At 37.2% G+C, this 57,671-nt stretch carries 48 protein-coding genes (1 of these 48 running past the window's edge); 43 read left to right on the plus strand and 5 right to left on the minus strand.

The genetic code is table 11. From position 1 onward, the window contains the following. Nucleotides 1-322: 322 nt before the first annotated feature. The 20 genes from WMO38_RS03625 (at nt 323) to WMO38_RS03720 (ending at nt 25,052) form a co-directional block, all read left to right on the plus strand. Nucleotides 323-550: a helix-turn-helix transcriptional regulator gene (locus tag WMO38_RS03625; RefSeq protein WP_349161509.1), complete on the plus strand. Its 228-nt coding sequence runs from the start codon at nt 323-325 to the stop codon at nt 548-550. After that, nucleotides 531-1,331, plus strand: coding sequence for a DUF3169 family protein (locus tag WMO38_RS03630; protein WP_349161511.1), 801 nt, complete (start codon nt 531-533; stop codon nt 1,329-1,331). Before WMO38_RS03625 ends, WMO38_RS03630 begins: the two co-directional genes overlap by 20 nt. A gap of 33 nt (nt 1,332-1,364) precedes the next feature. Then, on the plus strand, nt 1,365-1,658 hold the full coding sequence (locus tag WMO38_RS03635; protein ID WP_349161513.1) for a hypothetical protein: 294 nt from the start codon (nt 1,365-1,367) through the stop codon (nt 1,656-1,658). 253 nt (nt 1,659-1,911) lie between these two features. Further along, the gene (locus tag WMO38_RS03640) at nt 1,912-2,208 is read left to right on the plus strand and encodes a metal-sensing transcriptional repressor (protein WP_021865821.1); all 297 of its coding nucleotides are present in this window, start codon (nt 1,912-1,914) and stop codon (nt 2,206-2,208) included. Between the two features lie 75 nt (nt 2,209-2,283). After that, a complete protein-coding gene (locus WMO38_RS03645; protein WP_349161515.1) occupies nt 2,284-4,860 on the plus strand; it encodes a heavy metal translocating P-type ATPase in 2,577 nt (858 codons plus the stop codon). Nucleotides 4,861-4,930: 70 nt separating this feature from the next. Beyond that, nucleotides 4,931-5,458 (plus strand): nitroreductase, encoded by a 528-nt coding sequence (locus WMO38_RS03650; protein ID WP_349161516.1) that lies wholly within the window; start codon nt 4,931-4,933, stop codon nt 5,456-5,458. 162 nt (nt 5,459-5,620) lie between these two features. After that, entirely contained in the window at nt 5,621-6,805 is a 1,185-nt protein-coding gene (locus WMO38_RS03655; RefSeq protein ID WP_349161518.1) for a pyridoxal phosphate-dependent aminotransferase, read from the plus strand. Nucleotides 6,806-6,906: 101 nt separating this feature from the next. After that, on the plus strand, nt 6,907-9,036 hold the full coding sequence (locus tag WMO38_RS03660; RefSeq protein WP_349161520.1) for an ABC transporter ATP-binding protein: 2,130 nt from the start codon (nt 6,907-6,909) through the stop codon (nt 9,034-9,036). 2 nt (nt 9,037-9,038) lie between these two features. Continuing rightward, entirely contained in the window at nt 9,039-10,892 is a 1,854-nt protein-coding gene (locus WMO38_RS03665; RefSeq protein ID WP_435390972.1) for an ABC transporter ATP-binding protein, read from the plus strand. Nucleotides 10,893-11,081: 189 nt separating this feature from the next. Beyond that, nucleotides 11,082-11,345, plus strand: coding sequence for a PqqD family protein (locus WMO38_RS03670; protein ID WP_349161522.1), 264 nt, complete (start codon nt 11,082-11,084; stop codon nt 11,343-11,345). 17 nt (nt 11,346-11,362) lie between these two features. Next, a complete protein-coding gene (locus WMO38_RS03675) occupies nt 11,363-13,582 on the plus strand; it encodes an NAD-dependent epimerase/dehydratase family protein (protein ID WP_349161524.1) in 2,220 nt (739 codons plus the stop codon). Beyond that, on the plus strand, nt 13,572-14,387 hold the full coding sequence (locus WMO38_RS03680; RefSeq protein ID WP_349161525.1) for a hypothetical protein: 816 nt from the start codon (nt 13,572-13,574) through the stop codon (nt 14,385-14,387). Before WMO38_RS03675 ends, WMO38_RS03680 begins: the two co-directional genes overlap by 11 nt. Before the next feature lie 37 nt (nt 14,388-14,424). Next, nucleotides 14,425-16,803 (plus strand): hypothetical protein, encoded by a 2,379-nt coding sequence (locus tag WMO38_RS03685; RefSeq protein WP_349161526.1) that lies wholly within the window; start codon nt 14,425-14,427, stop codon nt 16,801-16,803. A gap of 16 nt (nt 16,804-16,819) precedes the next feature. After that, nucleotides 16,820-18,643: a DUF2194 domain-containing protein gene (locus WMO38_RS03690; protein ID WP_349161527.1), complete on the plus strand. Its 1,824-nt coding sequence runs from the start codon at nt 16,820-16,822 to the stop codon at nt 18,641-18,643. A 22-nt stretch (nt 18,644-18,665) separates the two neighbouring features. Then, nucleotides 18,666-20,093, plus strand: a complete 1,428-nt coding sequence (pelF, locus tag WMO38_RS03695) for a GT4 family glycosyltransferase PelF (RefSeq protein ID WP_349161528.1) — start codon at nt 18,666-18,668, stop codon at nt 20,091-20,093. 29 nt (nt 20,094-20,122) lie between these two features. After that, the gene (pelG, locus tag WMO38_RS03700) at nt 20,123-21,583 is read left to right on the plus strand and encodes an exopolysaccharide Pel transporter PelG (protein ID WP_349161529.1); all 1,461 of its coding nucleotides are present in this window, start codon (nt 20,123-20,125) and stop codon (nt 21,581-21,583) included. After that, nucleotides 21,583-21,963, plus strand: a complete 381-nt coding sequence (locus WMO38_RS03705) for a DUF2304 domain-containing protein (protein WP_021865834.1) — start codon at nt 21,583-21,585, stop codon at nt 21,961-21,963. The genes pelG and WMO38_RS03705 overlap by 1 nt, the downstream gene beginning before the upstream one ends. Further along, entirely contained in the window at nt 21,960-23,165 is a 1,206-nt protein-coding gene (locus WMO38_RS03710) for a glycosyltransferase (protein ID WP_349161530.1), read from the plus strand. Before WMO38_RS03705 ends, WMO38_RS03710 begins: the two co-directional genes overlap by 4 nt. Before the next feature lie 5 nt (nt 23,166-23,170). Continuing rightward, nucleotides 23,171-23,935, plus strand: a complete 765-nt coding sequence (locus WMO38_RS03715) for a glycosyltransferase family 2 protein (RefSeq protein ID WP_349161531.1) — start codon at nt 23,171-23,173, stop codon at nt 23,933-23,935. After that, complete coding sequence (locus tag WMO38_RS03720; protein WP_349161532.1) at nt 23,925-25,052, plus strand: DUF4832 domain-containing protein; 1,128 nt, start codon at nt 23,925-23,927, stop codon at nt 25,050-25,052. Before WMO38_RS03715 ends, WMO38_RS03720 begins: the two co-directional genes overlap by 11 nt. Here the strand turns inward: WMO38_RS03720 and WMO38_RS03725 are convergent. Next, entirely contained in the window at nt 25,028-26,545 is a 1,518-nt protein-coding gene (locus WMO38_RS03725; RefSeq protein ID WP_349161533.1) for a DUF4832 domain-containing protein, read from the minus strand. The genes WMO38_RS03720 and WMO38_RS03725 overlap by 25 nt on opposite strands. Before the next feature lie 88 nt (nt 26,546-26,633). Here WMO38_RS03725 and WMO38_RS03730 point away from each other — a divergent pair, with 88 nt between their 5' ends. From WMO38_RS03730 to WMO38_RS03780, 11 genes are all read left to right on the plus strand, one after another. Beyond that, nucleotides 26,634-28,202 (plus strand): lipopolysaccharide biosynthesis protein, encoded by a 1,569-nt coding sequence (locus WMO38_RS03730; protein ID WP_349161534.1) that lies wholly within the window; start codon nt 26,634-26,636, stop codon nt 28,200-28,202. Beyond that, on the plus strand, nt 28,199-29,485 hold the full coding sequence (locus WMO38_RS03735) for a nucleotidyltransferase domain-containing protein (RefSeq protein ID WP_349161536.1): 1,287 nt from the start codon (nt 28,199-28,201) through the stop codon (nt 29,483-29,485). Before WMO38_RS03730 ends, WMO38_RS03735 begins: the two co-directional genes overlap by 4 nt. 110 nt (nt 29,486-29,595) lie before the next feature. Beyond that, entirely contained in the window at nt 29,596-29,829 is a 234-nt protein-coding gene (locus WMO38_RS03740) for a hypothetical protein (protein ID WP_021865841.1), read from the plus strand. Nucleotides 29,830-29,854: 25 nt separating this feature from the next. Beyond that, complete coding sequence (locus WMO38_RS03745) at nt 29,855-30,337, plus strand: S26 family signal peptidase (protein ID WP_349161537.1); 483 nt, start codon at nt 29,855-29,857, stop codon at nt 30,335-30,337. Beyond that, complete coding sequence (locus WMO38_RS03750; protein WP_349161538.1) at nt 30,321-32,066, plus strand: sensor domain-containing diguanylate cyclase; 1,746 nt, start codon at nt 30,321-30,323, stop codon at nt 32,064-32,066. The genes WMO38_RS03745 and WMO38_RS03750 overlap by 17 nt, the downstream gene beginning before the upstream one ends. Further along, on the plus strand, nt 32,059-32,988 hold the full coding sequence (locus WMO38_RS03755; protein WP_349161540.1) for a ComEC/Rec2 family competence protein: 930 nt from the start codon (nt 32,059-32,061) through the stop codon (nt 32,986-32,988). The genes WMO38_RS03750 and WMO38_RS03755 overlap by 8 nt, the downstream gene beginning before the upstream one ends. 38 nt (nt 32,989-33,026) lie before the next feature. After that, on the plus strand, nt 33,027-34,037 hold the full coding sequence (locus WMO38_RS03760) for an energy-coupling factor ABC transporter permease (RefSeq protein WP_349161541.1): 1,011 nt from the start codon (nt 33,027-33,029) through the stop codon (nt 34,035-34,037). Further along, entirely contained in the window at nt 34,030-34,800 is a 771-nt protein-coding gene (cbiQ, locus tag WMO38_RS03765) for a cobalt ECF transporter T component CbiQ (RefSeq protein ID WP_186836574.1), read from the plus strand. The genes WMO38_RS03760 and cbiQ overlap by 8 nt, the downstream gene beginning before the upstream one ends. Before the next feature lie 72 nt (nt 34,801-34,872). Further along, nucleotides 34,873-35,634: an energy-coupling factor ABC transporter ATP-binding protein gene (locus tag WMO38_RS03770; RefSeq protein ID WP_186836575.1), complete on the plus strand. Its 762-nt coding sequence runs from the start codon at nt 34,873-34,875 to the stop codon at nt 35,632-35,634. Nucleotides 35,635-35,676: 42 nt separating this feature from the next. Continuing rightward, nucleotides 35,677-36,276, plus strand: coding sequence for an HD domain-containing protein (locus WMO38_RS03775; protein ID WP_021865849.1), 600 nt, complete (start codon nt 35,677-35,679; stop codon nt 36,274-36,276). 35 nt (nt 36,277-36,311) lie between these two features. Beyond that, nucleotides 36,312-37,685: an MATE family efflux transporter gene (locus tag WMO38_RS03780; protein WP_349161543.1), complete on the plus strand. Its 1,374-nt coding sequence runs from the start codon at nt 36,312-36,314 to the stop codon at nt 37,683-37,685. A gap of 15 nt (nt 37,686-37,700) precedes the next feature. On the opposite strand, the gene WMO38_RS03785 is transcribed toward WMO38_RS03780, so the two are convergent. The 3 genes from WMO38_RS03785 to WMO38_RS03795 form a co-directional block, all read right to left on the minus strand. Then, on the minus strand, nt 37,701-40,310 hold the full coding sequence (locus WMO38_RS03785) for an NYN domain-containing protein (RefSeq protein ID WP_349161544.1): 2,610 nt from the start codon (nt 40,308-40,310) through the stop codon (nt 37,701-37,703). Nucleotides 40,311-40,322: 12 nt separating this feature from the next. Next, nucleotides 40,323-42,098, minus strand: a complete 1,776-nt coding sequence (locus WMO38_RS03790; RefSeq protein WP_349161545.1) for a diguanylate cyclase domain-containing protein — start codon at nt 42,096-42,098, stop codon at nt 40,323-40,325. A 205-nt stretch (nt 42,099-42,303) separates the two neighbouring features. Continuing rightward, nucleotides 42,304-42,957, minus strand: a complete 654-nt coding sequence (locus WMO38_RS03795) for a cupin domain-containing protein (protein WP_349161546.1) — start codon at nt 42,955-42,957, stop codon at nt 42,304-42,306. A gap of 168 nt (nt 42,958-43,125) precedes the next feature. On the opposite strand from WMO38_RS03795, the gene WMO38_RS03800 reads away from it, so the two are divergent. The 6 genes from WMO38_RS03800 to WMO38_RS03825 all read left to right on the plus strand — a co-directional run bounded on the left by WMO38_RS03800 (nt 43,126) and on the right by WMO38_RS03825 (nt 50,005). Further along, nucleotides 43,126-43,485, plus strand: coding sequence for a winged helix-turn-helix transcriptional regulator (locus WMO38_RS03800; RefSeq protein ID WP_349161547.1), 360 nt, complete (start codon nt 43,126-43,128; stop codon nt 43,483-43,485). A gap of 12 nt (nt 43,486-43,497) precedes the next feature. After that, nucleotides 43,498-44,949 (plus strand): family 43 glycosylhydrolase, encoded by a 1,452-nt coding sequence (locus WMO38_RS03805; protein ID WP_349161548.1) that lies wholly within the window; start codon nt 43,498-43,500, stop codon nt 44,947-44,949. 173 nt (nt 44,950-45,122) lie between these two features. Next, nucleotides 45,123-45,806, plus strand: a complete 684-nt coding sequence (locus tag WMO38_RS03810; protein ID WP_349161550.1) for a helix-turn-helix transcriptional regulator — start codon at nt 45,123-45,125, stop codon at nt 45,804-45,806. Nucleotides 45,807-46,015: 209 nt separating this feature from the next. Next, complete coding sequence (locus WMO38_RS03815; protein WP_349161552.1) at nt 46,016-47,650, plus strand: class I adenylate-forming enzyme family protein; 1,635 nt, start codon at nt 46,016-46,018, stop codon at nt 47,648-47,650. A 40-nt stretch (nt 47,651-47,690) separates the two neighbouring features. Continuing rightward, the gene (gene iorA, locus WMO38_RS03820; protein WP_021865813.1) at nt 47,691-49,418 is read left to right on the plus strand and encodes an indolepyruvate ferredoxin oxidoreductase subunit alpha; all 1,728 of its coding nucleotides are present in this window, start codon (nt 47,691-47,693) and stop codon (nt 49,416-49,418) included. Between the two features lie 11 nt (nt 49,419-49,429). Next, nucleotides 49,430-50,005, plus strand: a complete 576-nt coding sequence (locus tag WMO38_RS03825) for an indolepyruvate oxidoreductase subunit beta (protein WP_349161554.1) — start codon at nt 49,430-49,432, stop codon at nt 50,003-50,005. A 139-nt stretch (nt 50,006-50,144) separates the two neighbouring features. Here the strand turns inward: WMO38_RS03825 and WMO38_RS03830 are convergent, their stop codons facing one another. Continuing rightward, a complete protein-coding gene (locus WMO38_RS03830) occupies nt 50,145-51,683 on the minus strand; it encodes a sodium:solute symporter family protein (protein WP_186836754.1) in 1,539 nt (512 codons plus the stop codon). 213 nt (nt 51,684-51,896) lie between these two features. Between WMO38_RS03830 and WMO38_RS03835 the strand changes: the two genes are divergently transcribed. From WMO38_RS03835 to WMO38_RS03860, 6 genes are all read left to right on the plus strand, one after another. Then, nucleotides 51,897-53,177, plus strand: a complete 1,281-nt coding sequence (locus tag WMO38_RS03835; RefSeq protein WP_349161555.1) for a Y-family DNA polymerase — start codon at nt 51,897-51,899, stop codon at nt 53,175-53,177. Beyond that, entirely contained in the window at nt 53,167-53,361 is a 195-nt protein-coding gene (locus WMO38_RS03840; protein ID WP_021865817.1) for a hypothetical protein, read from the plus strand. The genes WMO38_RS03835 and WMO38_RS03840 overlap by 11 nt, the downstream gene beginning before the upstream one ends. A 349-nt stretch (nt 53,362-53,710) precedes the next feature. Further along, complete coding sequence (pflB, locus tag WMO38_RS03845) at nt 53,711-55,963, plus strand: formate C-acetyltransferase (RefSeq protein WP_349161556.1); 2,253 nt, start codon at nt 53,711-53,713, stop codon at nt 55,961-55,963. Between the two features lie 625 nt (nt 55,964-56,588). Next, nucleotides 56,589-56,855 (plus strand): hypothetical protein, encoded by a 267-nt coding sequence (locus WMO38_RS03850; protein ID WP_435390983.1) that lies wholly within the window; start codon nt 56,589-56,591, stop codon nt 56,853-56,855. Between the two features lie 390 nt (nt 56,856-57,245). Next, nucleotides 57,246-57,668, plus strand: a complete 423-nt coding sequence (locus WMO38_RS03855) for a MarR family winged helix-turn-helix transcriptional regulator (protein ID WP_349161557.1) — start codon at nt 57,246-57,248, stop codon at nt 57,666-57,668. Between the two features lie 2 nt (nt 57,669-57,670). Further along, nucleotide 57,671 carries a 1-nt sliver of an aldo/keto reductase gene (locus WMO38_RS03860; protein WP_349161559.1) on the plus strand. 1,040 nt of this gene lie beyond the right edge of the window, so a 1-nt sliver of its 1,041-nt coding sequence is all that appears in the window; its start codon straddles the right edge of the window (only 1 of its three bases is visible, at nt 57,671); the stop codon falls past the right edge of the window.

Genomic DNA, 57,671 nt, shown 5'->3' on the forward strand with positions numbered 1-57,671 from the left:
ATCCGTATAGTCAGTATCGTTCAACGCATTATACAAAGATAATAAATCCTTAGGATTTTTAAAGATAAACCGAAACAAGACGTCTTTATGGTTCCGGTTTAGTAATGGTTCATTGGTCAATAGGCAGTCCTCCTTAAAATAATGTTTAATATATATTAATAATATAGTAATATTTTAAATATGTCAATAGTATATTTTATAAAATAAAAATAATATGACTGACACTTACTTGACATTTATTGATGACAAGTATATAATACAAAATGACAAAGATAATTGTCAATATACATAAACTTTTTTTATAAAATTTTGGAGGTGTCTTATGATACTGCGAAATCGGTTAAAGGAACGCAGAGCGGCACTTAATGTTAATCAGCAGAAGATGGGTGCGTTGTGTGGCGTATCAAGGCAGACGATAAGCCTTATAGAAAGAGGAGATTATTCACCGTCGGTTACTCTTGCGTTGACAATTGCCAAAGTATGCGGCGTTACAGTTGAAGAGGTATTTTATCTGGAGGAGGAAGAAAATAATGGAGAATCAGGAAATTAAAGAAGCTAACAGGAAAGCTATGCCTATGTTTATATTATTGGTAATTGCAGGGGCGGCAGCCGGTGGTATAATGGGATTTGTAATTGCAAAATATGGATTGCATGGATTTTCAGAAAATATTGAACGTGTGGCAGACGTATTTTCAACATTTGTTGCACCATGGATGATGTTTACAATAGCGGTTTTTGTTCCGTTAATATTAAGCCCTTATTATATGAAAACTAAAAAAATGCTTTTGTCATGGGATTGTGAAGATGAAGAAATATCAGATGGCATAGAGAAAAGATTGTCGGTTATTATCTGGGTTACGAGTTGTGGACTTATTATTTCATATTTTCTTATTGGGGCAGTGTATTCAAACGGCTTAGAAATATTTGATAATAATAAAGGCGTATTTTTACCGTTTAGCATAGGTATTGTAGCATTTATGGCTATTCTGGTTGAGGTTGTTATTTTTCAGCAGAAATGTGTGGATTTATCTAAAATTATGAATCCTGAGAAAAAAGCATCTGTGTATGATATGAGATTTCAGAAAAAATGGATGGAAAGCTGTGATGAGGCCGAGAAAATTATAGTTGGAAAATGTGCATTTAAAGCATACAGTGTGACTAATAGCGTATGTTCCGTATTGGAGATTGTTCTTGTTATTTGTGCACTTGCATTTGGAACGGGTTTTTTGCCGGCACTCGTTGTATGTATAATATGGCTGGTAAACACATCTGTATATTGTAAGGAAGCTATGAAATATTCAAAAGCAGGTAATAAGATAAATTATGTATAGTAAATCATAACAAAAGACAAGGAGAACAATAATATGACAGTATATCAGAGAGTTGTAATTATCGCAGCTGTCTGCCTTTGTATAGGTGGCATTATGATGTTATTAGATGTTCCGTTTATGACAAAAGGCATGAAACAAAAGTATACAGATGAATCTGTAAAATCATATTATAAAAAAGCCGGGGTATGTTACGTTATAATGGCAGTGGGTGCCGTTTTGGAATCTGTTGCAAAATCCGGAACAGTGCTGCATGATGCCGGCTGGGTATTATTTATAGCCGGTGTTATTATTCCTATGTTTTTATCAAAGGGTTTACAGAGTAAATAAAGGGTGATTTTATACATTACGTGCAGCATAATCTGTGTGTGACACAGGTGAAAATAAGAGAAGTATTAAAGCTTGATAAAAATACACCTTGACATAGCTGATGCCGGGGTGTATTATTTTGCTCACAAAGATACCATACAGGGGTATGCTATACATGGCGTTGCTTGTATGATATTCTATGAAGTGCATTATATACATTGTTATAAGATGTACGGTCACATAACAGAATTATATAGAAAGGCAGGTAAATGAATTGGAAGAATGTGAACATTGCAGACATAAAGAACGTTCTGATAAAGAATACAGGGATTTAATTAACAGATTAAGCAGAATAGAAGGACAGATAAGAGGAATTAAGGGAATGGTTGAAAAAGGTGCATATTGTCCGGATATTCTTATTCAGGTGTCGGCAGTTAATGCAGCACTTAACAGTTTTAACAAAGTTTTGCTTGCAAACCATATAAAATCCTGTGTTACTACAGATATTAGAGCCGGTAAGGAAGAGACTGTAGATGAACTTGTCACAGTGCTTCAGAAGCTTATGAAATAAGAAAATCAGCTTAGCATAATAATAATTTTGTTCAATGATAAAAACATATAAAAAACAGGCAGGTGATATTTAATTATGAAACAGTATATAGTTACGGGAATGAGCTGTGCAGCGTGTAGCAGCCGTGTTGAGAAAGCTGTGTCAAAAGTAGAAGGAGTAGAGAACTGCTCGGTAAGCCTTCTTACCAATTCAATGGGAGTTGAAGGTACGGCAAGTGATGAAGCGGTAATAAAAGCTGTTGAAGATGCGGGATACGGTGCATCTTTAAAAACATCACATACGGCGTCGGATAAAAGTGGAACATCACAGAAGAGCGGTTCTCAGGGAATGTATGCGGCACAGGAGGACATGTTAAAAGACAGGGCAACACCTGTATTAAAAAAGAGATTTATAGCATCTGTAGGATTTCTTATAGTGCTTATGTATATTTCAATGGGACATATGATGTGGGGCTGGCCGCTTCCGTCATTTCTTGAAGGCAACCATGTTGCAATGGGACTTATACAGATGCTTCTTACAATAATTATTATGGTTATTAACCAGAAGTTTTTTATAAGCGGATTTAAGGGACTTTTGCATAAAGCACCTAACATGGATACACTTGTTGCACTCGGTTCAGGTGCGGCGTTTGTATACAGCACATATGCATTGTTTGCTATGACAGATGCACAAGTACGCATGGATATGGACGGCGTAATGCACTACATGCATGAATTTTATTTTGAATCAGCGGCTATGATTCTTACACTTATAACAGTCGGAAAGATGCTTGAAGCCCATTCAAAAGGAAAGACAACAGATGCGATAAAAAGCCTTATGAAGCTTGCACCAAAAACAGCTAATATAATACGTGACGGCAGTGAGTTAAATGTTCCTGTTGAAAATGTAAAAAAAGGTGATATATTTATTGTAAGACCAGGGGAAAATATACCTGTAGACGGTATTGTTGTCGAGGGAAGCAGTGCGGTAAACGAAGCAGCACTTACAGGTGAAAGCATACCTGTTGACAAGTCGGCGGGGGATAATGTTTCTGCGGCAACACTCAACCAGTCAGGATTTTTAAAGTGCGAAGCGTCAAGAGTCGGTGAAGATACAACACTTTCACAGATAATACAGATGGTAAGTGATGCAGCGGCAACAAAGGCTCCAATTGCGAAGATAGCCGACAGGGTATCAGGCGTATTTGTTCCTGCTGTAATAACGATAGCCTTGATAACAATAGCGGTATGGCTTATTGCAGGTCAGTCTGTCGGATTTGCACTTGCAAGAGGAATATCAGTTCTTGTAATAAGCTGTCCGTGTGCTCTTGGGCTTGCAACACCTGTTGCAATTATGGTCGGTAACGGAATGGGTGCAAAAAACGGCATGATGTTTAAGACTGCGTCATCTCTTGAGGAAACAGGAAAGATTGATATAGTCGCACTTGATAAGACAGGAACTATAACGAGCGGTGAGCCTAAGGTTACAGATATAATATGTGCTGATGGTTTTGGCAAAAATGATTTGCTTGAAAATGCCTACTCTATTGAAATGCTCTCAGAGCATCCTCTTGCAAAAGCAGTTACGGGATATGTAAAAGACAATAAGAGCGATATTTTTAACAAAAAATACAATATTACGGAATTTCAGGCACTTGCAGGTAACGGATTATCAGGCATAAACGGTGAAGATAAGATTACAGGCGGAAGTCTCAAATTTATGAGCAACACAGTAAATGTGCCTAAGGAAATGGATAAAAAAGCACAGGAACTTGCAGAGCAGGGAAAAACACCGCTTTTGTTTGCTAAGAATGATAAACTTCTCGGAATTATAGCTGTTGCCGATGTTATAAAAGAAGAAAGCGGTCAGGCTGTAAAAGAACTTCACGACATGGGCGTAAGAGTTGTGATGCTTACGGGAGATAATGAAAGAACCGCCAAAGCAATAGGAAGACAGGCTGGTGTCGATGAAGTTATAGCGGGAGTTCTTCCTGATGGAAAAGAAGCTGTTATAAGAAAACTTAAAGAAAGCGGCAAGGTTGCAATGGTTGGTGACGGAATCAACGATGCACCCGCTCTTACAAGAGCGGACATAGGTATTGCAATCGGTGCGGGAACTGACATAGCCATAGATGCGGCTGATATAGTTCTTATGAAGAGCCGTCTCACAGACGTTTCTGCGGCAATAAGATTAAGCCGTGCAACATTAAGAAATATCCACGAAAATTTATTCTGGGCATTCTTTTACAATATAATCGGAATACCGCTTGCGGCCGGTGTATGGATTCCATTATTCGGATGGACATTAAATCCGATGTTTGGTGCTGCAGCAATGAGTCTTTCAAGCTTCTGCGTTGTAACAAATGCGTTGAGACTGAATCTTTTCAAGGTATATGATGCTTCACATGACAGAAAACGTGTAAAAAAGCATGATAATAATAAAAACAGTAAAGGAGAAAAAAATATGGAAAAGACACTTAATATCGAAGGAATGATGTGTGGACACTGCGAGGCAAGAGTAAAGAAAGCTCTTGAAGCACTTGCACAGGTAGATGAGGCTGTAGTAAGCCATGAGAGTGGTACGGCAGTAGTAAAGCTTAATGTTGATGTTGACAATGCTGTTCTTAAAGAAGCTGTTGAGGCACAGGACTACAAAGTTACAGGAATCAACTAAATCATAAATAATTATAAAATTGCAAAAATATCAGAAATCACAAAAAATATTGGAAGGCAGGTAAAGACAGATGAACGAAATCATAGAAAACATGAAGACAAGAAGAAGTATAAGAAAATTTAAGTCAGATGCACTTCCTCAAGATGTGCTTGACAGAATTCTTGAAGCCGGAACATATGCCCCGACAGGAATGGCAGCACAGTCCCCTGTTATAATTGCGGTTACAAACAAAGAGCTTAGGGATAAGTTATCTGCTATGAATGCAAAGATTATGGGAAAACCTGAAGATTTTGATCCATTTTACAATGCACCTGTTGTTCTCGTTGTGCTTGCAGATAAAAGCAGACCGACACATGTTTATGACGGAAGCCTTGTGATGGGAAATCTTATGCTTGCGGCACATTCAGAGGGAATTGGAAGCTGCTGGATTCACCGTGCGAAGGAAACATTTGAGAGCGAAGAGGGAAAGAGTATCCTTAAACAGCTTGGAATTACAGGTGATTACGAAGGCATAGGAAACTGCGTGCTCGGTTATGCAGATGGTGATGAACCTAAGGCTCATCCGATTAAGGATAATTACGTATACTATGTAAAGTAAATATTGATAGAAATATCAAAAAAGTAAATATTAAATCTTTCCCAAAATGTAGTAATATAAGATTGAATTTTATGGAAAGGGGCTGCCGCTATAATGATTAATTTTGAACGATTAATTTACATGCGGCAGCCCTTTTTAAGAAAGGTATTAACAGGTATATTAATGAGAGAATTAAGTCAGAGAACATCACAATTTACGGATTCAGTAATAAGAAGAATGACAAGAGTTGCCAATAAGTACGGTGCAGTTAATTTATCACAGGGATTTCCTGATTTTGACCCGCCAGAAGCCATTACAGACAGGTTGGCAGAGGTTGCAGGCGAAGGTCCTCACCAGTATGCGCTTACATGGGGAGCAAAGAATTTCAGGGATGCACTTGCGGCAAAACAGGAGCATTTTTCGGGAATGAAAATAGATGCAGAAAGTGAAATAGTAGTTACATGTGGAAGCACAGAAGCTATGATGGCAGCAATGATGTCGGTTGTAAATCCGGGAGATAAAGTTATCATTTTTTCGCCTTTTTATGAAAATTATGGTGCTGATACAATACTTTCGGGAGCAGAGCCGGTTTACGTTCCTTTAGTACCGCCTGAATTTAAGTTTGATGCTAATGTACTTGAAGATGCATTTAAAACAGGAGCCAAAGCACTTATTTTGTGTAACCCTTCAAATCCCTGCGGCAAAGTATTTACAGAGGGAGAACTTAAAATTATATCAGAACTTGCAATAAAATATGATACATATGTTATAACAGATGAAGTATATGAGCATATTATTTATGAACCGAATAAACATATATATATTTCAACGCTTCCGGGAATGAGAGAGAGAACAATTATATGTAATTCGCTATCAAAAACCTATTCAATTACGGGCTGGAGGCTTGGATATGTTATTGCAAATCCACAGATTGTAGACAGAGTAAAGAAAGTGCATGATTTCCTTACAGTAGGAGCTGCAGCACCGCTTATGGAGGCGGCAGTTACTGGTTTGAAATTCGGTGATGACTATTATAAAGAACTTCAGAACCATTATACACATATGAAAAATCTGTTCTGTGACGGTTTAAAAAATCTCGGACTTACATTTAGTGAGCCGCAGGGAGCTTATTACGTACTTATGGATGTTTCAGAATTTGGTGTAAAGGATGATGTGAAATTCTGTGAGTGGATGACACAGCATGTCGGAGTTGCGGCAGTTCCGGGTTCTAGCTTTTTCAGGGAAGATATCCATTCACTTGTAAGATTTCATTTTGCAAAGAAAGACAATACGTTAAATGCGGCTCTTGATAATCTTTCATCATTAAGAAAAAAATGTGCTGATGCACAAAATGTCATTTGGAGATAATAATTTTTATATTTTTTTAAGAAAAACTCATATTAATTTTCTTTATATTCGTACCCCATAGTGGTAATATCTAGAAATGCAATTGGAAAAGGAGAGAGACTATGGGCAGAATATTTAAAAATCTTGTACCATATTGGAAGTCTGTAATTATGATACTGGTACTTCTTGTACTGCAGGCGTTTTGTGATTTGTCACTTCCACAGTACACATCGGATATTATTGATGTAGGAATCCAGAATAAAGGTGTAGGACATGTTATGCCTGAGGCTGTAACAGAGGATGAATATAATCTGGCACAGCTTTTTATGACAGACAGTGAAAAGACAATCTGGCAGGAAAGTTATGACAATGATAATGGTATTTACAGATGCAATGTAAAGAGCGAAAAGAAACTGTCATCTTATGATGATGAACTTGTTTTACCGCTTATAATTAATAATCAGATGACAGATGAAGAAAAACAGAAGCTTCTTGCTATGTCACAGGCAGGAATGTTAAGCGATGAAATGGTTTCACAGATCAGGGAAAAAGCTGAAGAAACAGTTGATACGATGGGTTCTACACTTGTAAAGTCAATGGGAATCGCATATGCAGTAAAGCAGGATACTAATGCTGGAATTGATATGGATGCATTGCAGACAAAGTATCTGTGGGTTTCAGGAGCCAAGATGATAGCGATGGCACTTCTTGTTGCACTTACTACAGTTCTTGTTGGACTTGTAGCTTCAAGAGTAGCAGCCGGAATCGGACGTGATTTGCGTGGCAGTGTATACAAGAATGTAATGAATTTTTCAAATGCAGAGATGGATAAATTCTCGACAGCATCTCTTATAACACGAACAACTAATGATATACAGCAGGTACAGCTTGTGACTGTTCTTATGCTTCGTATGGTTTTATATGCACCTATACTCGGTGTAGGCGGTATTTTTAAGGTGATGCAGACAGGTGCAGGCATGGAATGGATTATAGCACTTGCGGTGCTTATAATAATCGGAATTGTAATGGTACTTATGGTAGTTGCAATGCCTAAATTCAAACTTATGCAGAAGCTTGTTGATAATGTCAATCTCGTATCAAGAGAAATTCTTACAGGTCTTTCCGTAATACGTGCATTCGGACGTGAAAAGAAAGAAGAGGAGCGTTTTGATGATGCCAATAAGGCACTCACTAAGACAATGCTTTTTACAAACCGTGTAATGACATTTATGATGCCTCTTATGACATTTATCATGTACGGAATTAATGTACTTATCATATGGGTAGCTGCACACAAGATTGACAGCGGAAGCATGCAGGTGGGTGCCATGACAGCATTTATCACATATGCAATGCAGATTGTAATGTCTTTCCTGATGCTTACAATGATGTCAATTATGCTTCCGAGAGCAGCAGTTTCAGCTAACAGAATAGATGAAGTTTTAAATGAAAAATCATCTATAAGAGACCCTGAAAATCCTGAAAGACTTGAAGAACACAAAGGTGTTGTAAGCTTTAACCATGTTTCATTCAGATATCCTAACGCTGATGCAGATGTTCTTTCAGATATTGATTTTGTAGCAAAACCGGGAGAGACAACAGCTATTGTCGGAAGTACAGGATGTGGCAAGTCAACACTTATCAATCTTATACCGCGTTTGTATGATGCAACACAGGGAAGTGTCCTGGTTGATGGACATGATGTTAAGAATATAACAATGGAAGATTTAAGAAGCGAAATCGGTTATGTGCCTCAGAAGGGTGTACTTTTCTCAGGTACTATAGCATCAAATTTAAGATATGGCAAAGATGATGCAACTGATGCACAGATTGAGGAGGCAGCTTCAATAGCTCAGGCAACAGAATTTATAGACAGCAAGAGTGCAAAATATGACAGTCCTATTGCACAGGGCGGTACTAACGTGTCAGGTGGTCAGAAGCAGAGACTCTCTATTGCGAGAGCCATTGCAAAGGATCCTAAGATATATATCTTTGATGACAGTTTTTCTGCACTTGATTTAAAGACAGATGCAGCATTAAGAAAAGCCTTATCATCAAAAGTTAAGGACAGCACTGTTATTATAGTTGCACAGCGAATCAGCACAATACTTCATGCTGACCAGATTCTTGTAATGGATGAAGGCAGAATTGTAGGTAAAGGTACACATGGAGAACTTATGAATTCATGTGATGTATATCAGCAGATAGCACGTTCACAGATGTCAGCAAAAGAGCTTGGAGAGGAGGCATAATCATGGAAGATAATAAAGATTTCAAGACGCCTCCGAGACGAGGCAGAATGGGCGGACCTAGAGGCATGGGAATGGCACCTGAAAAGGCAAAAGACTTTAAGGGTTCAATTTCAAAACTTATGTCATATATTGGAAGATATAAGATAGGAATATTTGCGGTAATGTTATTTGCTGCAGTTGCAACAGTATTTAATGTAATAGGCCCTAAGATTCTCGGTAAGGCCACAACAGCACTTTCTGAGGGACTTATGCGTAAAATAGCAGGTACGGGCGGAATGGATTTTAACTATATTGGAAAAATTCTTATAATTGTGCTTTGCCTTTATCTTGTAAGTGTCATTTTCAGTTTTTGTCAGGGCTGGATTATGACGGGAATAACACAGAAAGTATGCTATAGACTTCGTAAGGAAATATCAGAGAAAATCAACCGTATGCCTATGAAGTATTTCGAGAGCAGAACATACGGTGAGGTTCTTTCGAGAATAACAAACGATGTAGATACGCTCGGACAGGGACTTAACCAGAGTATAACAACCATAATTACATCGGTTGCCACACTTGTAGGTGTATTCATAATGATGATGAGTATTTCACCTCTTATGACAATTATTGCTGTAATTATACTTCCTGTATCAGCAGAACTTATATCATTCGTTGTCAAACGTTCACAGAAGTATTTTAAGACACAGCAGGAGTATCTTGGACATATCAATGGTCAGGTAGAAGAAACATATGGCGGACATCTTGTTGTTAAGTCATTTAATAAAGAAAAAGACATGGTAAAGCAGTTTGATGAGACTAACAACGTGTTGTACAAATCAGCCTGGAAATCACAGTTCTTCTCAGGAATGATGCAGCCCATCATGGCATTTGTCGGCAACCTTGGATATGCAGGTGTAGCATTGAGTGGTGGATTTCTTGCCATAAAGGGAACTATAACAATCGGTGATATTCAGGCATTTATCCAGTATGTTAAGAATTTTTCGCAGCCTATAACACAGATTGCACAGGTTATCAATCAGGTACAGTCAATGGCAGCCGCTTCAGAGAGAGTATTTGAATTCTTAGGAGAAGAAGAGGAAGACCAGTTTGCAGCTAATCCTGTAAAGTTAGATACAATAAGGGGCGAAGTAGAGTTCAGACATGTGCATTTTGGATACAGGGAGGATCAGACAATTATCAATGACTTTTCCGCAAAGGTAAAACCGGGACAAAAGATTGCGATTGTAGGCCCTACGGGAGCCGGAAAGACAACTATAGTTAAGCTTCTTATGAGATTCTATGACGTTGGCTCAGGTGAAATTCTTGTGGACGGTCATAATGTAAAAGATTTCAATAGAAGAGATTTAAGAGAAGCATTCGGAATGGTACTTCAGGATACATGGCTTTATAAAGATACTATTATGGAAAATATACGTTATGGACGTCTTGATGCAACAGATGAGGAAGTTATTGAAGCAGCGAAAGCCGCTCATGCAAATCATTTCATAGAAACACTTCCGGGTGGTTATAACATGGAGCTTAACGAGGATGCAAGCAATGTATCACAGGGACAGAAACAGCTTCTTACAATTGCAAGAGCAATTCTTGCTGACAATCCGATACTTATTCTTGATGAAGCTACATCTTCAGTAGATACAAGAACTGAACAGCAGATACAGAAAGCTATGGACAACCTTATGAAAGGCAGAACAAGTTTTGTTATTGCACACAGACTTTCAACGATAAAAGATGCGGATTTGATTCTTGTTATGAAAGACGGCGATATTGTCGAGCATGGAAATCACGAAGAATTGCTGAAGAAAGGTGGATTTTACGCTGACCTTTACAATTCACAGTTTGAAGAGGCTTGTTAATTACGAGATTTGTCAGGTTATAGTGTAAATACAGATATTATATATAGACACCGTCAAGGTCAACAGTCAGTTAAACTGTTGATTGTGGCGGTGTTTTGTAATATAATAAAATAATTAGAAATATTTGGAAATTATGTAATAAAATCTGCTATAGGGGATTAATATAGCTAAAGGGGTATTGTTATATTTATGGGAGAAGCAAAATACAAAATGTTTTACGCTGCCGGGAATTATTGGATTATGTCATGTGATTCATCAGATGAACAGTATATGACACCAATAATTATTAATGAAACCGGGGCAGTGATATGGAAATATCTGAGTGAATGTAATTCATTAAATGAGACTGCACAGAGGTTATCAGACTTTTATGGGATAACAATAGAAGACGCTAAAGCAGATGTTTCTTTATTTACGGATAGTTTAAGAAAATATGGAATTAAATATATTTAACAGGCTGGTATGGAATTATGAGAGTATTGATAGTTGGAGCATTTGGAACTGTTACATCAGCGATAATCCGTAAGTTTGGTAAAGAAGGTGCAAGAATATATGCACTGACGGGTGGGAAAAATTCTGAGAACAGGTACAAAAAAGTATATGAACAGTATGATTTTTCGTATGATAATAATTGCATAAAAGAAGTGTTTGAGAGTGTAAATCCTGATGTAACAATATTTACAGGAGCATTTGACTCTAATTTTGAATGGAGCAGTGGCTATAGTGAGATGGTGAAGTTCGGTGCCGGATTGTATAACTGCCTGAATGCTTTTTCATTTTTGAATCATGGCCGCTTTATATTTTTATCATCAAATGAGGTTAATAGCTTTGATGAAAGTACATATAAAGAGATATTACATTCACAAAGACCGCTTGAATCTGGAGCAATACGTACTTATGCCAGAGTGTATAAGGCAAGTGCATTGAAGAATGGTGAAGATATATGCAGTAATTACCGTAAGACAACAGGCTCGGATGTAATAGCATTGAGAATAGAAGAACTTTCATTTGAAACGAAAAAGCCTGAAGAAGCTGTAGATACATGTACACGTATGTGCAGTGAACTATTGAGAGAAAACAGTATAACGAAAGAATCAGAAAAATATTCGCCTATTTATATTACAGATGTGGTCGAAGCCTTGTATAAGCTTGTTAATAAGGATTTGTTGAAGTATGGTTTATACAGAATTCATTCAGACAGTTCGATTACACAGAATGAACTTGCTGAACTTATTAATACGTCATTTGATACACAGGTTACAATAAAAGAAAATATATCTGATATAAGTAGTAATGATGATATACATGACATGTCAGAAGAAATTGAAGTAAAAATATTTAAAGATGCAAAATCATGTGCACAGCAGATTATAAAAAATATAAAGAATAATAGATCTGTATTTGCATCGGGAAGTACAGTTACTGAAAAATTTTCAAAAAGAATAGCACAATATTTTAAAGGAATGCTGGTTGCACTGATTCCTTTTATTGAAAATATGGTAATTTTCATTCCTTTCTTTATGATTAACAACAGAACGACCGGAAGCACATATTTTGCAAGACTTGACTGTTATCTTATATATGTTCTTATATTTGCCATGGTTTATGGTCAGCAGCAGGCATTATTTTCATCTATACTGGCGGTATGCGGCTACTTTTTCAGACAGATGTATTCAAGAACCGGATTTGAAATCATGCTTGATTATAATACGTATGTATGGATTGCACAGCTTGTTATATTGGGACTTAGTGTAGGATATCTGCGTGACCAGCTCAATTCGCTTAAAGCTGATAAAGAAGATGAAGTTGGATATCTTGACAGTCGTCTTAAAGACATTGAGGATATTAACATAATCAATGCAAAGTTAAAAGATGAACTTGAGACACAGGTTATTAACCAGAGTGATAGTCTTGGAAAGATATTTGAAATAACATCAACACTTGATAAAGATGAGCCGGAGGAAGTATTTTTCCATGCTGCAGAAGTTGTTTCAAAACTTATGGATTGTAAAGAAGTTGCAATATATAACGTATCCAACAGAAGTTTTGCAAGACTTATGGCATTCACATCACATAATGCCAAGAAACTGGGTAATTCAATTGAATATACAAAATATACTGAAATGTATGAAACATTAAAGCGGGGAGACGTGTATATTAACAGAAAACTTGAAAAAGATTATCCGCTTATGGCAGCAGCAATTATGGCAGAGGAAAGCATAAGTTCTATTATAATGCTGTGGGACATTTCGTGGGAGCAGATGAATCTTGCACAGTCAAACAGGCTGCGTGTTGTAAGTTACATGATTCAGAATGCGGTTCTTAAAGCTAACAGATATATAGAAATGATTGAAAATGAAAGATATGTTGAGGGAACAAAACTTCTTGAAACGCAGGCATTTAAGGCACTTCTGGATGCTTTTATCAATGCAAGAAAAAGAGGGCTTGCAGATTGTTCAATTATAAAAATTAATCCGGGCACAAAGGATGTTAAAGAAGCAAGTATCGATTTGCAGAAAAATTTCCGTAATTCGGATTATCTTGGAAGTCTTGATGATGGTTATCTTTATGTGCTTCTTGCAAATACAAATAATGCTGATGCAGGTTTTGTTACAGGAAGAATAAAGGATGCAGGATATTCGTATGAGATGATAGATGGTGATGTTGACGGAGGAGCATATGGAGATTGATAAGATTTTGTCTGTGACACTTATAATACTGGCAATTCCGGTTACAATCTCAGTGGTTGTTCTTCTGGCAAGGCTTTTAAAAGTTATATTTTTTCATGGAGAAGTTAATCTTGAAGATGTAATTTTCAGTAAAGAAAGAATTCGTCAGGTAGATAAGAGCAATATGGAACAGGAGCGGAATATTGTTTCAATTCAGGAAGCTGTGGCAATAAGTAATTATAAGAGCCAGCGTGAACTTATGATGAATATTTTAAGAAAAGATACAAGTCAGTCGCTCGGTTCAATTTCTTATGCACTTAACAGCGAAGACACAGAAACATCACATTATGCGGCGACAGCTTTAAGAGATGAACTTGGTGATTTCAGAAGTAATGTCCTCAAACTTTACAAGAATGTAAAAAAAGGTGAGAAAGCTGAGCCATCGCAGCTCTGCGAGTTCATTGAAAAAACATATGGAATGATTTGTCAGGATGTGTTTCTGCCTACAGAAAAAAAACAGTATACCGGTATGATAGATGAGATTATGAAAATTATGCTCGCAGATTATAAGGATGATATAAAGCCACAGTATTATGAGTGGATTGTGCGATGCATGATTGAAAATGATAATAAAGAGAGTGCAAAAGAGTGGTGTGAATTGGCAGATAAAAATCTTCAAGGACTTCTTACGCCATACAAGTGTTATCTTAGATATTATTATTATTGCGATGATGGCACAGATTTTATAAAAACAATAGATGAGCTGAAAAATACCGATATACCTATAGATAATGATACACTTGAAATATTCAGAATGTTTGGATGATATGCAATTAGATTAATACCGGAATGGAGAAACTGATATGTCTGTGACAAACGTAGTACAGTCAATATGGATACTGATTTTATATTCTTTAATGACAGTATTCATGCCGGCTGTTGTTATGCACAAAAGAATAGCAAAGAGGCGTTTATGTGAAAAATTTCTGATATGCGTTGTTGCCGGTAATTTTTATATTATAAATGTTGTTTTTATTCTGCAATTTCTTCATATTTCAAATCGTTTTACACTTTTTTGTGCAACATTTGTGGCGGCATTTGTCTATATGATTTTGAGAAACCGAACAAAATCAAGACAAATTCTTATAAAAATTGTTGATATAATGAGCAGATTAGCGAGAAATACAATGGGAAGACGTACGTTTTTTTCAAAGTGCGGCAATCATGTAAAATCAGCATTAAAAAAACTTATTATAAAGATAAAAAATTATTTAAAATGCTACGGATGGGAGACATTCCTTACTTTATGCCTTTGTGCGGTTGTATGTGTGATATATGGTTCAAATGGTATTATAAACTATGGATATACGGCTTCCGATACGCCGGTTCACAATTATTGGATAAATGCAATGTCTGATAATAACGTGTTTGTTGCCGGTGTTTATCCGCATGGCTTTCATTGTATTATATATTACATGCATGCTGTATTCGGAATAGATACATATGTATTATTAAGATTATTTACAGTGACAAGTGCATTATATATTCATCTTGCATTATTTGCTTTCTGCAGGGGAGTGTGCAGAGGAGCATATTCAGCATATGCGGCATTATTTATATTTGCAGCAGTCAATCTTTTAAATAAAGATTGTATTATCAGATATACAAACAATCTTCCGCAGGAATACGGAATGATATTTATACTTCCTACAGTATATTTTATATTTGAATTTTTTAAGCATCAGAAAATATGTCCCCAAAAAATTAAGATAAAGGAAACTGCACTCATAGTTGAGGGTGAACTTGCAGCAGAAGACCTTATATATGCGGCAGTAAGTTTTTCACTCACAATTGCTGTACATTTTTACGGAACAATGATTGCCGGAATATTCTGTATAGGAATAGTATTTGGATTTGTTATAAGGATTGTCCAGCCAAGATTTATGGCAAGAATTATCGCAGCATTTACGCTTGGAGTAATACTTGGAGTTCTTCCGCTTGCAACGGCTGTTATAATGGGAAAACCGATGCAGGGTTCAATCGGATGGGGACTCAGTGTAATTTCCGGTAATAAGACGGCGACAGGTATCAATATAGATACATCAGGGCAGAATTCTTCAGGTACATCATCAGGCGGACAGTCATCAGATGCTGCATTTGGACAGCAGGGGGAGGTACTGGGTGATGATGCATATAATGATGAGGATGGACAGAATGGCACACAGTCTGTTAAAAAACTGTCTTTTGCCGACAAATTAAAGCAAAAGACCGGCGTGGTATATTATAAATTTGCAGACCTTTTTGGCAGGGCGTACAGAAATCTTAAAAATGATATAGAAGCTGCAGTGTTTCCGCATGGAGGAGACTTTTATCTCGGATTTGTATTTATAAGCTGTGCAGTTCTTATAATACTTGGCATAATCTTTGGAATAAGCAGGGATTATGATTATGGCGGAAGAATAATTACAGTCGCATTTTCAATAATATTTATACATATGATGTTTATTGCAGGCGTATTTGGGCTGCCAAAGCTTATGGACCAGAACAGAACAAGAATATATATGACATATTCGCTGGCTGTTCTTGTTGCACTTGACTTTGATATCGTGCCATATATAATTTCAAGATTTATAAATTTGAAAACATTGTATAATACAATATCCTTTGCCATATGCGTTGTGGCTGTAATAAGAGTGGTTGATGTGTATGGACTTCGTGAACCTATTGTATATTCCCAAATCGGCATGCTTGAGTCAAATGGTGCTGTAGAGTGTCTTAGTAATATTATAAAAGAAAATGAAGACAGAACATGGACGATACTTTCAGCTAATGATGAACTGAGAATGATGGATAAACATGGTTATCATTATGAGATTCTGGATTTGTTAAAAGACATGAAAAAAAATCCTGATAAACGTATTACGATTCCAACAAAATATTTATATATATATGTTGAAAAAACACCTTTAAACTATTCTGTGGCATATGATAAGAGTGGACAGAAGGTTTCAAGGGAAGGGGCGGCAACACCACTCCCACAATATGGTGGAATTGTTTCTTATACGGGAAGATACCGCTGGGTTGTAATGTCCAAGATGTATTATTGGGCACAGGAACTTCAGAAATTGTTCCCTGAGGATGTGAGCGTATATTATGAGGATGATGATTTTATCTGTTACAAATTAGTACAGAACACATCAAATCTTTATAACCTTAACATTGATTATGAGTATAGAAATTAGGTGGAGAGGATAAGACATGAAAAACAGGATGTTGTCCAAAAGAGTATATTTTACAGTCAGTGCATTGATGATGCTGGTTCTTTTTATGTTCCAGTTTTCAGGTATTATAAGAAAAAAGTACAATAATTTTGACGAAAATAAATATGCTGTTTCAGAAAAAAATGATTTGAACAATAATAATGTGTTTACAGTTTTGACAGATGAAGATAAGGTCGTTAAAAGCATCAGCGGATATATTGTATACATTGGAGATATTAATACAAAGACAGGAAATACAGTATACGAGTGGTGTAATTATACTAAGCGGAATCTCCTTGTATACAAAACAGTCTCACAATATCACAGATATAATGAGAAATATCCCGATGCCGTTCTTATAGATTCAGATTATGTAAACATTGACAGTGATATAGATACATTTTCTCTTCTGACTGATTATGGAATTAATCTTGTATTCTGTACACTTCCATCTTATTCCGCAATCAGTGAAAACCAGCGTTTTGAGCAGTTGTGCGGAATAAGTCCGCACAGAGAATCTGTCAATGCTTCCGGATTAAAGCTTTACAGTGGCTTTTTATTTGGAGGTGAGGCATGGTATACGAAAGAGAATGATCCTGACGGAAAATTCCAGAATATGAAACTTACAATGCCATGGTATAACACAAGCAATGCGACAAAGACATACATGTCTGCTGTGGTTGAATCAGAGGATGGAAGTAAGATTGATAATGAAGACCAGCCTGCGGTTATCTGGCGAAAGAGCCATGATCATGCATATGTATTCTGTATTAACGGAGACTATATAAAAGATATATCGGGGATGGGAATCCTTACTGCAATAATGTCAGAATCAAAGGATTTAGATATATATCCGGTAGTTGATTCACAGTCGGTAATAGTAAATAATTTTCCGATGTTTTCATTTGAAAATGATGATGCCGTAGAGAAATATTATCTCAGAAATACAAGTTCGCTTCTTGAAAATGTAATATGGCCTGATATATCTAATCTGGCAGAGTCAACAGGTGCGAGGTTTACATTTATGGCGGCACCACAGATTAATTATTCGGACAACAATCTTGTTTCTGTACGTGAAATGGACTATTTTTTCAGGCTTTTCTCGGAGATAAGTTCGGAGGCGGGACTTACAACTACAAGAGATGATGCAACATCCATTGATGAAAAACTGACAGCAGATGCCGGCATTTTTTCAAATTATTTATCAAATTATAAATTTACATCCATAATTGCAAGGAAAGATGAGCTTGAAAATGTATTATCATCGAAAAACAGCCTTATAGATGATGTAAATACGATAGTTACTGATTCACAGGATTATGGCGGTACAAAATTATTTTCGTATGTAAATGATAATGTGATTAATGTTGAGTGTCCTGTGACAAGTGATAAGTATACATATTCAGATGATTTCAGACAGAGGTGTTTTCAGACGGCACTTGCGTATACCAATATAGAATTTAACATGACAGGTGTATGTAATCCGGATGATGAAAAAGAGTTGTGGAATGAAGAGATAAAGTCAAAGTCCACGGCACTTACTTCATATATGAAAAATTCAAAGATGTTTACTAAATGCAGTATTTCACAGGCAGATAAACGTATACGTGAATTTATGGCGGCAGATTATTCATATAAACAAAACAGCTCATATGTAAGTCTTGATATAACAGGTGCTCAGGATACGACACGTTTTATTGTAAGGCTGCGTACAGGGGAAGTTGAAAATGTATCGGGAGCTGTGTGTACGAAAGTTGAAAAGGGTGTATATCTTATTACAGCACAGTCTAAGCATGTTGAAATGACAATTAAGACAGAATAGTGTGCAAAGCAGGAGGGTAAGGATGAGAATATGTATTGTTGCTGAAGGCTGCTATCCTTATGTGGTAGGTGGTGTTTCAAGCTGGATAAACAATTTAATAAGGTCATTTCCACAGCATGAATTTATAATGCTTGCAGTTATTTCTGACAGGAGTGTTAGTGGCAAATTCAAATATAATCTTCCGGATAATCTGACAGAGGTACATGAGGTATACTTAAATGATACCGAATGGGTAAACAGGACAAGAAAAAATTATAAAAATGCCAGATTATCAGCAAAAAATAAAGAGGCACTAAATTCACTCCTTATCGGTACTGACACAGACTGGGAGACGCTTACGGGACTTTTACAGAATCCAAAGCTTTCGCTTGATGCACTTCTTATGGGACCTGACTTTCTCGATGCTGTTGTAAAAAGTTATGAGTTAAAACATGGCGAAATCATATTTTCGGATTTTTTATGGACTATGCGTTCAATGTATCTCCCGCTTTTTCTTGCAATGCATTCAGATATTCCTAAGGCAGATATTTTTCATTGTGTTGCTACAGGATACTCAGGTGTTCTTGGCTCAATGGCAAAAATACTTTACCCCAGAAGCAGACTTATTGTTTCAGAACATGGAATATATACAAGAGAGCGTGAGGAAGAAGTTATCAAGGCATCATGGATAGCTGGAATATACAAGGATTTATGGATAGACCAGTTTAAGAAAATGTCTCTCTTTGCATATGATAAGGCTGACCGGGTTACATCGCTTTATGGTACAGCGAGAAGACTTCAGATAGAACTTGGCTGCCCTGAGGAAAAGATTATGATTACTCCAAACGGAATAGACCAGGAAAGGTTTAAAGATATTCCGATGAAAGAACCGGATGACGAATATATTAATGTCGGTGCAGTGCTTCGAGTTACGCCGATTAAAGATGTAAAGACTATGATAATGGCATTTGGTTATGCAAAAAATAACAATCCAAAGCTGAAATTGTGGATTATGGGTCCTACAGATGAGGATGAAGATTATGCAAAAGAATGTTTTGACCTTGTTGAAGATATGCAGATAAAAGATGTAATATTTACAGGAAGAATCAATACATCGGAATATATAGGAAAGATGGATTTTACAATCCTTACAAGTATCAGTGAAGGCCAGCCACTTACAATTCTTGAGGGTTATGCGGCACATAAGCCGGCAATAGCAACAGATGTCGGTAACTGCCGAGGACTTATATATGGCGAAGATGACCCATACGGTCCATCAGGAATAGTAACACACATTATGAATGTTGAGGAAATCAAGGAGGCAATATTATTTCTTGCTAATAATCCAGAGACATGTAAGGAATATGGTGAAAATGGATATAAACGCCTTATAAGACGCTATACAATTGTTGATATGAAAAATACATATGATGGCATATATACTGAGTTATCAGAGAGTATGACGGATTAAAATGGATGTAAATATCAGGAGGTGAGAGAATGGCAGGAATAGGAATCAAATTAAATAAATTCTTTGATAAAGGTACAGTTACAGGCTATCTTGCAGGTTCGGGTTACAGTGTTGTAACGACAATAGCACCTATGCTGCTTGTTATAGCTGATATCCTTGCTATGCAGAAGATTCTTGGTTATTCAGATGCGGCATATGGCAGCAGGCAGCTTTTTCAGGCTACAATTCTTTATATATTTGTATTTGCACTTCTTGCATCTGCTCCGCTCAATGCCGTGCTTTCAAGATATGTTTCAGATGTAATCTTTAATGAGACATATTCTGATATAATGGCGGCATTTCATCTTGGTTTGTGGATTAGTATGGCGATAGATGCAATTATGGTTGTTCCGTTTGCAATTCATGAATATATTGTTGGAGGGGTGGATATTGTCTATGTAGTGACATCAGTGTGCTGTTTTATAGCACTTTCGCTTGTATTTTACACAATGCTTTATCTGTCACTGTGTAAAGATTACGGAAAAATATCACTTTTCTATTTTATAGGAATGGCAATAACATTAGGTATTTCATATATATTTGTAAACAAATTCAATATGGAAATAACGTATTCCATGCTTCTTGCAATGACGATAGGATTTATTATAATTGCATCGCTTGGATATGCACTTTTGAGGCAGTATTTTACACAGAACAGTAAGAATTATAAAGATGTGTTACAATATATAGTGAGGTTCAGAAAGCTTATATATGCAAATACACTTTACACAGTCGGACTTTTTATACACAATTTTGTATTCTGGACGACAGATTTAAGAACGGTTATTGTAAAATCATTCGTTTATGCACAGGCTTATGATTTTGCGGCATGTATTGCGATGTTTACAAATATGTCCGCGAGCGTCATATTTATTGCACTTATGGAAATGCACTTTAATGCACGATATAAACAGTATTCTGAGGCCGTAATCGGTGGACGTTTATCTGACATACGAAAGACAAAATCGAGAATGTTCCGTCTGCTGGCAGATGAGATAATGGACCTTGCAAGAATACAGTTTATAATCTCCACAGCAGTATTTCTTATATGCCTCGTTGTACTTGGAAGGATGGGCTATTCCGGAACAGTAATACAGCTTTACCCATGCCTTTGTGCAGGATATTTTATATTATATCTTATGTATGCGGCATTTCTGTTTTTGTATTTTTTTAATGACCTTGACGGTGCCGTGTATACAGGACTTATATTCTGTATAATTACATTGGTTGGAAGCCTTATAAGCAGGCATTTTGATACATTGTGGTATGGAACCGGGCTTGTAGCGGGAGCATTTACAGGCTGGACATATGCGTATTTCAGGCTTTCGTGGCTTGAATCACACCTTCATATTCATATTTTCTGCAACGGAAGCATATTGAAGATGTCACATGGAAAAAGACCTGCAGGTAAAGTATATACAAAATCAGAGACGGTCGAGGAGAGTAAATAATGGGAACAGTTATATTGCGTATAGGAATTATCATATTGGGAGTATTTCTTTTATCAGTTACATTTTCCAATTATGTAAGGGGAAAACTTCGGGAAAAAGCCACATTTCTGTGGGGAATACTTGCAATTGCAATGATTTTGTCAGGTGCGGTGCCTGTATTATCAGGCTGGAGTAAAAGATTCAATGATGTGATATACATTGCACCATTTGTTATAATTATAGTATTTGTATGTATTATGTTTTATATAACAAAAGAAATTTCGGTTTTGAGAAGAAAAAATCAGGAGCTGGCAATGCATGTTTCTTTATTGAATCAGGAGAATGAGAGAATTCTTAAAGAATTAACATCTATTACCGGAAAAGATAAAAGTGAACTATGAAAAATAAAATCTTATTTGTAATAAACACGCTTGGAAGAGCCGGTGCAGAGATGGCGATGACGGCACTTATGAATAAGCTTGATGAATCACAGTATGAAATATCACTTTATGTAATGCTTGCACAGGGTGAGCTTATAAAAGATATTCCACCGTATGTGCATGTGATTAATAAAAATTTCTGCGATAAGTCAGTTTTGTCATCACAGGGTAAAAAAAATCTCAACAGACTTATTTTAAAAAAAATTTTTGCACATGGTTCGATTTTTAAAAATATATTTTACGTTATATCAGTTCTGTTTTCGATGATAAAAAAGCATAGAATACAGCCTGATAAGCTTCTTTGGCGTGTAATATCAGATGGAAGTGATGTAACTGATGAAGAATTTGACTTAGCTGTTGCATATATAGAGGGAGCATCGGCATATTATGTTCATGACCATGTAAAAGCAAAGAAAAAAGTTGGATTTATACATATTGATTACAGTAAGGCCGGTTATACAAGAAAGACAGATAAAAATTGTTATGATGATTTCGACCGCATATTTACTGTGTCTGATGAAGTAAAAGAATGTTTTATTTCAGTATATCCCGAACTTGAAGAAAAGACAAAAGTGTTTCATAATATAATAGATGAAGAAAAGATTATAAGTAAATCATCAGAGAAAATGAAATATAAAATGTCAGACAAAGGTATTCGTCTGCTTACTGTCGGAAGGCTTACATATCAAAAGGGGTATGATGTTGCGGTATATGCTTTGAAAGAGCTTGTAAACCATGGATTTGATGTGAACTGGTATATACTTGGTGACGGCCCTGAATATCAGACGCTTGCAGCTCTTGCGGTAAAAGAAGGTATTGACAGCCGTTTTCATCTTCTGGGAGCCGTTGACAATCCTTATCCATATTACAAGGCAGCAGACATATACGTACATGCTACACGTTTTGAAGGCAAAAGCATTGCAATCCAGGAGGCACAGGTTCTTGGCTGTGCAATTATAGCTTCAGACTGCAGCGGCAACAGAGAGCAGATTAACGATGGTGTTGACGGAATTCTTTGCGGATTCACACCGGCAGGAATTGCCGATGGAATAGAAAAATTAATTACAAATCCTGCACTTGCCACAAAATTCAGAATGGCATCGGCAGAAAAACAGATAAATCATCTGGAAGAACTTCAAAATATATACGGGATGATGAGGTGAATGGCATGAAAGAGGTATTAATTATTATTCCTGCCTATAATGAAGAAAAAAATATTAATAAAGTGCTTGATAAGCTTGAAGAGCCTGAAATTAAAGAAATAGCTGATATTCTTGTAATGAATGATGCCTCTTCAGATAATACAAACTGGATTGTAAAGCAGCGTAATCATGCTGTTGTAACACATATATTTAATCTTGGATACGGCAGTGCACTGCAGCTTGGATATAAATATGCGATAAGACGAAATTACAAGTATGTAATTCAGATGGACGCAGACGGACAACATGATGTGTGTAATATACTTAATATATATAAGGCTTTAAAGACTAAGTATAACGATTCGTATCCTGACATTGTGCTTGGCTCCCGTTATTTAAAGGATAGTTCGCCTTATAAGACATCGTTTTTAAAAGAGCTGGCATATTCAATATTCCGTACATTTATTAAGATGTCAACAGGAAGAACTATTATGGACCCTACAACGGGGCTTCAGGGACTTAGCTGGCGTGCGGTACTTTATTATTCAAAATATGGTAATTTTGACGAGCGTTATCCCGATGCCAATATGATTACAGGAATGATACTTAAAGGCTATAATGTGGTGGAGATTCCGGCTGTAATGCACAGCAGGGAATTTGGAAAAAGCATGCATTCGGGACTTAAACCTATATGGTATATGTGTCACATGACATTAAGTCTCATTGCTGTGGTAGTGCGTCAGCACAAAGAAAAGAGACGTATGGAAAGATATAAGAAACATGAACAATAAAAAACTGGAAAAGTATGGACTGTCGCTTCTTTGCACGGAATATAACCCATCAAGAGGCTGGTATAATATATTTCCGTTCAGACTGAAAAAGGATTACGATTTTGAAGAGCTGAAATGGAGCCTGAAAAAGAATGAGGGAATAGTTCTTGCAAGAATCTGCATAGGTGATTTCAAGGACAGGGAACTTGACGAAAAAGCAATCGGGCAGATTAATGATATTCTTGAATTTTTTAAAAAATATGACAGGGAAGTAATACTTCGTTTTGTATATGACGAGGATGGAAAAGGTCTTGAAAATGAGCCTGATTCGATAAATCTCGTAAAACGGCATATATCACAGATTGGAGAGGCTGTTCTTGCATTTAAAAGCAATATTCTTACAATGCAGGGAGCGTTAATCGGAAGCTGGGGCGAGATGCACACATCGAGATATGCAGATATAATGAGTGTAAGAATCCTTATGGCAGCAATGTATGAGGCGGTAAAAGGTGCAATTCCGCTTGCAGTAAGAACGCCGGCACAGCATGCGGCACTAGATGACAATACAGCGAAAATAACAGGATTTTTTAACGATGCACTTATGGCATCACAGACGGATTTTGGTACGTTTTCATCAGACAGTAATAAAAGAGACCAAGAGTACAGATATGTTGACGAATGTCTGAAAAATGGCGTATTGTGTGGTGGAGAAGCAGTAAATGACAATGTATATAACGATGGTGCCAATGCACAGGAATATCTCAGAAAACTTCATGTTACATATCTTAACAGCCAGTATGACGATAAAGTTTTAAATAAATGGAAAGACTGCGGAATATATGAAAAAATAAGCCGCAGTCTTGGATATTGTATTAATATTGAAAGTATAAAAACAACATTTACAGGTAAAATAAATTTTACAATTAAAAATATCGGCTATGCGTCACTGAAGCAGAATTTCTGTCTTGTAATAAGCTGCGGTGACAAAGATTTCACATCGGATGTAATCCGTGGGCTTGAACCGGGACAATCTGTAAATGTCAGATTTGATAAAAAAGCTGTTACAAATGGTGGAACACTTTTTATAAAAAGGCTTAACGATAATAAGCGGATTCAGATTTTTAACGAACCGATATAATATCCATAGTCATTGTAAGAAGCGTCATTGGCGAATTTTATGATTTCGCCCGATATTTTATCGCGTACTACTAGATAAATGCTGTAGTTATTAACTTTTGTTATATTGCCTGCTTTTTTAATCTGCAGCAGAGGAACAGATATATCCAGATTTATTTCCTTACCCGGTGTCCATGTGGATGCTGGGTATTTTTCTGTCAGATTTTCGCTGTAGACGATGTCCGTGTTGTTCGCCGCAGCACTGTAAGAATCTGTCGGAGTGGCGGAGTTGTCGTCTTTTATTATAAAAAGTTCGACATCAAAATCTTTGTAAGACGGAGCAAATCCCTCATTTTTGAGTGTTATTTGAAGTGAACCGCCAAAAGCATTATTTTTGTGCTCAAATGATGATGACAGCAGACAATATCTGTAACCAAGACGTGTTGTTACATAATCGTATGCGGACATGCCATTGTATACAGAATCACCGTCGGGGTCAGTGTAAGTCTGTTTTTTCCATTTATTAATTACAGCAAGGTCGTGTGCGTTGTTAAGATACGAAACATGCATTGATGCGAGGTCTTTTGCAGCATTGTCTATGTCGTTATATTTATTGTCAAGAACCACTTCGCCGCCGTTTGGAACCAAAAGACACAGTTCATCCTGAAATGCTATTTCCTGGCTACGGTTTCCTTTTTTATCATATTCCTCATCGGAAAAATGATAATTTTCAGGACCATATGTTCCAACATCAATATAGGAACCGAGCATGCCATCATTAAAAAGTCCCATCCTTATTCTGTGACCGTCCGATTTCAGCTTTGAAATGTCAGCAGTTTTAAATATAGTGCGTAAATGCTGAGGAGTTCTTACGGAAAGGTAAATGTCGTCATCAATGAGACTGTCTAAGAGCAGTGCAAGTTCAGTCATGCTGTTGGTGTCCATATAATGTGAGCTGTGCATTTCTGCAAACGAACCGACAAAAATTCCCTGCATAATATAGATAGAATTTTTGTGGCTGTTTACAATATCAGAAGTCTGTCTCATGTGAAGTTTGACGGTTTCAATGCTGTCTGGTTCTGTCTGCATCGCCTTTCCATCCCAGTCGTATAAAAAACGCAGAATAACAGCATGCGGGCTTTCACCCCACATTGTAAATATTCTGTCAATCTGGGCGAGAGCGTTGTCAGATAATTCTGTGTTATTAAAATTTTTGAGATTGATTTCAAGAAGAACAAGCCTTGTTGAACCGCTTTTTTGTATATAGTCCTGTGTGCGTTTGTCAAAAGTATCGGCACAAGCATCACTTATCGTATATCCAAACATATCATACCAGCCGCAATAAGGATTATTAAGTATATCATTTGCAGGAGCGAAACCGGATGATGTGTATGAAATACTGCTGTTATAAAAGTGAAGGGCAAAGAATATGAGAGCCGAAAAAACAGCAGCAACAGTAAAAATTGCCGCAATAATGCGGATAAGATAATTTTTTTTAGTCCTAAAAGTTTTCATGCTTCATATTATAGCATTAAGGTGCTATCAATGCTATAATTAAAAGAAAATTTATTTTCAATCTGAGCACAGAAACGAGGATTTTTCAATGGAAACAAAGAGCCGTACACAATATTCTGCCTACAATACGACAGTAGGACTCATATCGAGATTTATGGCAATTATTATGGGATATGTTGTCCGTATAGTATTTACACATATGCTGTCGGAAAATTATGTGGGTGTCAACGGACTTTTTACTGATATTCTGAATGTGTTATCACTTTCAGAAATGGGAATCGAGACAGCTATTTCATTTGCTTTATATAAACCGATTGCAGAAAATGACATAGAAAAACAAAAGTCGATTATGAATATATATAAATGGTTTTACAGGGCAGTTGCTTGCTTTGTGCTGTTTGCCGGACTTCTTGTAATACCTTTTATGGGTGTGCTTATAAAGAATAAGCCGGATATAGAAAATCTTACATATATTTATGTTCTTTATCTTATAAATTCGGCGGCATCATATCTCCTTATTTACAAAAAGACACTGCTTGACGCTCATCAGCTGAAATATATCGGCGTTGTTGCAAAGACATTTTCATGGGTGATTCAGGATATTTTTCAGATTGCGATACTTATTCTTACAAAAAATTTTATTTTGTATCTTTATGTATACATTGCGGCGACAGTAATTTCCAATATTTACATTTCAAAAAAGACAGATAAGCTGTTTCCGTATGTGAACGACAAAGATGTGCAAAAACTTGATACGCAGACAAAATCAGATATTATAAAAAATGTTAAAGCCATGATGATGCATCAGGTCGGTAATGTAATCGTCAATAATACAGATAATTTGCTTATTTCAGGATTTGTTGGGATTGCAAGTGTAGGTAAGTATTCCAACTATTATCTTCTTATTGGTTCGATAAGACATGTTATGAGCGATGCTATTGACGGAATTACGGCAAGTGTCGGTAATCTTGGAGTTACAGAGGATTCATCGAGGGTAAAAAAGATATTTAATGCAGCCGCATTTTTTAACCACTGGGTGTTTGCATATGCTGCAGTCTGCCTTTTTGAACTCTTAAATCCTTTTGTCGAATTAAGTTTTGGTGCAAAATATCTTTTTGAAACGAACGTTGTACTTATTCTGTGTATTAATTTTTATATATATGGAATAACAAAAACAGGCAAGATTTTCCATAATTCGCTGGGACTTTTCTGGTATGACAGATATAAAGCAGTCATAGAAGCAGTAATTAATCTTATTGCATCTCTGATACTTGTGCATAATTTCGGTGTTTTTGGAATATTTATGGGAACACTGATAAGCACGGTGCTCACAACTTTGTGGGTAGAACCTTTTGTTATATACAAGTATCATTTTAAAGAGTGTGTTACAGGATATTACCTGTGTATGGCATGGTACTTTGTACAGACGGCCTTTGCATGGGCAGTGGCTCATTTTGCATGTGTCAGAATTGAAAAAATATCAGGAATTGCCGGATGCATACCGCAGATAGCGTTGAGACTTGTAATAGTAACTGTTGTTATGAACGGAATATTTTTGATTATTAACATAAATAACAAAAATTTCAGGTTCCTTCTTGCAAAGTTTTTTAGTATTATAAGAGTAGGAAAATCCGGGAAAAATGGAGTGCGTAGATGAACAGACAGAGTGATGTGATTGAAAATTGGGAATATGGGCTTCTTACATTGCTTAATAATGCCCTAAATCTGCCTGTATCTGAAAAAAATGATGCTATTGAAGTAAAAAGCATTATTGAAGATGTAAGTAGAAAACTCGATTCAGATTCTATACAGAAATTTAATGAATATAGTGAAGATGAATGGAATAAGATTATCAAGACGGCAGATGGCCACGGTGTTCTGCCGTTAATAGCAGATGAGTTATATTTTATGGATTGCGTGCCTGATAATATTAAGATTAAGGCGGTTGCAAAAGCAAAAAAAATTGTTATCCAGAACAGCCGTCTTTCATACCTGACTAATGAGTATATGAGCATTTTAAATGATGCCGGAATTACGGCAGTGCTTTTAAAAGGTGCCGGAACGGCTGCATATTATCCGGTAAAGAGTCTTAGAAAATCAGGTGATATTGATATACTCATTCCTGATAAGCTGCAGTTTGATAAAGCTGTAAGTGTGCTTGAACTGCATGGCGTGGTTATAATGGGGGAACAGCATGCATGGCATCATGTTGAAATGTATAATGAGACCGGCGTAATAATAGAACTTCACAGGGCACTGGCAGAACAGTTCGATGATGACGATGTGAATAAAAAGATTGAGCAGTATACTGAAGAAATGTCAGTTCATAATATTTTAAAAAACATTGATGGAATGAATATAGTATGTCCAGAGATGGCATGGGAAGCATTAAGTCTTGCTATTCATATGCTGCACCATTTTGTGAGAGCAGGGTTCGGACTCAAACTTTTGTGTGACTGGGTTGTATTCTGGAATAGCGAACATGATGAAAGTCAGAAAAACACGTTTAATTCAATGATAAGCAGCATTGGAATAACAGGTTTTGTCAAAGCTGTGAATATAATCTGTATAAAGTATCTTGGAATGAAAAAAGAAAATGTTTTTTTTATGATACATGATGAAAAAACAGAAGTTAATATCGATATATTCCTTAAAGATATTATCGAGGCACAGGAATTTGGCGGTACCAAAGATGAAAGAATGGTTGTGCTTCGTGGCAGCAGGCTTGCAGACTATGTAAGAGAGTTCCATCATCAGATGAAGCTTAACAATCCCGATAAGAAAGATAATAAGTTGTTGTGGCCTTATCTCTGGGTTAAAACATTTGCAGTTTTTGTAAGAAATAACAGGACTGTAAGGAAAACAACAATACGCAGTGTACTAAAAAGTGCAGGTGCAAGAAGCAGGGTTGCATATGATATGAAACTGTTTAAAAAATAGTACCCTAAAGTCAGTGGCTATGCGGACTTTAGGGTTGACAGCCGCGATTTATAAGCATTATAATATGGGAAAATAGTAATGCTTTGATTTATGAATGGAGGAGTTTTATTATGTTGAAGTATGAAAAACCGGTTGTAGAGTCAACAGAAGACGTTGCTGAGAGCGTATACATGGCAAGCGGAGATGTAAAGACAGGTGTCTGTCCTTACGGAAGAGAGTTTGCTAATGCCGGAGCTGATATATGTCAGATTTGCTCAAAGACAGATGGTGCACAGACTTCAGGAAGTGCTTTCAGAGCAGATTATAAGGGATGTCCTTACGGAGTTGCTGAACAGGTTGATTAATTTAAGAGACGAAAGAATATAATATATGGATTATAAGCAGATTGATGAACATAGTGCTGTAATCAGGACATTAAAGGAAAATGACATAAAAATCAAACCTAAGGGATACAGTATGTATCCCTTATTTGTTCCCGGAAGGGATTATGCGGTTATTACCCATATTGAACCTGATAAGCTCAAAAAAGGTGATGTTGTTTTATACAGAAGACATGATAATACAGGAATTCTTGTATTACACAGAATATGCAGAATAGATAAAAATGGATTCTATATGGTTGGAGACAACCAGAGTGTGATTGAGGGACCTTTAGAAAAAGAATGTATTCACGGAAAGCTTATTGCTGTTGAAAGAAACGGCAGAACATTTTCTGTGAATAATATTATATATAGATTTATTTCGTATGTGTGGCTTTTATTAAGACCGGTGCGTATGCCGGTTGCCAAGTCAGCAGCAGCAGTAAAACGCTGTATTAAAAAAATGGTGAAAAGAAATGGAAAAGAACAATAGTTTTATAAAAACAATTGGTGGAAAAATATTTGCAGTGATTGCTATTGCGGCTGCAATTTTCTGTCTTGCTGCATTGTATGTGATTACTGGTGTTAATGCAGGGATTAACAATGATAAAAATATAATTCTTGATAACGGATGGAGCGTTATATATAATGGTGAATCATATAATGATGTCAATCTGAATAACTTCAGGCTTCCAAAGACAATGGGAAAAGGTGACAAAGTTGTTTTATATACGTCAATACCTAAAAACTTTAAGTATGACACGCCTGTTATAAAGATACCTACAACATCATCAGTATTAAAAGTATCTGTTAATGGAAAACTTGTTTACACATACGGCGAAGACAGATATGCAGAAAATAAGCTGGTAGGAAGCGGTTGGCATTATATTCCTGTCAAGAAGACAGATGCAGGAAAAAATATAAGAATTATTATTACATCTACTGAAGACGCGACATTTTCATCTATAGATGCACCTGTTCTTATGGAATATTCGGATGTTTTCCAACAGATGATGATAAAGAACCGTGTTCCATATGTATCTGCAGTTTCATTGATTTTATTTGGTGCACTTATAATGGCACTTGCCGGAATAATGATGATAAAAAGAACAGGAATGTCTAGACTTTTCTGGATAGGAGACCTGTCTGTGACAGTTGGTACATGGACGGCATGCAATTACAGACTTACGCAGCTTTTTAATATACCATTGCCTGTTACAACAACGCTTGAGTATATTAATCTTGTTTTAGGGGCGTTGTCTGTTGCAATGTATTTTAAAGATAATGTATATGAATTAAAAGATACATTTATGATAAATCTTTATAAAATATTTGTTGGAGGTTTGTCAGTATTTATAGTTGTATCATTTACATTGCAATTTACCAATTTATATCATCTGCCGTCACTTCTTGAAGTTATTCATGTTTTTATTGTACTTGAAGTAATTTATATGATGGTTCTTATGATAAGAGTATTAAAATCAGGTAAATCTTCAGGAAAAGTCCTTTTTATAGGTTTTTGCATAGTAAGTGCATTTATATTTGTCGACGTAGTACGTTATATGGTAAAAACATATACCGGAGTACAGATTTTTTATGACTTCAGCATGTCAGCAGTAGGAGTGCTTATATTTGTTATTGTAATGATTATGAATTTCAGTATAGATGTAATACATAATATGAAAGAGGCAAAGGAACAGGAAGTTCTTTACAGAATGGCATATATGGATGATCTGACGAAGATATCCAACCGCCGTTATTGTGAGAAAGTAATGGAAGAACTGTCATCTAACAATGAAAATTTTGGAATATTCAGTTTTGACCTTAATAATCTTAAAAAAATTAATGATAATATGGGACATACTTATGGCGATGATTTAATATCCGGTTTTGCACGTATTTTAAAAGAGACTTTTGAAAAAGAAGCAGTAGTTGGAAGAATGGGTGGGGACGAATTTATTGTGATAATCCGTTCAGATGATGGCAGAATTGACTACAAGACTTTCAGAAAAAAACTTCAACATGTAATTGACGAGTATAATCATAAAGAAAGCAGATTTAAGTATAGTGTTGCGTGTGGATATGCAGACAGCACAGAGGCAGGAGATAATAATGGAAATGTTGATGCCCGCCAGATATATTCCATGGCTGATGACAGGATGTATGTTCATAAAAGAAAAATCAAAGAAAAAATGAAACAGGAAAAATCACATAATGAGTAGGAATTACAGGAAAAATTACAGAAAAAAAGCATCATTAAAACACAGAATAATTGAGCTGGTGATACTTCTTGTCATTATGATAACTGTAAGTGCGGCAGGTGCCATATATGACAGGTATCAGAATGAAAATAAAGTAATGCCTGACGGACAGATGACAGTGCATTTTATTGATGTAGGACAGGGAGATTCTATACTTATACAATGTGGTGCACATGCGATGCTTATTGACGCCGGGGATAACAGCTGTGGTACGAAAGTTCAGGCTTATCTTGAAAACAAAGGAGTAGCAAAGCTTGATTATGTTATAGGCACACATCCCGACAGCGACCATATAGGAGGTCTTGATGTAATTATTTACAAGTTTGATTGCGAAAATGTCATGATGCCCGATTGTGAAAAAAAGACTAATACGTACAGAGATGTAATTTCGGCAATGAAAGAAAAAAATTATATAAATACATTGCCAGAAGTTGGGAAAAAGTATAAACTTGGAGATGCTGAATTTACTATACTTGCACCTTCAAAAAAGTATGAAGATGCAAATAATAATTCAATTAGTATAATACTACAGTATGGAGACAGAAGATTCCTTTTTACAGGTGATGCCGAAGAAGAGGAAGAGCAGGATATTGTAAATGCCGGTATTTCAATAGATTGTGATGTCTATAAGGCAGGACATCACGGCAGCAGAACGTCTTCATCAGAAGAACTGCTCAATGCTGCAAGTCCGGCATTTGCAGTCATAAGCTGTGGAGAGGGCAACAGTTACGGACATCCGCATGCCAGAACTTTAAATGAATTCAGACAAAGAGGAATTCAGGTGTTCAGGACAGATGAGCAGGGTACAATAGAGGCTGTTACAGATGGTGTGACTATCAAGTGGAACTGCTCACCGTCTGAGACATGGAAAACCGGAAATTAAAATAAAAACAAAAATAAAAACAAAGGAGAATATTTATTATGCATATGGCAGATGCACTTGTATCTCCGGCAGTTGCAGGAACTATGTATGCGGTTTCGGCGGCAGCGGCAGGATACTCAATTTATAAGGTGAAAAAAGAGGATGATGCATCAAAGATTCCTGTTATGGGAGTCATGGGAGCATTCGTATTTGCAGCACAGATGATTAATTTTACAATACCTGGAACAGGCTCTTCAGGACATTTGTGCGGTGGTATGCTTTTATCGGCATTATTAGGTCCATATGCTGGATTTCTTACAATGATAGGCGTTTTATTTGTGCAGTGTCTTATGTTTGCTGACGGAGGACTGCTGGCACTTGGGTGTAATATCTGGAACATGGCATTTTACGGATGTTTTATAGGTTCGATTCTGATATGGAAATTTATAATGAAAAATGGTGTTTCAAAGAAAAAGATTACGATTGCTTCAATACTGGGCTGTGTTATAACATTGCAGCTCGGTGCGTTTTCTGTGACGCTTGAAACACTTGCATCAGGAATAACAAAACTTTCATTTGGAGCATTTGTTTCAGTAATGCAGCCGATACATCTTGCAATCGGGCTCGTAGAGGGAATTATAACGGCATGTGTCCTTGTATTTGTATATGAGGCAAGACCTGAACTTTTATGGGGAATTGGCGGCAGCAGCGAAAAGTTAAAGAACAGATTCAGCCTTAAAAAGACGGTTGCCATACTTGCAGCAGCGGCTGTAGTTATAGCCGGTGGATTGTCTCTTGCTGCATCACAGTATCCGGATGGTCTTGAGTGGTCAATTGAAAAACTTACAGGAGATACAGAACTTGAAGCTGATGGTGAAATATATGATAAAGCATCACAGGTTCAGAATACTACAGCAGTTCTTCCTGATTATTCATTCAAAGATTCAGATAGTGCAGCCGGTACAAGCGTTTCAGGTATTGCAGGGGCATTGATGGTTGTTGCTGTGTGTACGGCAGGATGTTTTATATTCAGATTTTTTAAAAACAAAAAGGTAAAGATAAGTGAATGATTTAAAACGTACATCAGACCGGATGAGACGGCTTGAAGTTACGGCACAAAAGAAGGGATGGCTTAATGATATACATCCGACATCAAAGCTTTTTGTGACACTTGCCTGTATTATTCTGGTAATTTCAATAAATCAATACAATCTTCCGGGGCTGCTGGGTATGTGTATATACCCGGTGGTCCTGTTTGTGATTGGAGAAATATCAATAAAAGAATTTTTATACAGATTGAGGATAATACTTCCGCTTGTATGTCTTGTTGGTATATTTAATCCGGTTTTTGATAAAAGACCAATGTTTTATATAGGGAGTGTCTGCGTCACATATGGAGTGATTTCTATGATTACACTTATGTTAAAGGGTGTTCTTACGATATCGGCAGCATATCTTCTTGCATCAACAACGCCGATAGAAAAGATATGTGCCGCTTTAAGGCATCTTCATTTTCCGAAAATGATTGTGACGGTAATCCTTCTGATATACAGATACATGTCGCTTCTTATGTCTGAAGCTTCCAGGATGACACAGGCATATATGCTTCGTGCACCGGGACATAAGGGAATACATATAAAGGCATGGGGTTCATTTGCGGGAAATCTTCTCATAAGGAGCATAGACAAGGCAAAAACAGTTTATGACAGTATGATTCTGAGAGGATTTGACGGAGAAATAAACTACACAGGATATAAAAAAATGAGTGTAAATGACTATGTATATATGATGGCATGGTTTGTAGTTTTGCTGGTAATTCGTACTTTTATGTGATAGTATATCAGACGTAATATATCATGTGAATAAACAGTTTGTTACTAAATGAAAGACCAAATGGTGTTATATATGAAAATTAATAATCAGAATTATGGAATAGAGGTAAAGAATTTATCATTTTCTTATGAAAATGATGGCGGATATTCGGGTATGGCACTGCAAAACGTGAATTTTACGGCTGATTTCGGTGAATGCGTCGGTATCATAGGTGCGAACGGAGCAGGAAAATCCACATTTTTAAAAATACTTGTCGGTCTGCTTGGTGGCTATACAGGAGATGTGAATATTGGCGGACTTGAGATTAATAAAAAAAATCTTTCAGATATAAGACGTATTGAAGGTTATGTTTTTCAGGATTCTGACAGTCAGCTTTTTATGTCAACAGTATATGAAGATGTTGCATTTGCCCCTGTTAATTATGGGCTTTCCGAAGAAGAGACAAAACAGAGAGTGACAGATGCATTAAAAATGATGGGGATAGAAGAACTGCGTGACAGGCATACGTTCAGGCTGTCCGGTGGACAGAAAAAACTTGCGGCAATTGCAACAATTCTTTCAATGACGCCGGAAATTATATTACTTGACGAGCCGACGATTGCACTTGACCCGAGAAACAGAAAAAATCTTATAGGACTCATTAATTCATTTTCACAGCTTCGTGTAATAGCATCGCATGACCTTGACATGATTATGGATACATGCAGCAGGGTTGTGCTTATGAATAACGGAAAAATTATAAGAGAGGGCAGCACAGTTGAGATACTTAATGACAGAGAACTTCTGGAATCAAATGGGCTGGAGCTTCCGCTTAGTTTATCGGGACACAGGTAATAGTTTGTCAATACAGATATGAGATAGTAGGAGAAAATCATTATGGAAAATGAAAGATTAAAAAAACAGCTTGAATTCTGCCGTGAAATTGACAAGGAAAAATTTATCGGAAGACAGACATATAAGTCAGATGCACAGACAAAAGAAAACGATGCCGAGCATGCATGGCATATGGCTGTCATGACCGTCCTTTTAAGTGAGTATGCCAATGAAAAAATAGATGTGCTGAAAACGGTTACAATGCTTCTGATTCATGATATTGTTGAAATAGATGCAGGTGACACATATGCATATGATGAAGAGGGCAAAAAGACGCAGAGAGAGAGAGAAGTAAAAGCGGCAGACAGGATTTTCGGAATACTGCCTGATGACCAGCGTGATAACTTCAGGAATCTCTGGGAGGAGTTTGAGAAAGGTGAGACACCTGAAGCAAAATTTGCACACACAATGGATAACTTCCAGCCGGCAATGTTAAATGACCTCACGGAAGGAAAAAGCTGGGTTGAAAAAGGTGTGCATTTAAGCCAGATTCTTGAAAGAAATAAAAATACGGCGGCGGGCTCAAAAGAAATATGGGATTATGCATATAAAAATATTTTTGAAAAAAATGTTGAGGCGGGAAAGATAAAAAAAGATAATTAAGTTTAATGGGTTATATGTGAAAGGAATGAAATACAATGTTAAATAAATCAGGTGCAAAGTCTTATCAGATGGATATGTGCACGGGTTCTATTTTAAAAAAAATGCTGATATTTTCGCTGCCTCTTATGGCATCAAGCATGCTTCAGTTATTATTTAATGCGGCTGATATAATAGTTGTAGGAAGATTTGCGGGCGATAATGCACTTGCGGCAGTAGGTTCTAATACGGCACTTATTAACCTTCTGACCAATTTTTTTATGGGACTTTCCATTGGTGCTAATGTTTTAGTGGCAAGGTATTTCGGAGCAAAAAATGATAAAGATTTGTCGGAGACAGTACATACTGCAATGATGTTAAGCATATACAGTGGCATTATTCTTACAGTAATCGGTGTCTTATGTGCAAAACAGATTCTCATATGGATGCAGACACCCGAGGCTGTACTCGGACTTGCAACGGTATATTTAAGAATATATTTCCTTGGTATGACAGCTACGATGATATACAATTTCGGCAGTGCTATACTTAGAGCCGTAGGTGATACGAAGAGACCGCTTTACTATCTTTTCGCTGCGGGTATAGTAAATGTTGTTTTAAATCTTATATTTGTAATAGGTTTTAAATTAAGCGTAATGGGTGTTGCGATTGCAACTGTAATTTCGCAGTGTATATCTGCATTTTTAATATTAAAATGCATGGTACATGAAAGCGGAAGCATCAGACTTGATTTGAGAAATCTCGGTATTAATAAAGAGAAGTTTATAAAAATTGTACAGATTGGACTTCCGGCAAGTCTTCAGGGTGTTATTTTTTCACTTTCCAATGTTGTTATACAGTCTTCGGTTAATTCATTTGGAGAAATTACGGTTGCCGGTAATTCGGCGGCAGCCAATATAGAAGGTTTTGTCTATGTAGCGATGAATTCGCTGTATCAGGCAGCTATTTCATTTACAGGACAAAATGTAGGAGCCGGAAAGTATGAAAGAGTAAACCGTATATTGTATACAGCAGAGGCTTGTGTAATTGTTGTAGGTCTTGTTCTGGGAAATGGTGCACTGTTTTTTGGAAAGCAGCTGCTTTCAATTTATACAGAAAACCCTGACGTTATTGATGCCGGTATGAAGAGAATGAATGTTATTGCAAGAACATATGCACTCTGCGGCATGATGGATGTAATGGTTGGTTCGCTCAGAGGACTTGGATATTCTGTAATGCCAATGATTGTGTCACTTATAGGTGCATGTGGATTGAGACTTTTGTGGATATTTACATTTTTCAGAATGGAGCAGTTCCACACTGTTACATCATTGTACCTTACATATACATGGAGTTGGATTATTACGTTCTCAGCACATGTTATATGCTGGATAATTGTCCGCCGAAAGCTCGGCAGACAATGGAACAGCTGATATTAGATAGTAACATTAATAAGTTCTGTTGAGATATTCTTCACGGATGTGATTTTCCATATCCCGGACTTCCTGCTGGAACTCGCGGGCAGAAACGAGGTGGCAGCCCTGACCGATTATGATAATCTGCTCTAATCCGTCAGATGTTGCCACGCGTACATAGTCTTTTTTGCCATGTCTGTGTGCAAAACTTTCTATGTAATGGTCTGCGGTTTCAGCTTCTTTTGTAAATACAACATGGATGTTATGGTAATCAGTCATTTCTGTGTCATGTCCCTGAACACGGTATGCATCAAATACAGCAATCAGGTTACATTTTGTCATTGCCTGATAGTTACAGAGGATATCAAGGAGACGTCCTCTTGCACTGTCAAGATTAATGGCTGCAAGTTCTTTTAATTCATCCCATGCAAATATAATATTATATCCGTCCACAAGAAGGTATGATTCACCTTGATTTTGTGGTGTTTCAGTGCCTTTATAGACATATTTTACCGTAGAATCGGTTTTTTTAGCACCCGTCCTGTGCAATTTATCATTGTCACCGCGGCTGTTAGAGTAGTAGGTCTGCTTTAAAATAGCATCAATTTCATCGGTTCCTAAAGGTTCGTCCGATACAGTACGGCTTGATGCACGGCTGTTAAGTACGGCTGATGAATTGGCAGCACCTGCGTTGAGTCCGCGTTTTCTTAATTCAAGAACACTATCTAAGTGCATATGTGAAAATACTTCATTCCATTCAATGACTGTGCCTGAGCCGTGAGAACAGAATACTGATGAAGACGGATTTAATGTATCCCGTTCAGCATCATAACCGAAATTTTCAATTACTTCTTCTGCGTTATGGCATGGGTAATAGCCATCCATTCTATATGAAAGTCTGCCAAGCCCTTTGGTATACGATGCAACTTCAGTCTGGTAATCAGAAAGACAGGCAGCAGGAATAGTGCCTGTTATAACTGAAAGAGAAACGTCTGTCTCATCTGACAATGCAAACTTTGCATTCATTCTGTCTAAATCAGTCATTGCACGTCCGATATTTTCAGCAGGAACTTTTAATGTGAAGTTAAAATATGGTTCAAGAAGAACTGATTCTGCCTGCATCAGACCCTGCCTTACCGCACGATATGTAGCCTGCCTGAAATCGCCGCCCTCAGTATGCTTAGGATGTGCTCTTCCGCTGACAAGAGTTATTGTGACATCTGTGAGAGGAGATCCCGTAAGAACTCCTACAGGTGCTTTTTCATATAGATGCGTCATTATGAGACGCTGCCAGTTTTTATCAAGCACATCTTCAGAGCAGTCTGCTTTATATAATATTCCACTGCCTTTTTCGCCGGGTTCGATTATGAGGTGAACTTCCGCATAGTGTCTTAAAGGTTCAAAATGACCGACCCCTTCAACAGTGTTTTTAATTGTTTCTTTGTACACAATGCTGCCTGATGTGAATCCAACTTCGATTCCAAAACGGTCTTTTATGAGATTTTGCAGTATTTCAATCTGCACGGCCCCCATAATCTGGACATGAATCTGTTTTAAAAGCTCATTCCATACAATGTGAAGCTGTGGTTCTTCTTCTTCAAGCATTTTTAATTTTGGAAGTATTAAAAGTGCGTCTGTTCCTTCGGGAAGAACAAGCTGATAAGTCATTACAGGTTCAAGCATAGGAATTTCGCTTTCAGTGTCAGAACCGACAGACTGACCGGCATAAGCGGAATCAAACCCGGTTACGGCACATATTCCTCCGGCAGGAACTTCATTTACTGTTGTATATTTTTCACCGGAATATATTCTTATCTGATTGATTTTTTCATCCGGCGTAATCTGCATGCGGGAGGTGAGAGTTCCACCTGTGATTTTCATGTATGCAAGGCGTGTGCCTTGTGGGTCACGGGCAATCTTGTATACTTTTGCCCCAAATTTATCTGGATATGACGGACAGTTCATATATGTATTTAATCCATCAATAAATTCATCAATTCCTGTAAGTTTTAATGCTGAACCAAAAAAGCAAGGAAAAACCTGTCTTTTTTCAATGCATGTTTTTAGTAGAGCAGTGTCAAGCGTATTATTTTCAAGAAAATGGTTGAGAAGTTCTTCATTGCATAAAGAAAGTTCCTCCATGTCAATTGCATCTTGAATACTGAAGTCAATTATTGCATCAGAAAGCTGATTTTTAAGCTGTTCAAGTATTCTTTGCTTATTGACACCGGACTGGTCTGTTTTATTTACAAAAATAAATACAGGAATTTTATATCTTGCAAGAAGCCTCCAGAGGGTTTCGGTGTGGCTCTGTATTCCATCGGCACCGCTGATTACGAGGATTGCATAGTCGAGAACCTGGAGTGTTCTTTCCATTTCAGCAGAAAAATCAACATGTCCTGGTGTGTCAAGAAGCGTAATACGAGCATTTTCAAGCTCCACAACAGCCTGCTTTGAAAATATTGTAATTCCGCGGGCACGTTCCTGCTTATTGGTATCCAAAAAGGCATCACGTGTATCAACGCGTCCAAGTTTGCGGATAGTACCTGTTTTGTAGAGAAGAGCCTCGGAAAGAGTTGTTTTTCCGGCATCGACATGTGCAAGCATGCCAATATTTATGTTTGGTTTGTTTAAGTCCCCCATATATTGATCTCCTTAGTTAAGACATTTTCTGACTAAATCGTGGTCGATTATAAATACATAAAAAATATTACCATAATAACGGCTGTTTATAAGTCTTCCATGGTCAAGAACAGGAATGACAGTGCCATCTTTTCGTTTAAGGGAAAATGACAGATAATCATTGTTGTCATTCTCAAGTGCGTTAATCTGCTTCCATATATTTTCTTCGACTGCTTCGCGTTCATCTTCTTTGATGATATTTCGGAAGCTGCGGCCTGTATAGTCAATTAATTCATCAAAATTGCTGCAGCCTGTGAGATTTAACATTTCTTTATTAGCAAAAAGAATAGAATCATCTTTTTTGTCAGCTTTGTATATTATAAAAGCACTCGGAAGATTTTCTGAAATATCGCTTAACGCAAATCCAAGTGGTGTGCGTATTTTTTTGTTCATATTCGGATTAAATTCCAGACATTCATGTTTGCCTTTAATTTTTACGTCATATAAGGCAGTATCAGCATCAATAAGCAGCTGTTCTACAGAGCCGTCGTCAGGGTTGTATTGTGCGTATCCAACGGAAATATTAAAGCTTTGTGTCTGGTTGCTAGCTATAAAAGAACGAGGCATATCCGTGAAAGCCTCTATTTGTGCTTTTGCATCTTTACATGTGCAGTTTTTCAGGATGATACAGAATTCATCACCACCACTACGACACAGAATTGAATTTTTAGGAAAAGAACTTCTTATTGTGTCGGCGAGAATGCATAACGCTTTATCTCCGGTTGAATGTCCAAAAAGGTCATTAATGAATTTAAAATCATCTATATCAAGTGCAATACAGACACAATGTTCATTACTATGTTTTTTCATATATTTTGTTAAATGTTCCTGAAATCCATTGCGGTTAAGAAGTCCCGTGAGATTGTCAGTAGATGAAAGGTTCTGCAGTATGATTCCATTGGCCTGAAGCACCATAAGTGCATATGTGAGACCTGTAAGGAGAAAAAGGATAATAAATCCCCCAATAAATACTGTTGTTGTTTGACTGTCTGCATGCCAGCCGTCTTTAGGTGTAACTTCAAGTTTCCATGAACAGCCACCTAATTCAAACTGATATGTAACAGGGCTTATAAATTCTTCACAATTGCTGTAAATTTCCGTAAATTCACCGGTAAGAGGTGATAAAGTTTTTGAGAGGCGGTAATAGTATCCGAAATCTTCAAGTGCATTTACAGAATTTGAAAAGATTTCCGGCACACGGATAATTGATATAGTAAATCCCCAGAAATATTCATCACCGGATTCATTTTCAAGATAGACAGGATTTCTTATGGTAATGCCGACACCACCCTGTTTAAGCTGGAAGGGTCCCTGCATAACGGTTATATTATTATCTCTTCCATAGCGTACTATTTCACTACGGGAAGGGTCATTGATTAAGTCAATTTTGCCGGTATCATTACCTTTTTCAGGGTAAATATCTGTTACAACACCACCTGGTGCAAGCTGTATGCTCTGAATAGAATCGGTCATCATATTTTCGGCAACTTTTTCAAAGTGTTCAATCTGTCCATTTTCACTTATAATAATCTGTTCAAGTGACTTGGTGATTGTTATTCCATTATTAAGGTCAGCAATCATGCGGTCAGCGTAACTTACGGCATTCAGGGCTGCCTTATCCCTTACCCGTTCCTGGTTTGTATAGCTTATTTTATATATAACTACACACAGAACTCCTGTGCCGAAAAGAAAGACGAGCAGTGGAATTATAAGTTTGTATTTTAATGCTTTTAATTTTGGATAATTCATTGTGTAACTCCTGGTATGTGAAACGCCCACATAAATGAAACTGATATGATATATTGATTGCATCTATCAGTAAAAGTAAAAAATAATGCAGGTAATTATATGTTATGATTGTCCTGTAATCAAGTAATATAACTACATGCATTATAACATGTTTTATTTAGCTGGTAAAATGAAATTTGGTACATTCGTACCTGATTATTCTGACTTATTCTAAAACAAGAAGAAGAGCCATTTTAAATTTACCGTCAGCTGTCACGCTGTGAAGACCATTTTTTTCAAAACGGAAACATTCACCCTCACTGATTGTGTAATCTTTGCCTTCGTAGCCGATTACAGCTTTGCCTTCAAGTGCAAATACGATAGCATTGCCGGGAGCACAATGAGGTGTAAGACCTGTTCCCTCATCGAATGACATAAGGACATATTTCATAGTAGGGTTGCTTACAATGTCCATGTTTGCAATGCTTCCTTCCTCGTAAGAAATAAGATTTTTAAGTGCGAATACTTCGTTTGTTTTAACAATTTCGTTCATAATTGCTGAATTCTCCTTTTTAAATATTACTTCGGTATAAACCATTCCGTCTGAAGTTTCCATTCCGCAGAGTGTGGAAGCGGGAATTATTACGGCTGTATCAGGTGTCAGTGTGAGTTTTTTCTTATCGTTTCCAATGATAAATGTACCACTGCCGGCGGCACCGATATACATTGTCATTCTGTCATAACTTTCCTGGCTGATAGAAGTATCTTTGCCCATTGAAAAGAATGTTGCCATGTTGGATGTTCCAAGTTTTGAGTCTCTTGAAACTGTCATTCCATCACGTATTGGACGAAGATTTTCGATTGTAAATACATTTTCCAACGATAGTTCCTCCTGATAAAAAGTATAGTTTATTATTGCCCATAAACAGAATATATACTATAATTTTGCAAAAAGGAAGTACGCACATTAAAGTTGTATACTAACCTAAAGTAAAGCGTGATATTTTTATAAAAGATTTTAGCATTTATCATATGAAAGGAAATGGTTATGGAAGATAATAAGATACCTAAATGCGGATGCTGCCATACAGGTGAAAATATATCGGAGACAGATTTTGGTTATACACTTTCGCTGATTAACGGAAAATATAAACTTGTAATCATTTACTGGCTGGAACAGCATGACAATGTGATGAGATATAGTGAGTTAAAAAGATGTCTCGGAAATATTTCACATAAGACACTCAGTTCGACTTTGAAAGAAATGGAAAGTGACGGACTTATAATAAGAAAGGAATATCCGCAGATACCTCCAAAGGTTGAGTATAGCCTTTCTAAGAGAGGCATGTCACTGATTCCGATTCTGGTGGCAATGTGTGAGTGGGGAAGTATCCATAAAAATGATTAAAGGAGACCAAATATGAATAAAAAAAATAATAAACAGATATTTAATCCGTATCTGCCATCTTATGAATATATTCCGGATGGCGAGCCGCATATTTTTGGTGACAGGCTTTATATATACGGAAGCCATGACAGATTTGGCGGCAGCGACTATTGTGAAAATGATTATGTATGCTGGTCAGCACCGGTTGATGATTTGTCTGACTGGCATTTTGAAGGTGAGATTTATAATAGAAAACAGCATCCATATAGGGAGGAGAGAATGCTTCTTTTTGCACCTGATGTTGTGAAAGGTGCGGATGGAAGATTTTATCTTTATTATTCTATGGCACATTCGTCAAGAATGTCTGTTGCTGTGTGTAATACTCCGGCAGGACATTATGAATATTATGGTGATGTAAAAACTTCAGACGGTCGTATATATGGAATTGACAAAGGTGACATGCTGCAGTTTGACCCTGGGGTATTTGCAGATGATGATGGAAGTGTATATCTATATTCCGGTTTTTGTCCGAATAAGACGGAAGATGAGCATGGACGTATTATGGCAGGAGCACATGTATGCAGACTTAGTGATGATATGATTACAATGAAAGATCTGCCACACGTAATATTTCCAAGAGATTTTAAATGTCCTGAGGAAGCTGGATTTTTTGAAGCTTCGTCAATGAGAAAATTTGGCAGAAAATATTATTTTATATATTCTGCCAGAGCAAACGGACTGCATTATTGTATAAGTGATTATCCTGACAGGGATTTTGTGTATGGAGGCAGGCTGCATGCATCGTCAGATGTCGGATTAAGAGGATACACTCCGTCTGATACTGCATATCCAAACGGTAATACGCATGGAAGCATAATACAGCTCAATGAAAGTTTTTATATATTTGACCACAGATTTACCAATGCATGTTCATATTGCCGTCAGGGGGTGGCTGAAAAGATTGAGATGGATGAAAATGGCTTTTTTAAAGCAGCAGAAGCTACAAGCTGCGGACTTAACGGCGGTCCGCTTGACGGTGAAGGAATGTATCCTTCATATATAGTATGTTTTCTTAAAAATATAAAACTTGAAAAGGATGCATCAAAAGAGGAAAGACTGTCAAAAAATGCATATGTCACGCAGGATGGCGGTGACAGAGAGAGCGGTGAAGATGCATATATTGCCAATATGCAGGATGGATGTATGGCAGGATTTAAGTATTTTAATATGAAAAAAGGGCATAATAAAATAGCAATTTCAGTGAGAGGAAATGCAGTAGGAACTATAAAAATTACAACGGATTCGGATTATTCGGGTAAGAATATTGAGGATTATCCGATAGCCGGACAGGAATTGCTTTCAATTGAATCACATGACTGGAAAGAAACAGTTGTTGATATAGATATTGAAACGGGCATAAACCCGGTGTATTTTATTTTTGAAGGTAGAGGAAAATTTGATATAAAAAATTTTACAATTATTTAAAATATATAATAATGATTAATAAAATTTAAAAAATAATATTTATATTTCACAAAACATAAAAACAAACTATAAATATCAAAATATAAAGATTTAGACCTATGTGGGCAATGACTATATGGACTTAATATTTATCTATACATATGAAATGTAACGTAAAAGTGCGGAGGATAAATATGGTTGCTTACAAGGACGTTTTAAAAAGGCTTGTAATGTATAGAATATCTATGGGTCTGATGCAGACAGATATTGCAGAAAAGTTTGGGCTTATGCAGGAGCAATATTCTTATATTGAAAACGGTGGAATTATAATAAGTGGACAGATACTTATGAATTTTTCGGAAATCGGATTTGATTTGGATGAGTTGATAGCCGGTAAAAAGTATGTTTATCATACAAAGGACCTGGATAAGACTTTAGCGAATATAGATACTGAAACACATAGGAATTTTGCTTTGAAGCTGTTGGCTGATATTATTGTAAGCAAATACAGCGGCACAGTTTCAAAAATGAGGGACGAAGATGCGAATAATATGAAAATGCTTCAGTCACTTGCAAATGACTGGAATGGATTTTCAATGACATGCTTTGTCAGGGATAAAATGAATACATCACAGATAGCCATGGCTGAAAAGCTGGGACTTGGAATCAAGAAATATCGCGATATTGAAAAAGAAAAGATATATCCTGATGCAGAGACACTTGTAAGTCTTTATAATATGTCAGAATATCGTCCCACGTTATTTATGAATCTTCAGGATAGAAAGATTCAGATTATTAAAAGCGTGTGGTGTATATTTCCGGCTGAAGACAAACGTAAGATGTTAAATTATGTATCTGATTCTATGAATATTTTATAAATTCTTTTGAAATGTAATTTTGTAAAAAAATTGGTGAAATTGCTGAACAAGGCTTGCATTTAGTGTGCGAGCCTTGTTTTTATTTACAAAAAATGGTATTCTTATCTAAGGTTTTGCGTCAGCGGTTTGACGTATAAAAGTATGCAGTGAAAAAGCAGGAAGAGGCAGAGCCTAATATATGCAGAGAAGATGAAAGGGGATTTTTTACAATGCCAGTAATGGAATATCTTGAAAGAAATGCAAGATTATATCCCGACGAGGTAGCTTTGGTAGAGCTTAATCCGGATGAGAATGATACAAGAAGGATGACCTGGAAAGAATATGCTCTTATACAGCCTACAAGATTCGAGCCGTATAGAAGAGAGATTACATGGAGTGTATTTAATGAAAAGGCAAACCGTTTTGCTAATATGCTTCTTGGAAGGGGAATAAAGAAAGGTGATAAGGTAGCAATACTTATGTATAACTGCCTTGAGTGGCTGCCTGTATATTTTGGGGTATTAAAGACAGGTGCGATTGCTGTTCCTTTTAATTTCAGATATGATTCAGATGAAATTTTATATTGTGCAAAGCTTGCAGAGGTAGATGTGATTGTGTTCGGTTCTGAATTCATAGGAAGAATGGAAGTCAATGCAGATGTTTTAAGCAAGGGAAGACTTCTTATATATGTTGGGGATAACTGTCCAAGTTTTGCGGAAAGTTATAGGGAGCTTGTCGCTGACTGTTCAAGCAAATCTCCTGATATTGAAATTACAGATGATGATTTTGGTGCAATATATTTTTCGTCTGGAACAACGGGATTTCCAAAGGCGATACTTCATAAACACAGAAGCTTAACACAGGCGGCACAGATGGAGCAGAAGCATCATTCAACAGGAAGAGATGATACATTTTTATGTATTCCTCCGCTTTATCATACCGGTGCGAAGTTTCACTGGATGGGAAGCCTTGTTGCAGGAAGTAAGGCGGTTCTTCTTAAAGGAACAAAGCCGGAGACAATACTTTCTGCTATTTCAAATGAGCACTGCACAATAGTATGGCTTCTGGTGCCATGGGCACAGGATATTCTTGATGCTCTTGACAGAGGCGATATTAAGCTGTCTGATTATAAACTTGACCAGTGGAGGCTTATGCACATAGGAGCACAGCCGGTTCCACCTTCGCTTATCAAGAGATGGAAAGAATATTTTCCAAACCACCAGTACGATACGAATTATGGCTTGTCAGAGTCAACAGGTCCGGGCTGCGTTCATCTCGGAGTTGAAAATATTGATAAAGTCGGGGCAATCGGCGTTCCGGGTTACAGATGGGAATGTAAGATTGTTGATAAAAATGATAATGAAGTTGCACAGGGCGGGGTCGGTGAACTTTGTGTCAAAGGTCCGGGTGTGATGACATGTTATTATAACGATGAGAAGTCAACAAGTGAAGTGCTAAAGGATGGCTGGCTGTATACAGGTGATATGGCTATGCAGGATGAACAGGGATTTTACTATCTTGTTGACAGAAAGAAAGATGTTATCGTAAGCGGTGGTGAAAATATTTATCCGGTTCAGATAGAAGATTTCTTACGCCGTCATGACAAAATAAAGGACGTTGCTGTAATCGGCCTTTCAGACAGAAGACTTGGTGAGAAGACAGCGGCAATCATAGAAATCAAGGATGGCATGGTCTGTTCAAAAGAAGAAATTGAAGAATTCTGCCATGCACTTCCGAGATATAAGCGTCCTAAAGAGATTATTTTTGCTGATATACCAAGAAATGCAACAGGAAAGATTGAAAAACCAAAGCTTCGTAAGATTTACGGTGCCGACAATCTTGTTGCAAAAGAAAATCAGATATAAAAATATACAGGTCATATGACCGCAAAAACAAGGAGGATTTATGAAAGAGTTAATGCTTGGCAATAAAGCCGTTGCAAGGGGGCTTTACGAGGCTGGCTGTATGGTTGTTTCAAGTTATCCGGGAACACCCAGTACAGAGATTACAGAAGAAACAGCAAAATATGATGAAGTGTACTGCGAATGGGCTCCGAATGAAAAGGTGGCTCTTGAAGCTGCACACGGAGCGACTGTAGGCGGACGAAGAAGTGCATGTGCAATGAAACATGTAGGTCTTAATGTAGCTGCTGACCCGCTTTTTACAATATCATATCAGGGTGTCAACGCAGGTCTTGTAATATGCGTTGCAGATGACCCGGGGATGCATTCTTCACAGAATGAACAGGATTCCAGACATTATGCAAAGGCAGCAAAAGTGCCTATGCTTGAGCCTTCAGATTCACAGGAAGCACTTGAATTTACAAAGAAGGCATTTGAATTATCAGAAAAATACAACACACCTGTATTTATCAAGATGTGTACAAGAGTTTCACATTCACAGAGTGTCGTCGAGACAGGAGTGCGTGTTGTGCCTGAGCAGGTACCTTATGTAAAGGACCCGGCAAAGGTCATGATGACATTAAATTCAAGAAATGCACATGTAAGAGTTGAACAGCGTACAAAAGACCTTATTGCTCTTGCCGAAAACTGTGATTTTAACAGAGTTGAATATGGTGATAAAAAGCTTGGAATTATCACATCATCAACATCATATCAGTATGCGAGGGAGTGTTTTGGTGAAAATGCAAGCATTTTAAAGCTTGGAATGATTTATCCGCTTCCTGAAAAGCTTATACTTGATTTCGCAGCTTCTGTAGATGAGGTTATCGTTCTTGAGGAGCTTGACCCGTTTATTGAGGAACATTGTAAACAGCTTGGCATAAAAGTAAAGGGAAAAGATACATTTCCTATATGTGGAGAATTCTCACAGAATCTTGTCAGAAAGTGTATGGGAATGGAAGTTCCGGAAAGCTTACATATAGATGACAAAATTCCGCCAAGACCTCCTGTTATGTGTGCAGGATGTCCACACAGAGGAGTTTTCTATACATTAAAGAAAAATAACTGCATGGTTTACGGTGATATCGGATGTTATACACTCGGTGCGGTTGCACCTCTTAATGCTATGGATTTAAATGTCTGTATGGGTGCATCATGTTCAGGACTTCATGGATTTAACAAGGCAATGGGCAAAGAAGGTGAAAAGAGAAGCGTCGGCGTTATTGGCGATTCAACATTTATACATTCAGGAATTACAGGAATTACAGATATTGCATACAACATGAGTAATTCAACAGTTATTATTCTTGATAATTCAATTACCGGCATGACCGGACACCAGCAGAATCCTACGACTGGTAAAAATCTCCGTGGTGAGCCGGCAGGAAAGGTTAATCTTGAAGCACTTTGCCGTGCTATCGGATTTAACAGGGTTCGTGTTGTAGACCCATATAACCTTGAAGAGGTAGATACTGTATTGAAAGAGGAACTTGAGGCAGATGAACCATCAATTATCATAAGCCGCCGTCCGTGCGTAATGATAAAAGGAACTGTTCACAAACCGCCTCTCAAAGTTGATTCTGATAAATGCGTCGGATGTAAATCGTGCATGCGTATTGGATGTCCTGCAATTTCTGTAAGAGATAAAAAAGCAAAGATTGACCCTACACTCTGCATTGGCTGTAAGGTATGTACACAGATGTGTAAATTTGATGCATTGAAAGCAGAATAAGGAGAGTTGATATGGATACAAAGAATATTATGATAGTAGGCGTCGGCGGACAGGGAACACTGCTGGCAAGTAAAATGTTAGGTTATGTTCTCTTACAGCAGGGATATGACGTAAAGGTATCGGAAGTTCACGGAATGAGCCAGCGAGGCGGAAGCGTTGTAACATACGTAAGATATGGTAAAAAAGTATACTCACCTGTAATTGATAAGGGTGAGGCAGATGTTATCATTTCATTTGAAAAACTTGAAGCTGCAAGATGGCTTGAATTTCTCAAAAAAGACGGAACAATTATAACAAATACTCAGGAAGTAGAGCCAATGCCTGTAATAACGGGTGCGGCTGCATATCCTGAAAATCTTATCGAGAAAATGCAGGCAGCAGGTGCAAAGGTTGATGCAAAAGATTTTCTTTCAATCGCACAGGAGGCCGGTTCTGCAAAAGCTGTAAATATAGCACTCATGGGAAGATTATCAACATATTTTCCTGAGATAAGCGATGAACAGTGGCAGGATGCTATTGAAAAAATAGTACCTCCGAAATTCCTTGATTTGAACAGAAAGGCATTTGAAGCGGGAAGAAACGCATAATTAAATTAAATAAAAATGCTCCGTTTAGGATAACAGTTAAGCTGTGAATCCCGAACGGAGCATTTTGTTTAGTGATTTATATTTAGGGTTATAGGACAGCGAGCCAAAACGATGCTTACATTCAAAACAATATTTACCTTTAGTCGCCGAGAGCAGTTTTTTGCTCAACGGTTGTCTTTTTGTCATAGCATTTAAAAGCTGATTCCACAAGCTCTTTGTCAGGCTTTGGTGTGAACAGGCTGACTACAGGAACAATTACAAGTCCGGCAAGCATTGCAATAGCACCGCAGTTGATAGGTGACTGCATAATTGTCGGAAATGAGCTCCTGAAGAAAATATTTGCAATCATAAGAACTGAACTGAATATGAAACATACCCAGCATGAAGCCTTTGTGACACGCTTTGAATATAATGAGTACATAAAAGGTGCAAGGAATGAACCGGCGAGTGCACCCCATGAAACACCCATAAGCTGTGCAATAAATGTAATTGAGCTCTTATATTGTATAAGTGCAAGAATTGATGAAATTGCAATAAATACAACGACAAGAATTCTTATTGATAAAACCTGTTTTTTATCGCTCATATCTTTAATAAAATTATCTTTTAAGAAGTCGATAGTAAGTGTTGAACTTGATGCAATTACAAGTGATGAAAGCGTAGACATTGACGCTGACAAAACGAGAATAACAACAAGTGCGATAAGCATAGGACTTAATCCTGAAAGCATTGTCGGAATAATTGAGTCATATCCGTTGGCAGCAACATCAATTTCATCTGAGAAAAGACGTCCAAATCCACCGAGAAAATAACTGCCTCCGGCAACAACAAGTGCAAATATAGTTGAAATAATTGTACCTTTTTTGATGGATTTTTCATCTTTTATTGCGTAAAACTTCTGAACCATCTGTGGAAGTCCCCATGTACCGAGTGATGTAAGTATTACGACAAATAAAAGATTGAGAGGGTCAGGTCCGAAAAATGAAGCAAATATTCCCGGTGTATCTGTTACAGCAGGGTCACTCACTTTTGCAAGACCATCAAGTGCCGCCATAAATCCGCCTTTACTGTTAAGAACGGCAGCTATTACGGTTGCAATGCCAAAAAGCATTATTATTCCCTGAATGAAATCGTTAATAGCTGTTGCCATATATCCGCCTGCAATTACGTAGATAGCTGTAAGAACTGCCATGAGTATAATACAGACTGAATAATCAATGTTAAATGCCATTCCGAAAAGTCTTGAAAGACCATTATAAAGAGATGCTGTATAAGGAATGAGAAAAATGAATATAATTACGGATGCACCGATTTTTAACGCACTGCTTCCGAATCGTTCTCCGAAAAACTGCGGCATTGTTGCAGAATTCAGATGCTGGCTCATAATTCTTGTTCGTCGTCCGAGAACAACCCATGCCAGAAGTGAACCTATAATTGCATTGCCGATGCCTGCCCATGTTGCAGAAATGCCATATTTCCATCCGAACTGGCCAGCATATCCTACGAATACGACAGCAGAAAAATAAGAAGTTCCGTAGGCAAAAGCTGTAAGCCACGGACCAACCGAGCGGCCGCCAAGTACGAATCCGTTGACATCAGTTGCATGTTTGCGGCAGTAAAGACCGATTCCAATCATGACCGCAAAATAGATAATCAAAATTAATAGTTTCATAAAAATCCTCCTGTGTTTCTTTTGAATTTACCCCTTTAAAGTTCAACGCTTTAAACAACTAAAATTTTATCATGTTTTTATTATTTTATCAACAAAAATATGACGTTGTTTTTGCATATAAAAAATAAAAAAACAGTACATACATTCGATTTTTTGTTGTATAATATTTTTATGAAAAAAATTATGGTATATGGGAATAATATGAAAGGAAACAATGGTATGGGCAGCAGGATATATGTATGTATAGATTTAAAATCATTTTATGCATCGGTTGAGTGTGTTGAGCGTGGTCTTGATACAATGACAACTAATCTTGTTGTTGCTGACCCGGACAGAAGTGAGAAAACAATATGTCTTGCTGTGTCGCCTGCGATGAAAGCTCTTGGCGTGAAGAACAGATGCCGTGTGTTTGAGATTCCCAAAGGTATTGATTATATTATGGCACAGCCGAGAATGCAGCTTTATATTGATTATTCGGCAAAGATATATGGCATTTATCTGAAGTACATTTCAAAAGAGGATATACATGTATATTCTATAGATGAAGTTTTTATGGATGTAACAGAGTATCTTTCTTTATATGGAATGACTGCGAAAGAACTGGGCATACGTATTATGCAGGATATATTTGATACAGTGGGGATTAGGGCAACGTGCGGCATAGGTACTAATCTTTATCTTGCAAAGATTGCACTTGATATAACTGCGAAACATGCGAAAGATTTTATCGGTGAACTTGATGAGGAAAGTTATAAGAGGACGCTGTGGCATCACAGACCACTCACAGATTTCTGGAGAGTGGGGCATGGACTTGCCGGAAGACTTGCACAGGCAGGGATATATGATATGGCACAGATTGCAGAGGCAGATGAGCAGATCCTGTATGATATGATTGGCATTGATGCTGAACTTCTCATTGACCACGCATGGGGGATAGAACCGGTTACTATTGCGGATATTAAGAAATATAAGCCGAGAAGCAGCAGCATAACGAGCGGTCAGGTTCTTGCAAGGGATTATGAACATGAGGAGGGAAGGCTTATCGTCAAGGAAATGGCTGACGGAATGTGTCTTCAGCTTGTTGAGCAGGGAATGGTTACGGATTCGGTGACAATCTATATAAATTACTCAAAAGAATATAGTGCAGCTGCGGGAGTGCCACAGTCCGTGCGTGGTTCAATTATGCTTCCGTCAGCGACAAGTTCATCTAAAAAGATGCTTCCGTTTATTTCAAAGCTTTATGATGAGGTTAAGGATAAAAATATTCCTGTGCGTAAAATCAATCTTATATTTAACAGGCTGACAGATGAAGCCTACAGACAGGTTGGGCTGTTTGATGACGATATAGATGGTGACAGGGAAAATAAATTACAGCATGCAGTGCTTGATTTGAAGAAGAAGTATGGCAGAGATGCGGTATTGAAAGGCATGAATCTTGAAAAGGGTGCAACTGCAATAGAAAGAAATCATCAGATTGGGGGACACAGAAGTGGTAATTAGAAAAAGTACAGTAAATAATACAAGAAAAAAGATGCCGGTCGAAGAACGTGCCAAGCAGTTTATGCCATTTTCAGCACTGAAAGGTCTTGATGAAGCACTTCGTGAACAGGAAATTATTGCCGAAGAAAATGTAAAAACGGAGACTGTAAAAGAGGATGATATATGTCAGACTGAAGATAATTAAGTAGAGGTGCATTTTTGACAGCTTCAGTTAATTATGTGAATAATATGTGCATTTTGTACAGATAAAAGTACAAAATAACCGCATAAATTCAAGGATTGTACTAAATTCAATAATATGAAAATTACTCTTGATTTTACATTGTTAAAATGTTAGTATGCTCTTGTCAGTAATTGTTACTTATTTATCAAAGTTGTTACAAACGCATTTTTGTCACAGGAGAATATCTTAATTAAAATCAATGCATTGCATTTAGAATAAGATATTTTTTTGATTATAATAGCTGACAACATTTTTTATAATGCGGATTGTATACAGTGTACAAAATTAAAACAAGGAGGAACAAGGAACAATGGTACAGATGGATCAGTGGAACGGTTTCAAAGGTAGACTTTGGAAGGAAGAAATCAATGTAAGAGATTTCATCCAGAATAACTACAAGCCATATGACGGAGATGAAAGTTTCCTGGAAGGCCCAACAGAGGCAACAAATAAGCTTTGGGGCAGATTACAGGAGTTACAGAAGGAAGAAAGAGCTAAGGGCGGCGTACTTGACATGGAAACAGAGGTAGTTGCAGGCCTTACAGCTTACGGTCCTGGATATATAGATGAGTCTATGAAAGACCTTGAACAGATTGTAGGTCTTCAGACAGATAAGCCATTAAAGAGAGCATTTATGCCTTATGGTGGTATTAAGATGGCAGAGGAATCATGCAAGAACTATGGTTACGAGCCAAATCCTGAATTACACAAGATTTTTACAGAATATCATAAGACACATAACCAGGGTGTTTTCGATGCTTACACACCAGAGATGAGAAAGGCTCGTCACAGCCACATCATCACAGGTCTTCCAGATACTTATGGTCGTGGTCGTATCGTAGGTGACTACAGAAGAGTTGCTCTTTATGGTATCGATTTCCTTATGGAAGAGAAGAAGAAAGATCATGCTAACTGCGGATGCGGTACAATGACAGATGACGTTATTCGTTTAAGAGAAGAGATTTCTGATCAGTACAAGGCACTTGCAGGTATGAAGAAGATGGCAGAAAGCTATGGCTATGATATTTCTAAGCCAGCTACAAATGCAAAGGAAGCTTGCCAGTGGTTATACTTTGGTTACCTTGCAGCTATCAAGACTCAGAATGGTGCAGCTATGTCAGTTGGACGTGTTTCTACATTCCTTGATATCTATATTCAGAGAGATCTTGATAACGGCGTTATCACAGAGAAAGAAGCTCAGGAACTTATCGACCATATGGTTATGAAGTTCAGAATGGTTAAATTCGCAAGAATTACATCATACAACGAATTATTCTCAGGTGATCCAACATGGGCTACACTTGAAGTAGGTGGTACAGGTATCGACGGACGTTCAATGGTTACAAAGAACGACTACAGATTCCTTCATACACTTGAAAACATGGGACCTTCGCCAGAACCAAACCTTACAGTTCTTTACTCATCAAGACTTCCTGAGAACTTCAAGAAGTATGCAGCAAAGATTTCTGTTGATACATCTTCAATCCAGTATGAGAATGATGATGTTATGAAGGTTACATGGGGCGATGACTATTCAATCTGCTGCTGTGTATCTGCTACACAGACAGGTAAGGAAATGCAGTTCTTCGGAGCTAGAGCAAACCTTGCTAAGTGCTTACTTTACGCTATCAATGGTGGTGTTGATGTTAAGAACAGAGAACAGGTTGGTCCTGCTTACAAGCCTATCACATCTGAATATCTTGAGTATGATGAAGTTGTTGAAAAGTTTGACGCTATGATGGATTGGTTAGCTGACCTTTATGTTAATACACTTAACCTTATCCAGTATATGCATGATAAGTATTACTATGAAGCAGCTGAGATGGCTCTTATCGATACAGATGTTAAGAGAACATTCGCTACAGGTATTGCCGGATTCTCACATGTTGTTGACTCACTTTCAGCTATTAAGTATGCAAAGGTTAAGACAGTACGTGACGAAACAGGTATTGTTGTAGATTACAAGATTGAGGGAGATTTCCCTAAGTATGGTAATGATGATGACAGAGCTGATGATATCGCTGTATGGCTTCTTAAGACATTCCTTGAGAAGATTAAGAAGAGACATACTTACAGAGATTCAGAGCCTACAACATCAATCCTTACAATTACTTCAAACGTAGTTTACGGTAAATATACAGGAGCTATGCCAGATGGTCGTCCAGCAGGCACACCACTTTCTCCTGGTGCTAACCCAAGCTACGGTGCAGAGCAGAATGGTCTTCTTGCATCTCTTAACTCACTTACAAAGCTTCCATACGAATGGGCACTTGATGGTATTTCAAATACACAGACAATGAACCCAGACGCATTAGGACACAACGAAGATGAAAGAGTTGCTAACCTTGTAAACGTTATGGATGGTTACTTCGATCAGGGTGCTCATCACCTTAACGTAAACGTATTCGGTAAGGATAAGCTTATCGATGCTATGGAACATCCTGAAAAACCTGAATATGCTAACTTCACAATCCGTGTATCAGGTTACGCTGTTAAGTTCATCGACCTTACAAAGGAACAGCAGATGGATGTTATCAGCAGAACATTCCATGACAGAATGTAATCATACGAATAGTATAATTGCTTGAAATTAGAATGCAGTATTTAAGCGGTTTGGCAAAAAATGTATATACTAATACTTAATGTAAATTGGTGTAAACTAGTACAGTTTGGTTTTTTATCTGAACCAAAACTGAACCAAACTGCTTAAAAAACTGAACCAGATAAAAGTGGCTTTAAGTTGCTTGTTTACTGGTGATAAGTTACATTAAGTTATAACAAAAAATGAAAAAGCCACCTGTATTCAAAAAATGCAGTACAATCTGAGATGATTGTACTGCATTTTTGAGTTTATGTGAGCAATGAGCCAAAATCTGTGCATGCATGAGAATTTGACGACTGTGAAATGATTTATTTTTATGGATAATAAACCACAAAGGGTGTCAAAGTCCTTATCCTCAGAAGGCAAAAGAGGAGATTATGCTGATTAATAATTAGTGTATCGTGAACGCATATGCGACTAGACGGTAGTTCCAAGTATGCGGGCGTAATGGGGATTCATAGGAATCACGCATACATACATCTTTGTATATATTTCCCAGATATATATTAAGATAAGAGTTCTAATTCATAGGTACTTCTTACATATAAGAAAGGCAAAATATGTATGGCTCCGTAAGGAAAACATCATGGAGATTCATGGTGGAAAGACAATGCTTACCTTCCTTGATTCCAACAAGGATTATAAGCTCTACGATGAGCAGAATCGTGTGGTGACAACCCAGAAAGGAACCGAGCTTTATACTCACTATGACAAGGTGGAGTCATCTGTCAGGGAGTGTTACGAGAAAGTGCAGAAAGCACTTGCCGTAGGAGTTCCGAAAGCAACGATTCTTACTTACTTCTATCCGGAGGTTACTGTGGAGAAGATGAGTTCATATCGGAAGAAGAAGTAAATGTTATCGCATAGGCACAGGAAATGTGGTATACTGTGCCTATGTAAAAAAGAATGTGTTTTACAAATCGGGATTTGACGATTTGGTGAATCCCGATAGATTAATTTTATGTGGAACATAAACGTTGAAGTTGCAGAATTGTTAACTTTATATTTTATGAGCTAAGGATGGTTGTGAGGATATGCATCGTTTGCATCGTCTTTTGTTCTATTAATTTGAGCCCTTAATCAGCAGAATGATGTTGATTAAGGGCTTATAATGATTTTAAGAACTAAATGACAGATATTAAGCTGACTAGTTGAACGAATAACTTATTCATGTATTGATATTGACAATAGTACGAAAACGTATTATTATAAAATACGAAATCGTATTATAAGGGAGCGGGTTATGAATTCAAGAAGTTTTTTCTATGATTTTGGGAGAGCACTTTATCATGTTGATTCGTTTTATGATGAATTTGCAAAGCAAAGCAATGTTTCTTCTGCATTATTATGGGTTTTGTATGCATTGAATGATGGAAATTCACACACACAGATTGAAATCAGTAATGATTGGGAATTGCCAAAAACAACTGTTAATACGGTGATTAAAGAGATTCAGAAGAATGGCTATGTTGATCTTATTCCAATCAAAGGGAAAAGGCGCGAGATGTCGATTGTCCTTACAGAGAACGGGAAGAAGTATGCAGATAGGGTTCTTGCTGATCTTTATAAAAAAGAGGCGGAAGTATATAAAGCTTTTAGCTCAGATGAATATGCAATAGTGGCTGTATTGGAAAAGATAGCGAAAAAATTGAAGGGAGTTGAATAAGAG

It is taken from the genome of Lachnospira hominis (ex Hitch et al. 2025) (assembly GCF_040096395.1).
In the GTDB taxonomy this organism is placed as follows: Bacteria; Bacillota; Clostridia; order Lachnospirales; family Lachnospiraceae; genus Lachnospira; species Lachnospira hominis.

Excerpts from the sequence above, each read along its gene's own strand:
- WMO38_RS03770 (WP_186836575.1), top strand. The coding sequence starts at position 34,873 with ATGAAAATTAATAATCAGAATTATGGAATAGAGGTAAAGAATTTATCA.
- WMO38_RS03625 (WP_349161509.1), top strand. The coding sequence starts at position 323 with ATGATACTGCGAAATCGGTTAAAGGAACGCAGAGCGGCACTTAATGTT.
- WMO38_RS03835 (WP_349161555.1), top strand. The coding sequence starts at position 51,897 with ATGGGCAGCAGGATATATGTATGTATAGATTTAAAATCATTTTATGCA.
- WMO38_RS03630 (WP_349161511.1), top strand. The coding sequence starts at position 531 with ATGGAGAATCAGGAAATTAAAGAAGCTAACAGGAAAGCTATGCCTATG.
- WMO38_RS03715 (WP_349161531.1), top strand. The coding sequence starts at position 23,171 with ATGAAAGAGGTATTAATTATTATTCCTGCCTATAATGAAGAAAAAAAT.
- WMO38_RS03745 (WP_349161537.1), top strand. The coding sequence starts at position 29,855 with ATGGATTATAAGCAGATTGATGAACATAGTGCTGTAATCAGGACATTA.
- WMO38_RS03645 (WP_349161515.1), top strand. The coding sequence starts at position 2,284 with ATGAAACAGTATATAGTTACGGGAATGAGCTGTGCAGCGTGTAGCAGC.
- WMO38_RS03635 (WP_349161513.1), top strand. The coding sequence starts at position 1,365 with ATGACAGTATATCAGAGAGTTGTAATTATCGCAGCTGTCTGCCTTTGT.
- WMO38_RS03675 (WP_349161524.1), top strand. The coding sequence starts at position 11,363 with ATGAGAGTATTGATAGTTGGAGCATTTGGAACTGTTACATCAGCGATA.
- WMO38_RS03755 (WP_349161540.1), top strand. The coding sequence starts at position 32,059 with ATGAGTAGGAATTACAGGAAAAATTACAGAAAAAAAGCATCATTAAAA.
- pelF (WP_349161528.1), top strand. The coding sequence starts at position 18,666 with ATGAGAATATGTATTGTTGCTGAAGGCTGCTATCCTTATGTGGTAGGT.
- WMO38_RS03805 (WP_349161548.1), top strand. The coding sequence starts at position 43,498 with ATGAATAAAAAAAATAATAAACAGATATTTAATCCGTATCTGCCATCT.
- WMO38_RS03790 (WP_349161545.1), bottom strand. The coding sequence starts at position 42,098 with ATGAATTATCCAAAATTAAAAGCATTAAAATACAAACTTATAATTCCA.
- WMO38_RS03650 (WP_349161516.1), top strand. The coding sequence starts at position 4,931 with ATGAACGAAATCATAGAAAACATGAAGACAAGAAGAAGTATAAGAAAA.
- WMO38_RS03655 (WP_349161518.1), top strand. The coding sequence starts at position 5,621 with ATGAGAGAATTAAGTCAGAGAACATCACAATTTACGGATTCAGTAATA.
- WMO38_RS03785 (WP_349161544.1), bottom strand. The coding sequence starts at position 40,310 with ATGGGGGACTTAAACAAACCAAACATAAATATTGGCATGCTTGCACAT.
- WMO38_RS03725 (WP_349161533.1), bottom strand. The coding sequence starts at position 26,545 with ATGAAAACTTTTAGGACTAAAAAAAATTATCTTATCCGCATTATTGCG.
- WMO38_RS03855 (WP_349161557.1), top strand. The coding sequence starts at position 57,246 with ATGAATTCAAGAAGTTTTTTCTATGATTTTGGGAGAGCACTTTATCAT.
- pelG (WP_349161529.1), top strand. The coding sequence starts at position 20,123 with ATGGCAGGAATAGGAATCAAATTAAATAAATTCTTTGATAAAGGTACA.
- WMO38_RS03750 (WP_349161538.1), top strand. The coding sequence starts at position 30,321 with ATGGAAAAGAACAATAGTTTTATAAAAACAATTGGTGGAAAAATATTT.
- pflB (WP_349161556.1), top strand. The coding sequence starts at position 53,711 with ATGGTACAGATGGATCAGTGGAACGGTTTCAAAGGTAGACTTTGGAAG.
- WMO38_RS03775 (WP_021865849.1), top strand. The coding sequence starts at position 35,677 with ATGGAAAATGAAAGATTAAAAAAACAGCTTGAATTCTGCCGTGAAATT.
- WMO38_RS03780 (WP_349161543.1), top strand. The coding sequence starts at position 36,312 with ATGTTAAATAAATCAGGTGCAAAGTCTTATCAGATGGATATGTGCACG.
- WMO38_RS03720 (WP_349161532.1), top strand. The coding sequence starts at position 23,925 with ATGAACAATAAAAAACTGGAAAAGTATGGACTGTCGCTTCTTTGCACG.
- WMO38_RS03815 (WP_349161552.1), top strand. The coding sequence starts at position 46,016 with ATGCCAGTAATGGAATATCTTGAAAGAAATGCAAGATTATATCCCGAC.
- WMO38_RS03740 (WP_021865841.1), top strand. The coding sequence starts at position 29,596 with ATGTTGAAGTATGAAAAACCGGTTGTAGAGTCAACAGAAGACGTTGCT.
- WMO38_RS03665 (WP_435390972.1), top strand. The coding sequence starts at position 9,039 with ATGGAAGATAATAAAGATTTCAAGACGCCTCCGAGACGAGGCAGAATG.
- WMO38_RS03735 (WP_349161536.1), top strand. The coding sequence starts at position 28,199 with ATGAACAGACAGAGTGATGTGATTGAAAATTGGGAATATGGGCTTCTT.
- WMO38_RS03810 (WP_349161550.1), top strand. The coding sequence starts at position 45,123 with ATGGTTGCTTACAAGGACGTTTTAAAAAGGCTTGTAATGTATAGAATA.
- WMO38_RS03680 (WP_349161525.1), top strand. The coding sequence starts at position 13,572 with ATGGAGATTGATAAGATTTTGTCTGTGACACTTATAATACTGGCAATT.
- WMO38_RS03730 (WP_349161534.1), top strand. The coding sequence starts at position 26,634 with ATGGAAACAAAGAGCCGTACACAATATTCTGCCTACAATACGACAGTA.
- iorA (WP_021865813.1), top strand. The coding sequence starts at position 47,691 with ATGAAAGAGTTAATGCTTGGCAATAAAGCCGTTGCAAGGGGGCTTTAC.
- WMO38_RS03800 (WP_349161547.1), top strand. The coding sequence starts at position 43,126 with ATGGAAGATAATAAGATACCTAAATGCGGATGCTGCCATACAGGTGAA.
- WMO38_RS03850 (WP_435390983.1), top strand. The coding sequence starts at position 56,589 with ATGGAGATTCATGGTGGAAAGACAATGCTTACCTTCCTTGATTCCAAC.
- WMO38_RS03710 (WP_349161530.1), top strand. The coding sequence starts at position 21,960 with ATGAAAAATAAAATCTTATTTGTAATAAACACGCTTGGAAGAGCCGGT.
- WMO38_RS03705 (WP_021865834.1), top strand. The coding sequence starts at position 21,583 with ATGGGAACAGTTATATTGCGTATAGGAATTATCATATTGGGAGTATTT.
- WMO38_RS03670 (WP_349161522.1), top strand. The coding sequence starts at position 11,082 with ATGGGAGAAGCAAAATACAAAATGTTTTACGCTGCCGGGAATTATTGG.
- WMO38_RS03690 (WP_349161527.1), top strand. The coding sequence starts at position 16,820 with ATGAAAAACAGGATGTTGTCCAAAAGAGTATATTTTACAGTCAGTGCA.
- WMO38_RS03825 (WP_349161554.1), top strand. The coding sequence starts at position 49,430 with ATGGATACAAAGAATATTATGATAGTAGGCGTCGGCGGACAGGGAACA.
- WMO38_RS03660 (WP_349161520.1), top strand. The coding sequence starts at position 6,907 with ATGGGCAGAATATTTAAAAATCTTGTACCATATTGGAAGTCTGTAATT.
- WMO38_RS03685 (WP_349161526.1), top strand. The coding sequence starts at position 14,425 with ATGTCTGTGACAAACGTAGTACAGTCAATATGGATACTGATTTTATAT.
- WMO38_RS03760 (WP_349161541.1), top strand. The coding sequence starts at position 33,027 with ATGCATATGGCAGATGCACTTGTATCTCCGGCAGTTGCAGGAACTATG.